Source organism: Sutterella sp. KLE1602 (assembly GCF_001578585.1).
Lineage (GTDB): Bacteria > Pseudomonadota > Gammaproteobacteria > Burkholderiales > Burkholderiaceae_F > Sutterella > Sutterella wadsworthensis_A.
Genome location: NZ_KQ968520.1, coordinates 1 through 54,883, shown reverse-complemented (window position 1 = coordinate 54,883; position 54,883 = coordinate 1). Strand labels below are relative to the sequence as shown.

Here is a 54,883-nt window from a genome sequence, read left to right as displayed (position 1 = left end):
GATGAGCGGCACGACGCCGAGCACGAATGCAAAGGACGTCATCAGAATCGGGCGGAAGCGAAGACCCGCGGCCTCAATGGCGGCGTCGAAGGGACCCATTCCCTCCTCCATCTTCTGGGCCGCGAACTCCACGATCAGAATGGCGTTCTTGGCCGTGAGGCCGATGAGCACGAGTAGACCGATCTGGAAGTAGATGTCGTTGGGCGTGCCGCGCAGCCAGATGGCGGTCATGGCGCCGAGGAAGGCGTACGGGACGGCCAGCACGACGGCGATCGGCAGCGACCAACGCTCGTAGAGGGCGGCGAGGATGAGGAACATCATCAGGATGCCGAAGCCGAAGGCCGTGGCGGACGAGGCGCCGATGCGCTTTTCGTGGTAGGCCTGACCGACCCATTCGATCGTGTAGCCTTCGGGAAGCACTTCACGGGCGGTTTCCTCGACGATCCTGATGGCGTCGCCCGACGAGACGCCTTGAGCGGCCGCGCCGCTGAACTGAGCGGCGAGGTAGCCGTTCATGCGGGCGAGGGCCGCCGCACCGGACGTGCGCTCGGTGCGCACGAGCGCCGAGATGGGCACCATTTCACCCGAGCTCGAGCGCACGTAGCCCGACCCGATGTCCTCGGGCGTCGAACGGAACTGCGGAGCGGCCTGAACCACCACGCGGTAGATCTTGCCGTTGCGGGTGAAATCGTTGACGTACTTGCTGCCCATCAGATGGGAGATCGTGTCGTAGATGTCGTCGACGTCCACGCCGAGCGCAATCGCCTTGGTCTGGTCAACGTAGAGCTTGAGCTGGGGCGTGTCGGCCGTCAGGTAGCTGCGCAGGCCCGTAAGCTCGGGGCGGTCCTGAAGGGCGTCGAGGAAGTTTTCGGCGACGTTCTGCAGCACGAGCGGATTGTCGTTGCCGTGCGAGAGGATATAGCCCGAGAAGCCGTTCGTGGAGCCAAGGCCCTTGATGGCCGCAGGCAGCGCAGCCACGCCCTTGATGTCGGGGTGGGAGGCGACGTACTTCTGGAGGTCCTTCTGGATCTCCTCGGCGGTCTCCTTGCGGTCGTCCCAGTGCTTGAGCTTCAGGATGAAGGTCGATGCGTTGCTGCGGACGTCGCCGCTCATCGTGTCGTAGCCCACCATCGTCACGACGCTCTGCACGGCGTCGTTCTTCTTGAGGTGCTCGAGGATTTCGGTCGAGACGGCCTCGGTGCGGGGGAAGGCCGCGCCTTCGGGGAGCTGGACCGAGATGCGCACGATGCCCTGGTCCTCGCGCGGAATGAAGGAGGTTGGCGTGTGCTCGAGCATCTGCCAGCAGCCGGCCGTCACGGCGACGAGCAGGCCTGCGGTGATCACGCGGTGGCGCAGCGCCGCCTTGACGAGCTTGAGGAACCTGAGCGTGAAGGACGCGAGTCCGCGGTCGAAGGCCTGGAAGAACCTGTTCTTGCGCTCTTCGGGCTTCCTTTCCTTGAGAAGGATCGCGCAGAGCGCCGGCGTGAGCGTCAGGGCGACGAAGCCCGAGAGCACGACGGACAGGGCGACCGTCACGGCAAACTGGCGGTAGAGCTCGCCTGCGATGCCGCCGAGGAAGGCGACGGGGATGAAGACGGAGGCGAGCACGAGCACGATGGCGACGAGTGCGCCCGAGACCTCCTTCATGGCCTTCTGGGCCGCCTCGTAGGGGCCGAGGCCCTCGGTGCGCATGAGACGCTCGACGTTCTCAAGCACGACGATGGCATCGTCGACCACGATGCCGATCGAGAGCGTCATCGCGAAGAGCGTCAGCGTGTTGAGCGAGAAGCCGAAGAGCCAGAGGCCCGCCATCGTGCCGATGAGCGACACGGGCACTGCGAGCATCGGGATGAGCGTGGCGCGCCAGTTCTGCAGGAAGACGAAGACGACGAGGAGCACGAGGATGCCTGCCTCGAACAGCGTGTGGTAGACCTCGTTGAGGGAGGCGCCCACGAAGATCGACGTGTCGTCGGTGATGATGTAGTCGATCTTGTTTTCGGGGAACTGGGCGGCGAGCTCGACGATGCGGGCCTTGACGGCCTCGGCGGCCGCCATGGCGTTGGCGCCCGTCTGCAGGTAGACGCCGACGTTGACGCCCTGCGTGCCGTTGATGTCGACGCGGAACTCGTAGGAGCGCTTGCCGATTTCGGTCGTGGCGATGTCCTTCATGCGCACGAGCTTGTCGGGACCGTCAGCCTTGACGATGATGTCGGCGAACTCCTCGGCGGTGAGGAGCTGACCGGGCGTCGTGATCGTGTAGTAGAGCTGCTGCTCGGACACTGTGGGCGCCGTGCCCACGCGGCCCGCGCTTCGCTGCGCGTTCTGGGCCTCGATGGCGTTTTCGACGTCCTTGATCGTGATGCCCATGAGGCCCATCTTTTCGGGATCGAGCCAGATGCGCATGGCGGACTGCGCGTTGCCGAAGACGCTCACGTCGCCGATGCCGGGCAGGCGCTTGAGTTCGTCGACGATGTTGAGGTTCGCGTAGTCGGCCAGATCGGTGGCGGCCATGCTGCCGTCGGGCGAGAAGAGCGCGACCATGAGGAGGTTTTCCTCGGAGCGCTTTCGCACGCTCACGCCCTGATTGCGCACGACGTCTGGCAGTCTGCGTTCGGCCGTGCGGACGCGGTTGTTGATTTCGAGCATGGCGTCGTTGGCGTCGGTGCCGACGTCAAAGACGCAGGAAATCGACATGTCGCCGTTGCTTCGGATGTTCGTCGTGTAGTAGAGCAGGCCTGTGATGCCCGAGAGCTGGTCCTCGATTGGAGCGGCCACGGTGCGGGCGAGCGTCTGGGCGTCGGCGCCGTCGTAGGTGGTCGAGATGCGCACCGTCGGAGGCGAGATGTCCGGATACTGGGAGAGCGGAAGAACGCGCAGCGCGATGAGGCCCGCGAGCACGATGATGATCGAGAGGACCGTCGCGAAGATCGGGCGGCGGATGCAGAACTGGCTGAGCATGGCGCAGGATCCTACTTGGCCGTCTTGGAAGCTTCGGCGGGCTGCACGGCGGAGCCGTCACGAAGCTTGAGAAGCTGGTTGGTGATCACGCGGTCGCCCGTGGCGAGGCCCGAGGTGGCGATCCAGTCGGGACCGTCCCAGCGGTCGAGCTTGACGGGCCGGAGCCTGGCTTTGCCGTCCTGGTACACGAAGACCGTGTAAGTGCCGTCGGGTTCTTGGCGCACGGCCTTCTGCGGGATGCGCACGGCGTTTTCTCGTACGCCGATCTGAAGGTCCACGTGCACGAAGTCGCCGGGAAGAAGTCCGGAGCCTTCATCGAGCCTAACGCGCATGAGGCGCGTGCTCGTCTTCGGGTTGACGGACTGGGCGACGTAGTCGAGTTTGCCCGAGAGCGTGCGGCCGCGCTCGTCGCGGAGTTTGACCGCATTGTCGGTCGTCACGTCGGCGCCGTCGAGCGCACGTGCGGACGGCGCGAAGACGACCCTGACGTCGTCGTGCTGGGTGATCGTGGCAAGCACGGAGCTTGCCGAGGAGATGAGCGAGCCTTCATTGAACTGCGTGTCGCTCACGAGACCGGAGGCGGGAGCCCTCACGGTCGTCCATTCGAGGCTGATGGCCGCGTCCCTTTCGGAGGCGGTCGCCGCGTTGTAGGCTGAGGAGGCGACGAGGTGCGCGCGGTTGGCCTCGTCGAGGTCCTGACGGCTCTTGGCGCCCTTTTCAAAAAGCGCACGGGTGCGTTCGTAGCTGGTTTTAGCTTCTGCAAGCGTGGCCTTCGCGCTGCGCGTGTTCGCCGCGGCCGACTTCAGCCTGGCTTCGAAGGGCGCGGGATCGATCTGGTAGAGCACGTCGCCCGCCTTCACTTCGGCGCCTTCCGTGAAGGCGACCTTCTTGAGGATGCCGCTCACCTGGGACTTGACCTCGACTTCGCGGCCGCCCTCGGCCTGGCCGAGCAGCGTGATCCAGCGGGGCTGGTCTGCCGCTTCAACGGTCAGGGTTTCAACAGAAAGGGGCGCGCGGACGGTCTTTGGGGCCGTCGTCTTTTCGCAGCCGGCGAGAAGCGTGAGCGCCAGAAGGCCGGCGCAGACAAGACTGAATGTATGTCGCATGTCGTTGAGGGTGGATTGTTCCTTGCTTGCGTTTCAGTATGGCCGCGAAGCCGAAGAGAGGCAAATGTCTTCGGCTAACCCGGGTTAAGCAGTGTTACACAATGTTTCTGGAACGGAAGGCGGGGACCGTGCGGGCCTTGAGCCATGCCTGTGCGCGAGTAGAAAGCGCCTCGTTTTGAAGGGCGGTCAGGACTTTCCCATGGTAATCGTCGAGCCAGGCCACTTCGTCGGGCGTGAGGAGCGAAACATCGACGGTTCTGAGGTCGATCGGGCAGAGCGTTGCGACGTCGAACGCGAGGAATTCGCCGAACTCCGTGGACGCAGCCCTGCGGGCGACGATCAGGTTTTCGATGCGCACGCCCCTGTGGCCGGGACGGTAGAGGCCGGGTTCATCGGAGACGAGGATGCCTGCCTGGAGACCGAGCTCGCCCGTCTTCGTTGCACGCGGGGAGATGTGGAAGGGACCTTCGTGGACGTTGAGGCGGCAGCCCACGCCGTGGCCCGTGCCGTGTCCGAAGTCGAGGCCTTTGGCCCAGAGGGGCGCGCGTGCGATGGCGTCGAGCTGCGAGCCCGAGACGCCTGCGGGAACGACGGCGCGTGCAAGCGCGATGTGGGCCTTGAGCACGAGCGTGACGTCGCGCTTCATGTCGTCGTCGATGCGGCCGACGGCCGTCATGCGGGTGATGTCGGTCGTGCCCGCCTCGTACTGCCCGCCCGAGTCGATGAGAAGAAGCCCGTCCGTGAGGACTGCGGCCGTTTCGCGCTTCGGCGCATAGTGTGGAAGCGCGGCGTTGCGGCCGAAGGCGGAGATCGTGCCGAAGCTCAGGCCCCTGTTGTCGGGGCGTGCGGCGCGTTCTGAGTCGAGCATGTTCGCGACGTCGGATTCGGTGAGCACGGCGCCTTCGGCGAGTCGCTCGTCAAGCAGCGCGTAGAATTCGCATAGCGCGACGCCGTCGGAGACCATGGCGCGGCGGATGCCCTCGAGCTCCTCCTCGGACTTGCGGCTCTTCATGAGCGTGACGGGCGAGAGCGCCTCGACGGGGACGCGCTCGAGGAGTCCGAAGATCGAGGCGGGAAGGCGGTCGGGGTCGGCCATGAAGACGAGGTCCCTCGAGAGCGCGGAGATGTCCCCTGCGAGCGATTCGGGTGCTCGAACTTCGATGCCCTGTGCGGCCAGAGCGCCAAGGAGTTCGGGCGTGAATCTGGAGGCTTCCGTATAGAGAAGGGCCTCGCTGTCGGTCACGATCATGCTCGCGAGGAAGACGGGATTGAATTTGATGTCGGCCGCACGGCAGCCCGTGAGCCAGGCGATGTCGTCGAGCGAGTGCAGGCACAGGGCTTCGCTAGCGCGGTCGCGAAGCACTTCGCGGACTCGGGCGAGCCTGTCTGCAACGGTTGAGGAATCCTGCGTCATCGGGGTGACGGCGGTCTGCGGACGGGCGGGACGGCCTTGGGTCCAGACGTCGTCAAAGAGATCGGGGACGAGCGCGAGCTCAAGTCCGCAGTCGGCGAGTGATGTGCGGATGCGGCGCACATCCGATTCGCTCCAGAGTTCGGGGGCGAGGCCGACGCGGCCGCGGGTGAGATGCTGCGAAAGCCAGGCCTCCTGCGAGGGGGCGTCGGGCGCACCGAGCCTCACGACTTCGAAGGGCGCTCCGTCGAGCTCGCCTTCGGCCTGCTCCCAGTAGCGGCTGTCGACGAGAAGCGCGGCAGCGCCCTGCGTCACGCACAGGCGGGCGGTGCTGCCCGTGAAGCCCGTGAGCCAGGCAACGGACTGCCAGTGTTCGGGAACGTATTCCGAGAGATGCGGATCGACGATGCGGCCGATCCAGGCGTCAAGCCCCCGGTCCTTCATGGTCTGTCGAAATTTGCCGAGCCGTTCGGCGCTCGATTGGTTCATGACGATGCCTCAGATGAAGAAAGTCCCGAAGAGCCTGCGCAGGGCGGGGCGCATCAGAAGAGCTTGCGGACCTGAACGGTGACGGGGAAGCCCACGTGGGAGTCGCTTTCAAGGTCCTCGCCGATGTCGAGCCTCAGAATGCGCCATCCGGCGTCGCGCAGCTCGTCGAGCGTGGCGGAGACGCCGAGGTCGGGGCAGGCGAAGGGCACTTCGCCCACGCGCTGGAGCACCGTAACGGGTGCTTCGGACGTGCACGTCATCAGGGAGCGGTTCGGAGCGTCGAGGAGCGGGTCGTGCAGGTTGCCGTCGGCGTCGCGCTTCATGCGCTGGGCGGGGCCGCTGATCGTGTCGCCCGTGTAGTAGGCGGTGGAGCAGGCGGAAAGCAGGAGCATGGCGGCGGTGGCGGCGAGAAGACTGCGGACGGGAAGCGAAGCGGACATTTTCTGGCTGCCGGCCCTCGTGTGAGGAGGCCGGACGAACTCGATCGGGTAGGTAAAACAGATCTATTTTAGAGAAAAAGCGCCGGATGTCCGTAAAAACATCCGGCGCTTCTGTAAACACTTGTCGGCGTGCGGGGCGCTCGTGGATCAGCCCTCGCGCTTCTTGCGGTAGTTCCTGCGGCTTCGGTTGAAGCCGCCCTTCACGTTGCCGTTCACATTGCCGTTGACGTAGCCGCCGCGGCGGTTTTCGTCGGGCATGATCTGAGGCAGGCTGAGGGCCTGGGAGGACGGATGGTAGGGATCCGTCGGCTCCCAGTGGATCTGCTGGTCGCTGGGCAGCCCGCGGAGATTCTGGCGCTTGGGCTGGTAGTGGATCGAATTGCCGAAGTTGTCGTCGTCCCAGTCCTGCTGGCGGGGCTTTGCCTCGGCGTCCTGCCTTGCGGGCTTCTTCCTGTCGCGCTTCTTCTCGAAAGGCTTCTTCTCGTAGGCCTTCTTTTCGAAGGTCTTCTTTTCCTGAGGCTTCCTGTCGCCTGCGGCCGCCTGTTCGGAGTCTGCGTTCTGAACGGGCTTTTCCTGCGTTCGGGAGGCTTCGCCCTCACCGTTCTGGAACTTGCGCGACTTGCGGCGGAAGTTCTTGAAATGGTCCTTGCGGGACTTGTCCTGGGCTCCGGCTTCGGCGGCGGGGACGGCCTGCGCCTCGACGGGTGCGGAGGAAGTTTCGGCGGCGTCTTCCTGACGCTGCTTGAAGGGACGGTTCTTGCCGAAGCGGCGCTCCGTGAAGGACTTGCGCGGCTTGCGGGTCTGAGCCTGCTCGGAGGCGGCGTCCTCGGCGGGAGCGGCCGGAGGCTGCATAACGGCATCGGCTTCGGGGGCTGCGGCCTCGACGGGGAGGGCTTCGTCCCTGTGGGGCTTGGCGGCCTTGCGAGGCTTCTTGCCGAAGGTCTTGCCCTGCTCATCCTTTCTGAAGTCCTTGCGGTCCTTTCGGAAACCATCCTTCCTGTCCTTGCGCTGGCCGTTCTTCGACTTGCGGCGCTCCCAGCGGCTGCGGCCTTCGCCGCGGTCGTCCTGCTCGCCCCTGTCGCCCTCGGTGGACTCGGCCGTGCGGCCGTATTTCGTGCGGATCGTGAGCTTTTCGCGGCGCAGAAGCTGGCCGATAACGGTGCGGGGCTCGGGAAGGTTGTACGGATTTTCAAGCGTCAGGCGCTTTTCGGCGGCGACGAGGAGCTTTTCAAAGAGCGGAAGCGTTTCGGGCGTGACGATCGTCACGAGCTCGCCCGTGCCGTCGGCCGTCAGGGCCAAATGCTCGAGATAGGGTTCGGGACCACCTGAGAGGTCGGTGAGGATCACGCGGGAGGCGCGATTGTGCTCGAGTTCGCCGATGACCGAGTGCGGCATGACGAGGTGCTCGACGCGGCCTGCGATGAACTTGAGGACGAGCGTCTCTCGGGCCGAGGCGGACTGGGTTGCGGTGGCGCGCTTGGCGGCGATGCCCGCCTCTTTGAGAAGGCCCGTGACGCGGGTGCTTTCGGTAGGGGTCGAGACCAGGAAGAGTACGGGCGTCTTTTCAGCCTCGCGGGCGAGTGTCTCGCTCATCTTCTCTTCGGGTACGAGTACCACGCGTTCCTTGGGGGCGGTTTCACGCGCCGCCTCGTCGGGCGCCCTGCAGTAGGCGGGGGCGTGCAGCATGGCGTTGTAGGGGTCCTCGGTTGTCTCAACGACGACGGGGCCCGTCACGATCAGCTGGAGGGCGGCGGGAAAGCGCTCGACGAGCGAAGCGATGAGGTCCGTGTCGCCCATGACGTCGTGCCATTCGGCGCCGTCGACGAGGATCGTGCGGAAGGCTTCGGGGGCTACGAAACCCTTGTCGAAGACCTTTTTCAGCACCTTGGGATTCGTGACGACGAGGTCGGGTGCGGTGGCAAAGATGGCGGCGAGGCCTGCGCCGTCACGCACGCCCGTCGTGGCGGCGATCCTGAGGCCGGTGCCCTCGGACATGCGGGAGGCCAGCGTGAAGGCGGTCTCCTCGGCTTCGCGCGAGGCGGCGAGAATCAGGGCGGCGCTCTTGTCGCGGCGGTCCTGAAGCTTCTGCAGCAGGGCCGTTACCGCGGTCTTGAGGCGGGACGTGCAGGGCGTGCCGGAGAGGCGCGTGTCGCGTTCGTTCAGGACTTCGTTGAGGGTGCTGGAGAGAAACGGATTGGAGGTCGCCCAGCTCTTGAAGGCTTCGGGCAGCCAGGACAGCACGCGCTCGAAATTCGAGATTTTTTCGTCTTTTGTCATCGTTCTTGAGCAATGCACGCCGACACGGAATGCGCGGAAAAGAAGAGGGCGCCCCTTCGCGTCGGTTGGGTGTATGCGGAATCGAAATCGGATGTGCCCGCCAAAACGCTGTGGCGTGCGGGAGCAGCCTGTCAGGAATAGTGTCTGCGGGCGCGCGGGTGTGCGCCGCGGTCCGTTCCGCGTGCCCTCTGATGCGAAGGGAGGCGGATCTGCGGGATGGCAGGCTGAAGGTCATCGCGTCCGACGGTGAAGGCTTGTCGGACGGCGCATTCATTGTACACGGCGGAAACGTCGAATGCATCCCTGTTGCCAGAGCAACGGCTTGACGCTGTAAGATTGTGTCATCAGCAACCTACACACGAGGGCTACACCCATGCAGGAAGAATTGAAAGATCTCAAGATCGAGGAACTCGCCGAAGGCACCGGCCGTCAGGCGATGAAGGGCGATACGATCGCCGCACACTACACGGGCTGGCTCGAGGACGGCACGAAGTTCGACTCCAGTCTTGATCGCGGCGAGCCGCTCGAGTTCGTCTGCGGCGTCGGCATGGTCATCAAGGGCTGGGACATGGGCGTCGTCGGCATGCGCGAAGGCCAGAAGCGCCGCCTTACGATCCCCGCTCATCTCGGCTACGGCGCCTACGGCGTCCCGGGCTGCATTCCGCCCAACGCTACGCTCATCTTCGAAGTCGAGCTCGTGAAGGTCTACTAAGACCGGATTGAGGCCGCTTCGGCAGTCATGAAAAAAGCCCGCGTCAGCGGGCTTTTTTCATGACTGTTTGCAACAGGTCGACTTATTGAGCATTGAACACGGGAAGGCCCGCATTGGCGAGGAGCTCGGCCGTCTCGTAAACGGGGAGTCCCATGATGCCGGTGTAGCTGCCCGAAATGTTCGAGATGAAGATGCTCGCAAGGCCCTGGATGCCGTAGCCGCCCGCCTTGTCGTAGGGCTCGCCGCTGTTGGCGTAGGCCTCGATTTCGTCGTGCGTGAGCTCGCGGAAGCTCACCGTGGAGTGTGAAATGCGCCAGTCGCAGGCCGTTTCGGAGAGGCCGACGTAGACGGCGGTGCGCACGTCGTGGGTGCGGCCGGAGAGCTTTTCGAGAAAGAGGCAGGCCTCGTCGAAGTCGCGGGGTTTGCCGAGGATCTCGTTGCCGAGGCTCACGACGGTGTCGGCGGCGACGATGGGCAGGCGCACGCCCGCGAACTCGCCCGCGTTCTTGACGCCGAGGCCCTCAAGGAACTTGTTGCGCGCGGTGCGCAGCACGTAGGCCTTGGGCGCCTCGTCGGGCAGGACGACTTCGTCGCCCTCGAAGGCCATGAGCGTATGGGCGTTGCTCGCGATGACGCGAACGTCGTAGCCGAGGCGTGTGAGCAGGTCGCGGCGGCGCGGGCTCTTGCTCGCAAGGAAAATCGTTTTGCTGGACATCGGTGTCAGGCTCGATGGTAGGGATGGCCTGCGAGGATCGACCATGCGCGGTAGATCTGCTCGGAGAGCATGACGCGCGCAAAGGCGTGCGGCAGGGTCATCGACGAAAGCCGGATCGTCAGGTTGGCCCTGGCCTTCACCTCGGGGGCGAGGCCGTCGGGGCCGCCGATCACGAAGACGGGCGTTTCGCCGTCGGCGCGCCAGTGCGAGAAGTGTCTGGCGAGGTCCATCGTCGTGAGATCCTTGCCGTGCTCGTCAAGCACGACGACGAAGTCGTCGGGTTCGATGGCGGCGAGGATGCGCTCGGCTTCAGCCGCCATGAGGCGCGCGGGCGTCTGGCCTGCGCGCGGCTCGGTGCGGATTTCCCTGAGCTCGACCCTGAAGTCGCGCGGAAAGCGCGACAGATAGTCGGAGACGGCCGACTGCGCCCACTCGGTGATGCGCTGGCCGACGGCCACGATGCGGATCTGCATGACTTATTCGAAGTCTTCGGGCATGTGGCCCGGACGATGCGGCATCAGGCGGGAGGCGCACTCTTCGTTGGCCTTCAGGAAGACTTCCTTGCCGCCCCAGATCTCTTCGAGGTTGTAGTAGTCGCGGACGTTGGGCTGCAGGCAGTGGCAGACGACGGGGCCGAGGTCGACGAGGACCCATTCGCCCGTTTCCTGGCCTTCCATGCCGAGAACGTCGCCGCCGGCCTGCTTGACTTCGTGCGAGACGGAGTAGGCGAGGGCGCGGGTCTGGCGGTTGGAGGTGCCCGAAGCGATGACGACGCGTTCGAACTGGTCGGTGAGGCCTTCGGTGTTGAAGACCTTGATGTCCTTGGCCTTGACGTCTTCAAGGGCGTTGACGACGAGCTGGGTGAGTTCTTCGATGTTCATGTTTCACTTGAGGTTAATGGCGCGCGGGCTGATAGAGTCCGTGCGTCCGGATGTAGGAGGCAACGCCGGGGTCGAGCCAGCCGTCGAGCGACGACATGGCGCGGGCAAAGGGTTCTCTGGCAAGCGTGCGGCGGATGGCGGTGGCGCTAGCGCGGTGAGGCGCCATTTCGAAGCGGGCGATCCTGCCCGAAGGCGAGAAGACGAGCTTTCGCGCCTCGGTCATGCGGGGCGCGGCCCAGAGGGCCTGGCTTTCGGGAATTTCGGATTCGCGCACGCCGTCCCTGGCGCAGTACGCGATGTGCACGAAGTCGGTGAGCGACTGCCACTCCCTCCAGGTGGAGAGGTTGAACCACTGGTCGCTGCCGAGGATGAGGACCAGCGGCATGTCGGGCCCGACCTCCTCGCGAAGCCGGCTGACCGTGTCGATGGTGTAGGTTGCACCGCTTCGGCAGAGTTCCGACGTGTTGATGCGGCATTGAGGCTCGTATTCTACTGCAATGCGAAGCATGTTCAAGCGGTGAATGCCAGGCGAGATTCGGCTTTTCTGCCAAGGCTCGCCTGCGGGCATGAGCTCGACGCGCACGAGCGGAACGGCGTCGAGCGCCGCTCTGGCCAGACAGAGGTGCCCCGCGTGCACGGGATCGAACGTGCCGCCGAGAATGCCCAGGCCGCGGCGCGCGGAATATAGCGCAAGACTGTCGGTCATAGGGTGGCTCAGAGGTTGGTCACCTGGGAGGAGAACGTCTTGTCGACGAGGCCGTCGTCGTCATAGTGAACGGCCAGCCAGTTGAGCTCGAGCTCCTGCAGTCCTCGCTTGTTGCGAAGGAAGCGCTGGCTGAACCAGTAGTGCCAGCCCGCTTCGTCCTTGTAGGAGGCGCGGCCGAGAAGCTCGTTAACGAGTGCGGACTCCATGCCAAGACCAATGCGGCCGATCTGGACGGGAAGGTGCTCGGCGTCGAGCCTGCGGCAGATTTCGGGGACCGTGCGCTCACCCGCCCACTCGAGCTGCGCTTCGGTCACGAAGTCGCTGTCGGTGGCGATGAACCAGACGATCATGGGCTTGCCGTGGGTGGTGCCCGTGAGGCAGAGCGTGTCGCGGCGGAAGACGCCGTCGCCCTCCGAAAGGCGGGTTGCGCCCGTCATGGCGGCAAGATCCTCGAGCCTGGTGCTTTCGAGCACGATGCGGGGCTTGCCGATGCGGGCGTCGCGGCCGAGCGGCGTCGTCAGAGTGGCCGGCGCGTCAAGCAGGCCCGTCGGGTAGGCGAACGGGCCGGTGATTTTCTCGGCATGCGCGCCGCCCGCGAGAGCGAGCGGAAGTAGGGCGCCTGCCAGGAGGGCCGGGAGCTTTGAAAGAAAGGCAGGATGCATCTGTGTGGCTGGGTCGAACGGTGTTGGTCGGATGCGGGGCTTTGCCCTGAAGGCACCCCCGCCGTGGTTTCAGTATAGCCCGCCTGTCCCGTTCGGACATCCCCTGCGGGAGAGCGAATCAAGAAAGCTGCATGTCGCGGGCATGAAAAAGGCCGCCACCCTGCGCAGAGGGAGGCGGCCCTGTGGGACCGTTCGGATCCGGGCTATCAGCGGTTCAGGGCGCGGTAGCCGATGTCGGAACGCATCTGCATGCCGTCGAACTTCACCTGACGCGCGGCGGCGTAGGCGGACTTCTGGGCGGCGGCGATGGATTCGCCGAGGCCGACGACGCAGAGGACGCGGCCGCCGGAGACGACCGTCAGGCCTTCTTCGTTGAGGGCCGTGCCGGCGTGGAAGACCATCTGTTCGGCGGTGTTTTCAGGCAGCTCTTCGATGACGGCGCCCTTTTCGGGGTGAGCCGGGTAGCCGCGGGCGGCGCAGACGACGCCGAGTGCGGTGCGGCGATCCCATTCGACTTCAACGCTGTCGAGCTTGCCGTCGATGCCGGCTTCGATGATTTCGGAGAAGTCGCTCTTGACGCGCATCATGATCGGCTGCGTTTCCGGGTCGCCGAAGCGGCAGTTGAACTCGAGCGTGCGGACGATGGGCTTGCCGTCGGCGCCGTGCGAGATCATGAGGCCGGCGTAGAGGAAGCCGGTGTAGCGGATGCCGTCGGCGGCCATGCCCTGAACGGTCGGGCGGATGATTTCGCGCATGACCTGGGCGTGAATGTCCGGCGTGACGACGGGAGCCGGGGAGTAGGCGCCCATGCCGCCCGTGTTGGGACCCTGGTCGGCGTCAAGAAGACGCTTGTGGTCCTGGGAGGTGGCCATAGGAAGAATGTTTTCGCCGTCGACCATCACGATGAAGGAGGCTTCCTCGCCGTCGAGGAAGTCCTCGATCACGACGCGGGCGCCGGCGTTGCCGAAGGTGTGGCCTTCGAGCATCATGTCGATCGCGTCATGGGCTTCCTGTTCGGACATGGCGACGACGACGCCCTTGCCGGCGGCAAGGCCGTCGGCCTTGACGACGATCGGAGCGCCCTTGCGGCGGACGTAGGCGTGGGCGGCTTCGGGATCCGTGAAGGATTCGTAGTCGGCCGTCGGAATATTGTGACGCTTCATGAAGGCCTTGGCGAAGTCCTTGGAGCTTTCGAGCTGCGCGGCGGCCTTCGTCGGGCCGAAGATGCGCAGGCCGGCGGCGCGGAACTTGTCGACGATGCCGGCGGCGAGCGGGGCTTCGGGACCCACGACCGTGAAGGCGATGTTGTTGCTCTTGACGAATTCGATCAGCTGGTCGATGTCGGTGATCGGAAGGTTTTCAAGACGGGGCGTCAGGGCCGTGCCGGCATTGCCGGGAGCCACGAAAACTTTGGTCACGCGATCGCTTTGAGCGAGGCGCCAGGCGAGAGCGTGTTCACGACCGCCGTTGCCAACAACGAGAAGGTTCATTTTGATGGTCTCTTAGAAACGGACCGGCGCGGGGCGCCGGAGTTGTGGGAGAGAGCTCCCAGGAAGGTGAAATTCTGTCGTGCTCCGTCGATGCCGGAGCTCCCGGTGGGAACGCCCTATTGTACCGCCCGAGGCGTCCGGCTGTCCCCTTGACGCGCCAGGTAAAAGCAAAGCCCGCTCAAGTGACTGAACGGGCTTCGGCATCGGACGCAGTCCGATTATTCTTCGTCGTCGAAGTCGGCGGACGTGTAGACCTGCTGGACGTCGTCGAGATCCTCAAGGGCGTCGATCAGCTTCTGCATCTTTTCGGCATCTTCGCCGGTGAGCTTGACTTCGTTGAGGGCCTTGTACGTGATTTCGGAGACGACGGGCTCGATGCCGGCGGCTTCGAAGGCCTTGGAAACGGCGTCGAAGGCGGCCGGTTCGCACGTGACTTCGATGGAGCCGTCTTCGTCGGAGACGACGTCGTCGGCGCCGGCTTCAAGGGCGATCTCCATCACGGCGTCTTCGGTCGTGACGCCGGGGGCGAAGACGAACTCGCCGATGTGCTTGAACATGAAGGAGACGGAGCCTTCCGTGCCGAGGTTGCCGCCGTGCTTCGTGAGCGCGTGGCGGACGTCGGCGACCGTGCGGACGCGGTTGTCGGTCGTGCAGTCGATGATGAGCGCAGCGCCGCCGATGCCGTAGCCTTCGTAGCGGATTTCTTCGTAGGAGACGCCTTCGAGCTGGCCGGTGCCCTTGAGAATGGCGTTGGAGATGGTGTCCTTGGGCACGTTGCCGCCGCGGGCCTTGATCAGGGCGAGGCGGAGACGGGAGTTGGACTCCGGATCGCCGCCGCCCATGCGGGCGGCCACGATGATTTCACGAACCAGCTTCGTCCAGAGGTTGGAGCGCTTGGCGTCCTGACGGCCCTTGCGATGCTGGATGTTGGCCCACTTGGAATGACCTGCCATGATGATCCTTTCGATATGCAGTAAACGGCCGGGCAACCCGTGCCTCTCGGGCATTCATGGTGCGTTGCCGCGCGCCTGTGTTCTTTGGGAATGAGGGTCCTGCTGCCGGCGAACTCTGTGCTGTGCGCATGGGCCGGAGCGGATAAGGTCGAGTATTTTAAAACAAAAAAGACCGGCCCGCGACAGGCGGACCGGCCTTTCGGTCAGATGACCTGCTGATGAATTACTTCAGGATCAGCTTGATGGCGTTCGCCCAGACGGCGAGACCCTTGTCGAGCGCCTTTTCGTCGATGTCGAACTTGGCCGTGTGGTGGCCGGACGGACGATCGGCGCCGAGCACGAAGAACGCAGCCTTGCCGCCGTGCGCCTGAACGCGACGGGCGAGGATGGTGGCGTCTTCAGAGCCGCCGAAGTTCATCGGATCCTGACGGGCGGTCATGCCTTCGACGTTGCCGACGGCTTCCGTGAGAACCTTGACGAGTTCGGGGTCGTTGGTGAGGTCGACGGCCTCGCCCATCTTCTCGATGGTGTACTCGCAGTTCTGGCTCAGAGCGCAACCCTTGATGATGTTGACGGCGGAATCGTACATGTACTGGTTGATTTCGCCGGTTTCACCGCGGACTTCCATCTTCATGACGGCGTGCGACGGGATCACGTTGCGGCCTTCGCCGGCAACGAGCTGGCCCACGTTGATGCGGGTCATGCCGCTGCCGTGGCGGGCGATGCCGAGCAACTGCACGAAGGCGTTGCAGGCGGCGGCCATGGCGTTGTGGCCGGCGTTGGGTTCGACGCCGGCGTGAGCCGGACGGCCCGTGTAGGTGACGTCGAGCTTCGTCGTGCAGAGGAAGCCGTAGGGGTTGACGGAGACTTCGCCGGACTTGCACATCATGGCGATGTGGGCGCCGAGGAAGTAGTCGGCGTCGTCAAGGATGCCGGAGGCGGCCATGCCGGCGGCGCCGCGGACGCCTTCCTCAGCCGGCTGGAAGAGGATCTTGATCTTGCCGTTCATCTGGTCGACGTTGTCGGCGAACCAGTGGGCGACGGCCAGGCCGGTGGAGGTGTGGGCGTCGTGGCCGCAGGCGTGCATCAGGCCCGGACGCTTGGAGATGAAGCCTTCGCGAGCGGGGATGTGGCAGTCTTCGGTGGATTCCGTGACGGGGACGCAGTCGATGTCGAAGCGGATGGCGAGCGTGGGGCCGGGACGCCCCGTGTCCATCACGCCGACGCAGCCCGTGAGGCCGTCCATTTCGGCGAGGAGCTCTTCGCTCACGCCGTTCTCGCGGGCGAGCTTGAGGCCGGCTTCAACAACCTTGAGGTTGCGGCCGAGGCAGTTGTCGGGATTGATGACTTTCTTGCCGAGCAGCACTTCGTAGCCGTATTCACGCAGCTTGCCGACGATGAAGGCGGTCGTGGTGAATTCGCTCCAGCCTTCCTCCGGCATCGTGTGAAGATGGCGGCGGATTTCGATCAGCTGGTCATGGTAGGCGCAGGTGCAGGTCATTGGACTTCTCCTCAATTTCCATAAAGTGCGTCCTCTATCACTTTCGGGGTATTGAAGGCGAAAGCGAGTCGAGGGCAAAGGTCGATAAGAGAATTATGTGCCTCTTGGTGGAAATCCGCATCAGGATAAACCGTAAGGCGGACTGCCTAGGGATCGTTCGTTTTTTGCCTACTCGCGCACGCCTCAAGCCTAAAAGCAACATGAGAAACGTGAAGCCTCCCCGCTCCTTTATCTCGTGTCAAAGAAATGGTGCTTTCCTTCTCTCTCTTAGGGGGTAGGCTGTAATCCCTTGGTAGTATTTCCAACATGGGCCGACTGCATGCGCCGGAAAGAGTGCACGTAAAAGACAACCTGAAGCCCTGAAAACGACGATCCGACAATGAAGGAGACAGCAAATGTCAGTTACTGGACTGCAGACCGAAGGTCTGAAGTATGCAAAGGCGATTTTCGACACCGTCCGCCGCATGTCGGCGGACACGCTTGGCGTTTCCCGTCAGGGCTACAGCGAGCTTGAGACGGACGTCCTGCACTACCTGCAGGGCCTTGGCCGCGACATCGGCCTTGAAGTCCGCGCCGACGACGCAGGCAACGTCTGGATGACGATGCCCGGCCGCGACCGCACGCTTCACGCCTTCGTTGCAGGCAGCCATGTTGACAGCGTTCCGCAGGGCGGCAACTACGACGGCCTGGCCGGCGTGACCGCCGCGCTCACGGTCGCTTGGTGGATGCACCGCCATCAGGTCCAGCTCGAGCGCGACTACACGGTCCTCATGATGCGCTGCGAGGAAAGCTCCTACTTCGGCAAGGCCTACGTGGGCTCGCTCGGCATGATGGGCCGCCTGACGCAGTCCGACCTGATGCTGCGCCACCGCACGGAGGACATCACGCTCGGCCAGTGCATCTCGGCCTGCGGCCTTGATCCCAGCAAGCTCACCGCCGGCACGCCGATCGTCGATCTGAAGAAGATCGCCTGCTTCGTCGAACTGCATATCGAGCAGGGTCCGACGCTCACGAGCAACGACAAGGTCCGCGTCGGCGTCGTCACGGGCATCCGCGGCAACGTCCGCCACAAGAACGTGGTGTGCCACGGCGAAACGGCCCACTCGGGCGCCGTGAACAAGGAGTTCCGTCATGACGCCGTGATGGCCACGGCGGCGCTTCTGAGCCGCATGGATAATCACTGGCAGGAATGGCTCGACCGCGGCGAAGACCTCGTCTTCACGGTCGGCGTCATCCGCACGGGTGCGACCGCCGCCATCTCCGTCATTCCCGGAGAAGTGAGCTTCACGCTTGACATGCGCAGCCTGAGCGCCGACACGTGCGAGCGCTTCCACCAGCTGCTGCTCGAAGAGGCTGCCGCCCTTGAAAAGGAACGCGGCGTGCGCTTCGACTTCGACAAGCCGCTCTACACGGCCCCCGGTCTCGTCGATCAGGCCCTCTCCGACCGCATCTACAAGGCCGCCGAAGACAACGGCATTCCGTGCATGCGCCTGCCCTCGGGCGCGGGCCATGACGCCGCCGTGATCGGCGCCGCCGGCATTCCCGTCGGCATGATCTTCATCGCCAACCAGAACGGCTCGCACAATCCTCATGAGGAAATGATCATGAAGGATTTCATGACAGGTACCGACCTCCTTTGGCAGACGGTTCGTCAGTTCGACTAAAGGTGGTTGCTATGGACAGGAGCAAGCTGATCTCGGTCGTGCTCGTGGACGAGTATCCGCTCTTTCGCAAGGCGATGGCGGATCTCCTGAACGCAACCGGGGAGTTTCAGGTGCTCGGCCAGACGGGCGAGGGCGACACGGCCCTCGGCCTTTCCTCGCTCGGCCCCGACATCGTCGTGATGAGCCTCGAGGCCGAGGAGTACTCTGCGCTTGATCTTCTCAAGGAGATCAAGTACCGCCAGCCCGCCACGCGCGTCGTGATGGTGATGAGCTCGGCTGACAGTTCCGGCCAGCTCATGCGGGCCATCCGCCTTGAGGCGAACGGCTACCTGCTTCGCACGATTACGCCGAGCGACTTCGTCGAACAGCTCAGGAAGACCGCGCAGGGCGGCATGGCCGTGAGCGAGAAGGTCACTTCGGCGCTTGCCGAAAAGCTTTGCGGCGACTCCTACGCCGTCGAGGAGGTCCGCCGCGTGAGCGAGCTGACCAGCCGCGAGCAGGACGTGCTCGGCTACGTGGCCGCGGGGATCTCGAACCTCGAGATCTCCAAGTGCCTGGGCATTTCCGAGGGAACGGTGAAGGTTCACGTCAAGCACACGCTCAAGAAGCTCAAGTTCCGCTCCCGCGTGGAGCTCGCCGTCTGGGCGTCGGAACACGGCTTCAAGGTGAAGACCGCAGGCAGGTTCTGAGCGAATCTGCAGTAATCCCAAAACTGAACTGAAGAAAAGGTGCGCTTTCCCGCTGGGAGGCGTGCCTTTTTGTCGTCCATGCGCAGGGATGGATGTAGGGGCCTGAAGAAGCGGCGCGAGTTTGCGTGCGTGCGTTTGGCGGGCGGGGCCTGGGGCGTGACGGTCGTCTGATGATAGGGCGGAAATGAAAGAGGGAAAAGAAGGAAAGGGCGGTCCTGCGGGGCGAGGAGGCGGCGGGGAAGACCTGAAAATGCAAAGGGACAATGCTTTCGCATTGTCCCTTCACTGTGCTTGTTGGCCGGAGCCGGTGGTCTGCCGGCTCAGGTTGCATCTGTTGTCCTCAGTGTAGTTCTTAGATTAGATGAAACCGTAGATGAGGCCAAGGACATAGCCCGTTGCCGTGGCGGTCAACACGCCGATCAGACCCGGAAGAATGAAGGAGTGGTTGATCACGAAGCGGCCGATGTGCGTCGTGCCGGAGCGGTCGAACTGGAGAGCGGCCAGGTCGGACGGGTAGGTCGGCAGGATGTAGTAGCCGTAGCAGGCGGCGGCGCAGGAAACCACGAGGCCCGGGGGAACGCCGATGGAGAGGGCGACCGGAACGATGGTTGCGACGGCGGCAGCCTGAGAGTTCACGAGCTTGGACGTAAGGATCAGGACGAGAGCGTAGGCCCAGGGATACTGGCGAACGATTTCGGTCATGACGGCCTTGAGGTCGGCAAGGTGAGCGGCAAACATCGTGTCAGCCATCCAGGCCACGCCGAACACGGCGGTGATGGCGACGCAGCCGGCGGAGAAGACCGGGGTCTTGCCGATGCTGGAAGCGCGGGTCTTGCAGAAGATCACGATGAAGGCACCGCAGGCAAGCATGAACATCTGGATGATCAGCGTCATGGAGAGGGCCTTCTTGCCGATGATCGGGCGAAGTTCAGGGAACATGCCGAAGACGGCGACGGCAGCAACCGTGGCGAGGAAGATCCAGAGGGAGGCCCACTGTTCCGGACGGAAGGTCTTGCCGATGAGGGTCGTCGTTTCGCCGTAGACGTACTTGCGCTGTTCGGGATCGGCGATGAGCTTCTGGAATTCTTCGTCCTTGTCGAGGTCCTTGCCGCGGAACATGGAGAAGACGGAGATCGCGAAGAGGCCGACGAGGGCGCCCGGGATCGTGATGCTGAAGAGCTGGATGAAGCCGAAGGCCTTGCCACCAACCTGGTAGCCGTCACAGAGGGCGATCATCGACACGGCGGCAACAGCGGCCGGCGAGCAGATGACGGACATCTGGGAGGCGATGGTGGAAGCGGCCATCGGGCGTTCCGGACGGATGCCGTTCTTGATGGCGACGTCGTAGATAATCGGGAGCATCGTGTACACAACGTGGCCCGTGCCGCAGAGAAGGGCGAGGAACCAGCAGAGGTACGGAGCGAGGAAGCAGACCGCGCGCGGGTGCTTGCGGAGCATCTTTTCTGCGATCTGAAGGAGGCAGTCGAGGCCGCCGGCAGCCTGGAGGGCGGCGGAGGCGCAGATCACGGACAGAATCGTCAGGATGACGTCGACCGGGGGTTTGCCCGGCTTCAGATGGAAGCCGAAGACGAGGATGATGAGGCCGATGCCGCCAATGAGGCCGAGGGCCATGCCGCCCTTGCGGGCGCCGTAGAAGAGGGCAACCAGAACGATGACCAGTTGCGCCCAGAAGTCAAAACCGAGCATGTTAATTCTCGCAGTCAAGTTGTGAGGACATTGCTAATTGTGTCGATTCTTCTACCTCTGGGGGGATAATTCTGATCTTCTTTTGACCTATGGACATAAATCGGGGGGATCTCCCTTTTTCTTTACAGAAAAATCTTGTTACTGATGGTGTAAACCCCTAGGGCGGTTCCCTTATCCTGTCGCACAAGGGTGATTTTCTCATGGGTTTCCCTAGCGGGAGAAGGAATGTGGAAAATGGGGGAGCAATTGTAAGAAGGGGTGTCGAACATCGAGGCAGGGCTGCGGCGCGTGACTTCTCCGCCCGTTTTCGCCTTCAGATGATTTGGATTTGGGTTAACCCTAACCTCTAAAAGGGTATTCCCCAAGTGAAAGGGCGTCCTTTCGTATGAAAGGACGCCCTTGTGACTTCAGTTAGTCAGTGAGCCGGAGATCAGGCCTTCTTGCAGGCGATCGTGACAGGCTTGAGCTGCTGGAAGAAGTCGTTGCCCTTGTCGTCGACCAGGATGAAGGCCGGGAAGTTTTCGACGCGGATCTGGTAGACGGCTTCCATGCCGAGTTCCGGATACTCGATGCATTCGATGCTCTTGATGCAGTCGCTCGAGAGCACGGCAGCGACGCCGCCGATGGTGCCGAGGTAGAAGCCGCCGTGCTTCTTGCAGGCGTCGGTGACGACCTGGGTGCGGTTGCCCTTGGCGATCATGACCATGGAGCCCCCGGCAGCCTGGAACGGATCAACGTACGGGTCCATGCGGTTGGCGGTTGTCGGGCCCATGGAGCCGCAGGCGTAGCCTTCCGGCGTCTTGGCGGGACCGGCGTAGAGGACTGGATGGTTCTTGATGTAGTCGGGCAGGCCTTCGCCGCGGTCAAGGCGTTCCTTGATGCGGGCGTGGGCGATGTCGCGGGCCACGATGATCGTGCCGTTGAGCAGCAGGCGCGTGGAGACGGGGTACTTCGTCAGGTCGGCGAGAACTTCCTTCATCGGGCGGTTCAGGTCGATGGTGACGCCGCCGGCTTCACCCGGCTTGCGGAGTTCTTCGGGGATCAGGCGGGCGGGATTGTCGTCGAGCTTTTCAACCCAGATGCCTTCTTCGTTGATCTTGCACTTGATGTTGCGGTCGGCGGAGCAGGAGACGCCCATGCCGATCGGGCAGGAGGCGCCGTGGCGCGGCAGGCGGATGACGCGGATGTCGTGGGCCATGTACTTGCCGCCGAACTGGGCGCCGAGGCCGATCTTCCAGGCTTCTTCGAGGAGCTGCTGTTCGAGCTCGACGTCGCGGAAGGCGCGGCCGGTTTCGTCGCCGGTGGTGGGCAGACCGTCATAGTAGTGGCAGGAGGCGAGCTTCACCGTGAGCATCGTGCGTTCGGCGGAGGTGCCGCCGATCACGAAGGCGATGTGGTACGGCGGGCAGGCGGCCGTGCCGAGGCTCTTCATCTTTTCGATGAGGTAGGGAACGAGCTTGGCCGGGTTGAGGACGGCCTTCGTTTCCTGATAGAGGTAGGACTTGTTGGCGGAACCGCCGCCCTTGACCACGCAGAGGAACTTGTACTCGGCGCCTTCGGTGGCTTCGATGTCGATCTGGGCGGGAAGGTTGCACTTCGTGTTCACTTCCTCGTACATCGTGAGCGGAGCGTTCTGGGACTGGCGGAGGGCTTCCTCGGTGTAGGTCTTGTAGACGCCCTTGGAAATGGCTTCTTCATCGCAGTAGCCGGTCCAGACCTGCTGGCCCTTTTCGCCGTGAACGATGGCCGTGCCCGTGTCCTGGCAGAACGGGAGGATGCCCTTGGCGGCGGTTTCGGCGTTGCGGAGGAACATCAGGGCGACGTACTTGTCGTTGGCCGTGGCTTCAGGGTCGGAGAGGATCTTGGCAACCTGTTCGTTGTGTTCGCGACGGAGCATGAAGTTCACGTCGTGGAAGGCGCGGTTGATCAGCTTGGTGAGGCCTTCGGCTTCGACCTTGAGGATCTTCTTGCCTTCGAATTCACCGACGCTGACGTGGTCCTTCGTCAGAAGATAGTATTCGGTCTTGTCTTCGCCGGTCTGGAACATGGGCGCATATTTAAATGCGGGAGTCTGAGCCATGATGTCTTTGCCTTATTCAGTAAGTGACGGCCGCAGGGGTTTGGCGGCCATGATGAGCGTCCGCCTTGTGACAAAGTTTTGCCACTGGTCCGGGCGGACGATTTCTATCACCAATTATCTACCTCCTTCTAAGGAGACTGAATAAGGAGGATGCCTTAGTTCGGGCAAGAATCAAGGATCCTTTGATAAGGAGGTAGGTTCGGGGGCGTTCTTAACGTTTCTCCATGCGCCCCTAGGAAAATCAGGCGTTCATGAGCTTGCCGCGCTCAAGCGTGAGGATGCGGTCGACGTTTGCGGCGGGGATGACGCCCTCGGCGGCCACCACGGCGATGTTGCGGGTGTCTCGTACCCACTTGGAAATACAGGTTAATACTGATGTCGCCGATTCGGCTGAAAGACAGGGGGAAGGCTCGTCAAGAAGGATGACGCGCGGCTGCTGTACGAAGAGCTGCGCGACCTCGGCGAGGCGGTACTGTTCGGGCGTGAGGACGGAGATCGGGGAGTGTGCGAGGGGCTCGAGCCTGCAGCGGGCCAGTGCGTCGGTGACGCGTTCGCCTGCATCGGGCGGAAGCTGCCAGGTGTTCTGCATGAGGCCTATCTGCAGGAACTGCGTGACCGTCATGTAGGGGGAGATGAGGCTGCGCGAAAGGGGCTGGAGCAGGGCGCCCGCGCCATCGGCACCGAAGCGCCTGGCGCCCTCGGTGAGCTCGATGCTGCCCGTGTGCCCGATCATGCCCGAGAGGGCCTTGAGAAGCGTGGTCTTTCCTGCGCCGATCACGCCCGTTACAAGATTGACCGTCGCCGCGGTGAGCGTGAGGGAGAGGTTGACGACGGCGGGAATGCCCTGATAGGCGACACTGAAGTTGGAAAGACGAAGCTGAAGCATGGCTTGAGGGTGTTTGACCACGGTGTCAGCCATGATAGGCACTTCGCCCTACGAAGAAAATCGGTCGAAAGTCGGTTTCGATTAGTCCGTTGGTATAGGTTCCGATGCGGGTGAGCCCTCATGTTCGGCCGTCCGTGCGGCTGTCGATCGAAGGAAGACCGTCTCGCAGGCCCTGACGCCGGCGGGGCGCGTTTCGACGGCGTGAATGAGCGGCACCGGACGGCGGTCGAGATAGGTGCGGGTCACGACGAGTGCGGGAGAGCCCTCGGGCACGCCGAAGAGCTTCGAGCACGCCTCGTCGAGTGCGGCGGCTTCGGCGCTCTGGTGCATGGAGCGGCAGCGCACGCCCGCATGCTCCTCGAGAAGCGCAAGGACGGAGCGCGGGCTCTGCGGCGTGAGGTATGGGATGAGGTCCCTTGCGGCGTCGCGCACCCAGAGCTCGGTGCGGGCGACGGCACGACCGTCGGGTCCCTTCGTGAGCATGGTGAGCGTGATGAGCGGGGTGAGAAGCGCAAAGCCCGTGCGGGCGGCCGTGTCCTCGTCGCAGATCATGCGGCGGATGCTCAGAAGCGTGCGCCCACCTGCGTCGGCAGGGAGCGACGGGACGAGGCTGGCCGTGAATTCGGCTCCGCGTCCGTCACCCGTCACGATCGTGCCGCGGCGCGGAGAGCGCCTGATGAGCCCCAGATGGACGAGCTCCGCGAGTGCGGAGCGCACGGTGTGCCTGCTCATGCCGTAGTCGTTCATGAGCTGGGCCTCCGTGGGCAGGAGACTGCCGACGGGGAGGCGCCCCGAGAGTATGTCGCCTGCGAGCGTCTGTGCGAGGCGGCTCCAGAGAGGCGTGCGGGTGGATTTGATGGTGGTCATGCCGAGAGGGTATGAAAAAACTCCCGCCGGAGCAAGTCCCGCGGGAGTTCTTTTTTGGTCAGTATTCAGTTGGCTGAAGGAGAACTTCGCTGTCAGCCCGAGTACTGATTACTTCCACCAGTTGTTTTCGTCAGCGAGGACGTAACGCGTGGCTTCCTGGCCGTTCTCGATCAGTTCAGCGCCGATGGAGTAGTTCTTCCAGGCGGTGAGCGTGCCGCAGACGATCATGAGAAGGGCGATGAAGAGGAAGGTCTTACGAAGACCGGCGCGGTCGCCGTTGCGCTGGTCGATGATGTCCGTTTCCGGGTTCTTGGCGAAGATGTCCCACTTGACGGCGAGGCGGTACAGACCGATCATGCCGTGGAGTTCCGTGATGACGAGGAACACGAACGTGTAGATCATGCCCATGTGATGGGTGTGGACGCCGATCAGGTTCACGTCAAAGCCATGCGGGTTGCAGAGCATGGAGATGAGGTGCGGGAACACGAAGATGAAGAGGAGGAAGGCCGTGACGAGCTGAACCATCCAGAGCGTCGTGTCTTCATGACGGAGCATCTTGTAGTGAGCCTTGATGTCACGGAGCTGATGGTAGGACGTCGGGAAGCGGCGAAGGGCGCAGAAGGCGTGGATCACGACGCAGAGCGTGATGAAGCCGACGAAGACGACGTGCAGCCAAGCCTGTTCTTCAGCGAACATGAACATGCCGCCGGAGGTGTTGATCAGGTTGGCGAAGAGGTCCTTGCTGATCTGCACGGAGGACGTGAAGGCCATGTGGCAGAACAGGAAGATGCCGAGGATGACGCCCGTGACGGACTGGGCGACGTCGGCGAGAGCCGTGGACGGAGACTGACGCTTGGCGTCCTTGAGGCCGGCGCCCCAGACGTTTTCAGTCGCGGTCGGGGTGTTGGAGTACTTGACGGAATCAGGGGTAGACATTTGTCTTTCCTTTGTGAGCTTTGTTTGGTTCATGGAATCCGGGCGGATGCTTGACAGGGTCCGCGCCGGTTCTATGGGGGTCTAAGCGCCGACGAAAGCCGGCAGATCATGTCAGACCGTATGATGCGCCCTTAAGGATTATGTAAGTTTGACTTTTATCAAATGAAATGAGACTAGGCGAGTGGCTTCGAGTCCGATTTTTGGTAGTTTTGCGTAGTTATACGGAGTTGAAGCGGTCAAAAATACTCACAAATAGCAATACTCAAGGGTAAACCCGTAAAAATTATGGTCAAAAAAATCATGAAAATGGCGGGCAAAAAAAGACGGCCGGATGTCCAGCCGTCCTGAAGTGTTGAGGCGCCTTGTTAGAGGGTGCCGAAGATTCGGTCGCCTGCGTCGCCGAGGCCCGGCACGATGTAGGCGCGATCGTTGAGCTTTTCATCAAGGGCTGCAACGAAGATGTCGATGTCGGGATGGGCTTCGCTCAGAACCTTGATGCCTTCGGGGGCGGCGACGAGCGCCATGAAGTGGATCTGCTCGCCCCTGACGCCGCGTCGCTTGAGGATCTCGATGGCGTAGGCGGCGGAGTGGCCCGTTGCGATCATCGGGTCGACGACGATGTAGTTGCTGTTGGGAGCGTCGGGCAGGCGCACGAGGTATTCGACGGGTTCGTGCTGGGCGTTGCGGTAGACGCCGATGTGACCGACGCGGGCGGCGGGAAGCAGGGCGAGGAGGCCGTCGGTCATGCCGAGGCCGGCGCGCAGGACTGGAACGATGACGGGATCCTTTTCGACGAGCATGGGCGACTTGGTCGCGCAGATCGGGGTTTCGATGTCCTCGAGCTTCGTCGGGAAGTCGCGGGTGACTTCGTAGCCCATCAGGAGCGCGATTTCATGGAGCAGCGTGCGGAAGTCCTGCGTGCCGGTGTTTTTGTCGCGCATCAGGGAGAGCTTGTGCTCGATGAGGGGATGGTCGACGATGTGAAGACGGGGAAAGCGGGAATCGGTACGCATGAAATGTTGCCTCAGTCGTGTTGGCCGCCGTCCGGTCGGACGGGGCGTGGGCGGAGCGTGGGAAGGGCGGGTGCGCTTCGGGAGGCGCTCCGTCAGAATTAGCCTAACCTAACACTATAGTATTGGGATCCCGATCAGTCAAAGGCGTTTTGACGGAGTTTCGGGCAATTACCCTGCCTCGTCGCACTGTGCATTTGCTATGATGAACCCGAAATAGCGCCGTTCCGGCGACGCCTTGGGGGCGGAGCGCGGGACAGTTGTCCGTGAAGCGGGGCCGTGCATGCAGCGCGGCGTTCTCAGTTCGTCTTCGTCCTGTCGATCACTTCAGGCAGGACGCTTCGGAGCCCTTATGAAGATTCGTACCATTTTTCTGCTGTTCGTCCTCATTCTGATGGCGGTCTTTCTGGTCATCAACTGGACGGCGCTCTCGACCGTCACGGCCGTCAACCTGATCTACACCGAAATCCAGGCTCCGCTCGGCGTTCTCGTCGTGGGCGGTTTCGCCGCGGTGGTCTTCGTGCTGCTCGTCTACATGGTCTGGCAGCAGGCCAGCGTCACGCTTGAGCTTCGCGCCGCCTACAAGGAGGCTCGCAACGCCCGCACCGTGGCTGACGACGCCGAAAAGAGCCGCTTTGCCGAAAGCAACCGCATTCTGCTCGAGCGCATTGAAAAGCTGGAGGCCCTCATGACGGCCCGCTCCGACGAGACGCTCACCGCCGTCCGTCAGGAGGCCGTCCGTGCTGAAGAGCGCTACAAGGCTCTCTTCGACGACCAGAAGAGGGCTCAGGGCGAGCTGACCGCCCAGGTCCAGACGCAGATCGGCGCCATGGAAAAGCGCGTCGTCGAGACGCTGCCCTCCGCCGTTTCCGCCGCCGTGCCGACGCAGGCTCTGGCTGAAGAAGCTGAAAAGAAGGCGGACGCCGAAGAAAGCTGCGCCCGCAAGAGCGTCTTCAAGGACCTCTTCTAAGTCTCCTGACGACACCGTCACAATGCAATCGGGGCGCCTCCTTTCCGGGAGGCGCCCCGATTTTTCGGTGTGTATCCCGCCTGGGCGGAGACTGGGATTATTCGGCGTGGTAGGACGTCACGCGCTCGACTTCATCGGCCGCACCGAGGAAGACGGCCACGCGCTGGTGGATCTTCTCGGGAACGATGTCGAGGATGCGCTGGTGGCCGTTCGTGGCGGCGGCGCCGGCATTTTCCATGAGCATGGACATCGGGTTGGCCTCGTACATCAGGCGAAGCTTGCCCGGCTTCGTGAGGTCGCGGTGGTCGCGCGGGTACATGAAGATGCCGCCGCGCTGCAGGATACGGTGCACTTCGGCCACCATGGCGGCGACCCAGCGCATGTTGAAGTCCTTGCCGCGAACGCCAGTCTTGCCTTCGAGGAGCTCGGCGACGTAGCGCTTGACCGGATCCTCCCAGTGGCGCATGTTGGAGCAGTTGATGGCGAATTCCTTGGCGGAGCGGTCGACGCGGACGTCTTCGGCCGTGAGCATGAAGGTGCCGGTCGTCGGGTCAAGCGTGAACATCACGACGCCGCGGCCGAACGTGAGGACGAGCTGGGTCTGCGGACCGTACATGCAGTAGCCTGCGGCGACCTGCTTGGTGCCGGGCATCAGGAAGTCCTCGGCCACGGGCTCGCGCTTCGGGCGAACGGCGGGAAGGACCGAGAAGATCGAGCCGATGGAGACGTTGATGTCGATGTTGGAGGAACCGTCGAGCGGGTCGAAGCAGATCAGGTACGGGCCGATCGGCAGGTCTTCGGGAACGGGAATGACCTCGGGGATCTCTTCGCTCACCATGCCGCAGACGGAGCCCGAAAGGGCGACGGCCTCGACGAAGATGTCGTTGCTGATGATGTCGAGCTTCTTCTGGTCTTCGCCCTGGACGTTTTCGGAGCCGGCCATGCCGAGCACGCCGGCGAGGGCGCCGTTGCGCACCTTGAAGCTGATCGTCTTGCAGGCTTCGGAGACGCTGACGATCAGGCGGGAGAGAACGGGGTCGAGGTCGTGAAGCTGCTGTTCACGGCAGAGATACTGACTGAGAGAAAGGGGGGACACGATGCAATTTCCTCTTATGCGGGATTGTTCAAAGCTTTTTCAACGATTTCGCGAACGCTCACGGAGAGCTTCTCCTGACGTTCCAGATGCTTGAGCGCCTGGAACATGAGGTTCGAGAGCTGCGGCGTGTAGCGGCGCCAGTTTTCGAGACTGCGGGCGACGCGGGAGGCAACCTGCGGGTTGAGGGCGTCGAGCTTGAGCACGCACTCGACCCAGAACTTGTAGCCTTCGCCGTCCAGACGATGGAATTCGGCGGGGTTGTTCATGAAGAAGGCCACGAGCAGCGCGTAGACGTTGTTCGGGTTCGCCATGGAGAAGAAGGGGCTGTTGGCGAGTTCGGAGACGCGGGTGACGACGGGGGCCTCGCCCGCAAAGCACGGGGCGGTCGCCTGAATCGTCAGCCACTTGTTGACGAGAAGCGGCTCGGAGTACCACTCCTTGAGCGCCGAGACGATGGTGTCGTTCTTGGTCGGCGTGCTCGAGCCTGCGATCATGTTGAGCGCGGCGAGGCGGTCCGTCAGGTTGTTGGCCGTGTTGAACTGGTCGCGAACGCGCAGCACCATCGTCTTGTTGCCTGCGGCGACGCCGTAGTAGTAGCAGGTGTTCTTCAGGGCGCGGATGCCGGCGCTCGTCGAGTCGGGAGAGTATTCACCCTCAAGCCTGCAGCCGTCGATGACGCTCACGAGCTTGCTGTGCCAGCGGATGCCGAGGGCTTCGCGGACGATTTCGCGCGCACGGTGGATGGCGGCGGGATCGATGATCGGCATGGCGTCGGCGACGGCACGCTCGCTCGGGAGCTCCATCGCGACCGCACGGAAGGCGGGCGAAAGGTTGACGTCGTCGATGATGGCGCCGAACGCCTCGAGAAGCGTTGCATTGACGGGAGCCTGGTCGTTGGCGAGAACGGCGCGCACCTGCTCGAGGATCGCCTTCATCATCAGGCGGTTCATGGCCTCCCAGCGGTTGAAGGGATCGCTGTCGGCGCGGGCAAGCAGCGCAAGCGCGTCGGCGTCGAGGCTGACGTCGAGGATGACCGGCGCGGCAAAGCCGCGGTTGAGGCTCGGAACGGGTTTTTCGCGAAGGCCCGAGAAGACCCAGGTCTGGCGTGCGTCCTTGAGCTCGAACATGCGCGTGAGCTGGGCGGAGCCTTCGGACTCGCCTTTGAGCAGAACGGGCATCTCGCGGCCCTCGGCGTCGAGCAACGCGACGGGGAAGGGCATGAGCATCGGTTCCTTGGCGGGCTGGCCCGGCGTGGGCGGCGTGGTCTGCTCGACCGTCATGACGAGCTGGCCCGCCTCGGCGTTCCACTGCGTGGAGACGGCGACGCGCGGGGTGCCTGCCTGAGAGTACCAGCGGCGGAACTGCTGGAGGTCGCGACCTGAGGCCTCCTCCATGGCTTCGAGGAAGGCCTCGCACGTCACGGCGTGGCCGTCGTTGCGGGCGATGTAGAGGTCGAAACCCTTGCGGAAGGTGTCCTTGCCCAGAAGCGTCTGGAGCATGCGGATGACTTCGGCGCCCTTTTCATACACGGTGCTCGTGTAGAAGTTGTCGATCTCCTGATAGCTGTCGGGACGGATCGGGTGGGCCATGGGGCCTGCGTCCTCGGCGAACTGGGCCAGACGTAGCGCCTTGACGTTGCGGATGCGCTCGACCGCGCGGGCGGACTCGTCGCCGAGCATGTCGGCGGAGAACTCCTGATCGCGGAAGACCGTCAGGCCCTCCTTGAGCGTGAGTTGGAACCAGTCGCGGAGCGTGACACGGTCGCCCGTCCAATTGTGGAAGTACTCGTGGCCGACGACGGACTCGATGTTGGCGTAGTCCTGGTCGGTGGCGACCTTCGGATTGGCGAGCGCGTAGCGGGCGTTGAAGATGTTGAGGCCCTTGTTCTCCATGGCGCCGAAGTTGAAGTCGTTCGTCGCCACGATGCGGAAGCCGTCGAGGTCAAGCTCGAGCCCCCAGCGCTCCTCGTCCCAGCGGATGGACTTCTTGAGGCTGTCCATCGTGTGCTGCGTCTTGTCGATGTCCTGCGGCTCGACCCAGACTTCAAGGCTGGCGGTGCGGCCGTCCTTGAGGACGATCGTGTCGCGAAGGGCCTCGAGCCTGCCGGCGACGAGCGCGAAGAGATAGCAGGGCTTCGGGAACGGATCCTCCCAGCGGGCCTCGTGGCGGCCGTCGTCAAGGTCCTTCTCCTCAATGCGGTTGCCGTTGGAGAGTAGCACGGGGTACTGCTCCTTCGACGCGCGGATCACGACGCTGTAGCGGGAGAGGACGTCGGGCCTGTCGAGGAAGTAGGTGATGCGGCGGAAGCCCTGGGCCTCGCACTGGCTCATCAGGTTCTGGCCCGAGGTGTAGATGCCCGAGAGCGCCTTGTTGGCGGACGGGCTGAAGCGGTTGACGACGATGACGTCGCACTCGCGGTCGATGCCGCGGATGGTGAGCAGGTCGTCGCCGAGCGTGTAGCGGGACTCGTCGAGCGGAAGGCCGTCGACGGCGACGCTGACGAGCGTCAGGGTTTCGCCGTTGAGAATGAGATCGGAGGAATGCTGTGCATCGGGATTCGGACGCACGTGCATGGTGTTGATGACGCTCGTGCTGTCGGCGTCAAGGTCAAACTCCAGATGCACCGTGTCGATCAGATGGGACGGCGCGCGGTAGTCGGCGCGGAAGATGGTTTCTGCCATTTGTGCTCGCAATATGTGGACGCGGCGGAGCACGTCCGCCGCTGACAAAGCAATGGGTTTCTAGCGATTGTAGACAAATCGGCGGGGACCTGCCGCCCGCGTCCGCCCGATGCGGGAAATGCAAAAGACCCCGGCGCTCTTTCGGGCGTCGGGGTCCAGATGATTCGCTTTTCAGGAAATCAGGCTTTCGAAGGGATTACTTCGCAGCGGTTTCCTGAGCCTTGGCCATTTCGGCGTCAGCGGCGGCGTAGTCGTGACCGGCCTTCGGATGGCAGGCCAGGCAGTCGGCAGGCTTCTTCGGATCCTTGTCGAGATTCTGGTGCATCTTGGCGATGAACGGCTTCTTGGCGTTGTGCATGCGGGACAGGTCATGGCAGCCGCGGCAGGCGGAGAAGTTGCGTTCGATCATCTGCTTGTGAACGGCTTCAGCCATTTCCTTGCGCTTTTCGAGCTGCTTTTCATGCGTGCTAAGAGAGCCCTGAATCTGGCCGAGAAGCGAGATGGAGCCGGCACGGGCCTTGTCGAAGAGAAGAGCCGTGTAGTCGAGCGGGCCGACGTGTTCGTTGGAGTGGTTCAGAAGGTGGCAGTCGGAGCAGCCGGCGGTGGCGCCGGAGCCGGTCATGTAGTGCTGGCCCTTTTTGTAGGCGGCGTAGGTGAGATCCATGGAGTGGCAGAATTCGCCGCAGAACTTCGGGCTGCCCGCCCAGTGGACGACGCTCGTGAGGATACCGACGAAGACGATGCCGATGACGGCGCCGATCAGGAGGACGCCGGCGACATACCATTTGCTGTTGTTGGCCATTTTGCTGGAACCTGTTTGTAAGAGCGGCCGGGGGCGGTGTGCGTACCAGGGGGAGCCATCCGGCGCTGTTTAGGGGTGAAAAAGGGCAGACTATGCCTAGGGAAGCAGAGTCTGCACGTGTGTAATCTTATTAAGGTTTATGTAAGGAAGGGTGAGGTGAGCTTGATTGCCGTCAACAAAGGCGCGCTTTCATGGCCTTGAGACGCGCTTGGCCCTTTCCTTCCATCAGTTTCAGGAGTTCAGCGCAATGACCACGGCTTCGGGCGCAACGGTGGCGACGGCGCGCATGCCGATGTGAAGCCCGTGACTGGGTCTGGCGAAGCCCACGATGGTGAGGCCCGAGGGCAGCTGGATGGTGCATTCGCCGCCCTTGTCTTCGCGCTCGCTGCGAAGCACGGCGCCCACGATCTGGTTGTCGCGGCTTTCGACGAGGGCGGGGTTGTCGGCGGAGATGTCCACTGCGGTGGCCTTGCAGAGGGCGAGGACGTGCTTGCCTTCGCGAAGGCCGAGGAGCTGAGCGGACTCCTTCGTGCAGGAGGCGCGGATGTAGTGCGTATCGTCGATGGAGAGGATGAGGCGAACCTGCGCCGAGCCGATCTTCAGCTTCTCGATGACGGCGGGGAACTGGTTGCGCATCGAGGTCCTCAGCGAGCTGACGCCGACGTTCTTGAGCGCGGGAGAGTCCTTGAGACGGAAGCGTACGAGCACCTCGGCGCGGGCGCGGGTCAGTTCGTCGGCTAGCTTCAGCACCTCTTCGCCCGTGGCCGTGAGCCTGGTGCCGCCGCCCTTGTTGCCGCCCACGACCTTCTCGACCAGAGGGGCGCCCGCCAGATTGTTCAGCGTCTCGATGGCCTGCCAGGCGGCCTTGTAGCTCACGCCTGCGCGACGGGCCGCTTCGGAGATGGAGCCGACGTCGCCGATGCGCCTCAGGATGTCAATGCGCTTGTCGGCGAGCTCCGCCATGTGAGTCGCCAAAAGCGTCGGGTCGGCAATCGTTTTGCTCATGCTTGTCTCCGAATGGACTACTTGAAAAATGAGGAAAGTCCCGCTATTCTTCTACGGAATAGCGGAGCCGTCAAGGCCTACACTCAATCTTAGCTTAATGCGGTTCAACACCGCCCATGGAGAAAAAATCATGCAGATGAAGAAGCTTGCCGCCGCCCTCATGCTCGCAGGCCTTGCCTGCGCTGTTGCCGCCGAAGAAGTCCGCGTCGCCGTTGCCGCCAACTTCATGGCTCCGATGAAGGAGCTTGCTCCGCTTTATGAAAAGGCCACGGGCGACAAGCTCGTCGTGTCCTACGGCGCCACGGGCGCCTTCTACGCACAGATCAAGAACGGCGCTCCGTTCGACGTGCTACTCGCCGCCGACGCCAAGACACCCGCCAAGGCCGTCAAGGAAGGCCACGGCGTTGCCGGCACTACCTTCACGTATGCCGTGGGCAAGCTCGTCCTCTGGTCCTCCGACGCCGCACTCGTCAAGGACCAGAAGGCCCTTCTCCATCCCACCGTGAAGAAGGTCGCCGTCGCAGACGCTCGTCTCGCTCCGTACGGCGAGGCCGCCCTTCAGGCGCTCGACGCTCTCAAGATGAAGGAGGCCGTCGAGCCGAAGTTCGTCGTCAGCAACAACATCGGCAAGACCTTCCAGTTCGTGGAGTCGGGCAACACCCAGATCGGCTTCGTTGCGCTTTCCCAGTGCTTCAAGAACGGCGCCTTCACGGGCGGCTCCGGCTGGGTCGTTCCGCAGGACCTCTACAAGCCCATCCTTCAGGATGCCGTCCAGCTCAAGGCAGGCGAGAAGAACGCCGGCGCCAAGCGCTTCCTCGACTACCTGAAGACGAGCAATGAAGCCGCCGCCATCCGCGAAGCCTATGGCTACGGCACGGTCAGGTAAGTCATGCTGACATGGATTGAACTCGGCCCCGTGTGGCTGAGCCTGAGGCTCGCGGCCGTCACGACCGTCATTCTCCTCATCATCGGACTGCCGCTTGCGTGGTGGCTCGTGAAAGGCAGGAGCGCGCTCTGCGCGCCGATGAATGCGGTCGTGACCCTGCCTCTGGTGTTGCCGCCGTCCGTCCTGGGCTTCTACATCCTCATCGCCCTCGGGCCCAACGGGCCGATCGGGCAGGTGACGGATGCCCTGGGGCTGGGAACGCTCAACTTCACCTTCACCGGTCTCGTGATCGGTTCGGTGGTGTATTCGCTTCCCTTCATGATCCAGCCCGTCGTCACGGCCTTCGAGGCCATAGGCCCAAGGCCGATGGAGGTGGCGGCAACGCTCGGCTGCCGCCCCTTCGAAGCCTTCTTCCGCGTGATCCTGCCGCTGGCGCGCCACGGCATCATCACGGGCACCCTGATGACCTTTGCACACACGATCGGCGAATTCGGCGTCGTGCTCATGATCGGCGGCAACATCCCTGGATCGACGCAGGTCATCTCAACCGAAATCTACACGTACGTTGAAGCGATGGAGTACGGCAAGGCGCACGTTCTTGCGGGCGGCATGCTGGTCTTCAGCTTCTTCGTTCTTCTGTCCCTCAACTTGCTCAACCGCAAGGAAGGGAGGACCCGATGAGCGGCAGGATCACATTGAATCTGGACCGCGGAACGGACTTCCGCCTTGACGTTTCGTTCGAGATTCCCGACAAGAGCATCACGGTGCTCTTCGGACCCTCGGGCTGCGGCAAGACCACCGTGCTGCGATGCACGGCGGGCCTTGAGCGTGCGGGCGGCAGGGTCGTCGTCGCCGACCGAGTCTGGCAGGACGATGCCAGGAATATCTTTGTCCCGGCCTGGGAGCGCCGCTTGGGATACGTCTTTCAGGAAGCGAGTTTATTCGAGCATCTGAATGTCGAGGGCAATCTCCATTTTGGCCTCAGACACAAGGATGCCCGTGGGGGGCTCGCCCGCTTCTCGGAAGCAGTGGAGCTCCTGGGCATCGGGCATCTTCTCCGGCGCCGCGTGCAGCTTCTCTCCGGCGGCGAACGCCAGAGAGTGGCCATCGCGCGTGCGCTGCTGATGACGCCCGATCTCATTCTCATGGACGAGCCGCTCGCGGCGCTCGACTGGAACCGCAAGCAGGAGATCCTGCCGTGGCTCGAGCGTCTTCGCGACGAGCTCTCCGTTCCCATGCTCTACGTTACTCACTCGGCCGACGAAATGGCCCGCCTTGCGGATCAGGTGATCTGCTTTGAAAACGGGCGGATCGTCGCCGAGGGGCCGCTTGAGGAGGTGCTTCTCGAGCGCTGGCCCGGACAGGGCGAGCAGGGCTCCTCCGTCGTCCTTTCGGGCGTCGTGACCGAGCGGAGCGAAATGTGGTGCACGGCGGTCGTGACGGCGGGTGAGACGGCCTTCGAAGTGCCCGATGCGGGCAGGAACGTGGGCGAGGCCGCGCGCCTGAGGATTCTTGCGCGCGACGTGAGCGTGGCGCTCAGCGAACCGAGGGACACCTCGATCCGAAACGTGCTGCCCGCCGTCGTCATCGGGATGCGAGGCGTTGAGGGCGAGAGCCACGTCATGCTCACGCTCGAGGCGGGCGGTTGCCGCATTCTCTCGCGAATCACCCGTCGCTCGGCGGACGAACTCGGCATCGCCGTCGGCACGCGCCTCTACGCGCAGGTGAAGGCTGCGGCCATCATCGTCTAGCGCCCGCAGGGCGCCCCGAGGGGTGCTTTTGTCGCCAAAAGAACGCCCGCTATATGCAACCCCCTAATCGGTTGGCGAATCCTCAAGAGGCGTTCACTTAAATTTGAAGGCCCCGCTTCTTCTTGCAAGAATGTGCGCTGCGACGATGTCGCAACGTACATTTTTCTTAGGAGTAGCAACGTGCCCTGCCATTTTCTGAAGCTCAGCGACTTTTCCGGTGAAACCCTTCGCTACATGATCGACCGCGCCAAGGTCATCAAGGCGGACCTGAAGGCGGGCAAGCGATATGAACCGTTCGCAGGCAAGGTGCTCATCATGGTGTTCGAAAAGGCGAGCACGCGTACCCGCGTTAGCTTCGAGACGGGCTTCTACCAGCTTGGTGGCAACGTCGTCAATCTGCAGAGCCAGGGCTCCCAGATCGGCCGCTCCGAGTCCATCGCCGACACGGCCCGCGTGATCAGCCGCATGGGCGACCTGATCATGATGCGCACCTTCGGCCAGGACCGTCTTGACGACATGGCCGTTCACAGTCGGGTGCCCGTCATCAACGGTCTCACGAACGAATACCATCCCTGCCAGATCCTCACCGACATCCTCACCTTCGAGGAGCACTGCGGTCCGATCACCGGCAAGACCGTCGCCTGGGTGGGCGACGCCAACAACATGGCCTACACCTGGATCGAGGCCGCCAAGCTGCTCGGCTTCAAGCTCCACTTCTCGAGCCCCAAGGGCTATGAGCTTGATCCCGCCCTGACGCTTGCGGGCGACCATCTCAAGGTCTTCGACGATCCCGTCGAATGCTGCCGCGGCGCCGATCTCGTGACGACCGACGTCTGGACGTCCATGGGCTACGAGGAGGAGAACGCGGTGCGCCGCGAGGCCTTCGCCAAGTGGCAGGTCAACGCCGACTCCATGGCCGCCGCCAATCAGGGCGCCGTCTTCATGCACTGCCTGCCCGCCCACCGCGGCGAGGAAGTCACGGCCGACGTCATCGATGGTCCGCAGTCCGTCGTCTGGGACGAGGCAGAAAACCGCCTGCATGCCCAGAAGGCCATCATGGAATACTGCCTGCTCGGCCGTGTCGAATAAGAACCCTCGAACGACCTGAGAGACAGCGCGCAAGGCCCCGTTCAATCGAGCGGGGCTTTCGCGTTCTTGTCGGATGGGCGCGCATGAAAAGAAAAGCCCCGCTCAATGACGAGCGGGGCTTTTGCCTAAGGATTCAGAGCCGTCCGAAGGGACGGTCCCTTGGCAGGCGGATCTCAAGCGGATCAGCAGCGGCGGGCGAGTTCGACGGCCTTGCCGATGTAGGTGGCGGGCGTGAGTTCCATCAGGGAGGCCTTGGCATCGGCGGGGATGTCGAGGTTGGAGATGAATTCGCGCATCGTTTCCTTGGTGATGCCGTCCTTGCCGCGGGTGAGGGCCTTGAGCTGCTCGTACGGATGCGGCACACCGTAGCGGCGCATCACGGTCTGAACGGCTTCGGCGAGGACTTCCCAGGCGTTGTCGAGGTCGGCGGCGATGACCTGCTCGTTGACCTGGAGCTTGCCGAGGCCGCGCGTCAGGGCGTTGTAGCCGATGAAGCAGTAGCCGAAGGCGACGCCGAGGTTGCGCAGGACGGTGGAGTCCGTCAGGTCGCGCTGCCAGCGGGAGATCGGGAGCTTGCCGGCGAGATGATCGAGAACGGCGTTGGCGAGGCCGAGATTGCCTTCGGAGTTTTCGAAGTCGATCGGGTTGACCTTGTGCGGCATCGTGGAGGAGCCGACTTCGCCTTCACGCAGCTTCTGCTTGAAGAAGTGCATGGAGATGTAGCCCCAGACGTCGCGGTCGAAGTCGATGAGGATCGTGTTGGCGCGTTCGATCTGGTGGAAGAGCTCGGCCATGTAGTCATGCGGCTCGATCTGGATCGTGTGCGTGTTGAACGTCACGCCGAGGCGTTCCTCGACGACTTTGCGGGAGTGGGCTTCCCAGTCGTATTCCGGATAGGAGACGAGGTGGGCGTTGTAGTTGCCGACGGCGCCGTTCATCTTGGCGTAGATCTTGACGGCACGGATGGCTTCGATCACGCGTTCAAGACGCACGGCGACGTTGGCGAATTCCTTGCCGACCGTCGTCGGAGAGGCGGTCTGGCCGTGCGTGCGGGAGAGCATCGGGATTTCGGCCCACTGGTGGGCGAAGCCTGCGATCGTGTCATGGATCTGCTGGAGGTAGTCGGCGAGGGCTTCGCGGCCGCGCTTGAGCATGATGGCGTGGCTCGTGTTGTTGATGTCCTCGGACGTGCAAGAGAAGTGCACAAACTCGGAGGCGGACTTGAGCTCTTCGTCGTGGGCGACCTGGTTCTTGATCCAGTACTCGACGGCCTTCACGTCATGGTTCGTCGTCTTTTCGATTTCCTTGATGGCTTCGCAGTCGGCGAGCGAGAAGTTGTCGGCGAGGCCGCGCAGGAAGGCCTTGCCGTGGTCGCTGAGGTGCGGAAGTTCAGCAAAGCCGGCTTCGGAAAGACTGATGAGCCACTCCACTTCGACACGAACGCGGGCGTTCATGAAGGCGCATTCGGAGAAGATGTCGCGAAGCGCGTCGGTCTGGCGGGCATAGCGGCCGTCGATCGGGGAGAGGGCGGTAAGGGGATTCAGTTCCATGTCGGAAAACCTCGGGTGAAAAAAGAAAAAACGGCGTCCGCTGCGCAGGAGGGGCCGCAGGGAGCGGCGGGCGGAACGGACAAAAGGCAATCCTTGTATTTTAGCAGTCCGTTTCGCGTGCGTCTTCCCGACGGGCCGTCTTCGGCACGGGGGCACCGTGCAGGGAAAAGTGTCCTCAGCAGGCGTGTTCCTGCGGGATGACGCCTCTTTTTGCCCTACAATCGGACTTGCGCGTTCGGGGTATCGGCCTTTCAGGGGCCGGTTGAGAAACACCCGTCGCACCGGATCAGGTTCAGACCTGCGTCGGGAAACGCTGCGGACAAATCGACATCCGGCCTTCGAAGGAAGGCCCACGGCACCGTTCTCTTCGCCGGTCGCGCCCTCACTTCAATTCTTCTGGAGCGCGATTATGCACAACCACTTCCATTCCAATCCTGACCTGCGTCCCGCTGGCGAACGCTTCTTCGTGAGGAGCGAGGCGGGCGAGGACGTCCCTCTGCGCCGCATCAGGCTTTCCGACACGCCCGAATGCTTCGGCGGCGGCAGGAATCCCGACTTCTTCATGACCGACGTCACGGGCGGCTACGGCGCCGCCGATGCGGGCGAGACGGTCGAGCTCGTGCGCCGCGAGCGCCCCGAACCTGGCAGCCCCACGCAGCTCGCCGCCGCGCGAGCGGGCGTCGTGACGCCTGAAATGGCCTATGCGGCCGCACGCGAAAACGCCAATTTCGAAGGTTTCGCCGCCTCGCTCTCCGAGCCGGGACTTGAGCGCGTGCGCGACAGGCTCATGCCGCTTCTCGAACGCGTCGAGCCTTGGACGGGCGAGCGCGTCAGGGCCCGCGTGGCTGCCCGACAGGCCGTCATCCCCGCCGCCTTCACGCATCCCGAGGTCGAGCCCACCGTCATCGGCCGCCACTTCGCCACCAAGGTCAACGCCAATGTCGGCACTTCCGCCTCGTCCTCCGACTGGCGCGAGGAAGGCCGCAAGATGCAGGAGGCGCTCGCCAGAGGCGCGGACACCGTGATGGACCTCTCGACCGGCAGGTGCATCCGCGAGACCCGCGAGATGATCCTGCGCGGCTCGCCCGTGCCCGTCGGCACCGTGCCGCTTTACGAAACGCTCGAGCGCGCAGGCGGCGATCCGCTCGCGCTCTCCTGGGAGATCTTCAGGGACGTCCTGGAGGACCAGGCCAGGGCGGGCGTCGACTACATGACGATCCACGCAGGGCTCCTCCTGCCCCACGTCGAGCTTACGCGCAGCCGCCTGACGGGCATCGTCTCCCGAGGAGGCGGCATGATGGCCAGGTGGATGAAGGCCTTCGGCAGGGAGAACTTCCTCTACGAGCACTTTGACGAGATCCTCGACATTGCGGCGCACTACGACCTGACGCTCTCGCTCGGCGACGGCCTGCGCTCGGGCAGCCTCTACGACGGCAACGATGCGGCGCAGTTCGCCGAACTCAGGACGCTCGGGGAGCTCAACCGCAGGGCGGGTGCTCGCGACGTGCAAGTGATGATCGAGGGGCCCGGCCACATTCCGATGCCCGGCGTCGAGCTCAACCAGCTCAATGAGCGCGAGTGGTGCGATGACGCGCCCTTCTACACGCTCGGGCCGCTCGTGAGCGACGTCGGTGCGGGCTACGACCACATCACGGCCGCCATCGGCGGCGCCATGATCGCGGGGGCGGGCACGGCGATGCTCTGCTACGTGACGCCCAAGGAGCATCTCGGCCTTCCCGATGCGAATGACGTGCGCGAGGGCATGGCCGCATTCCGCATCGCGGCCCATGCGGCCGACATCGCTCGAGGCGTGCCCGGTGCGATCCTGCGCGACCACCTCATGAGCATGGCCCGCTTTGAATTCCGCTGGCCCGACCAGTTCGCCCTTGCCGTGGATCCCGCCAGGGCCCGTGCCTTCCATGACGAGACGCTTCCCGGGGCCGCCGCCCAGAAGGCTCACTTCTGCAGCATGTGCGGCCCGAAGTTCTGTCCGATGAAGCTCGCGCACGAGCTCTTCAAGGATTGATCGGAGCGGGGCAGCCGCGAATGAAAAAAAACGGGAGTCCGTTTGCGGACTCCCGTTTTTTCATGGAAATTTGGCGCAAAAACCTCTGTGAGGCAGGGGGAGGTTAGTCCTCGGTCTTCTCTTTGGCCTTCTTCTCGCTTTTCTCTTCGCTCTTCTTGCTCTGCTTACCGCGGGCGGGCTGGAGCTTGCAGAACTGCACGGGGCTCGTGTCGAGTTTGGTGCGCGCGAGTTCGTAGAGGATGCCGATCGGCGCGCGGTCTTCAAGGCGCTTCGTGATGTTGGCGCGGTGAGATTCGACCGTTCGCGTCGAAAGAAAGAGCTTTTCGGCGATCTCGCCGTTCTTCAGGCCCTGACAGACCAGATCGAAGATCTGTGTCTCGCGCTTGGAGAACTGGCGGAGCATGTGGCGCACGCGCGTCTTGCAGACCTCGAGAAGGGAGGCGTCTCGTGCGGCGTTGATCTTCACGAGAAGGTCGTCGGGATCGACGGGCTTCTCCATGAAGGAGATCGCGCCGTTCTCCATGGCTTCGACGGCCATGCGGATAGTGCCGTGGCCGGAAAGCACGATGACCTTGATGGGGCTGTCGAGATCGCGAAGGCGCTTCAGAACCTCGAGGCCGCTCATGCCGGGCATGGTCAGGTCGACGACGAGGCAGCCGGGCTGGTCCGTTTCGACGAGGTTGAAGAAGTCTTCGCCGCTGGCGTAGGTGCGTGCATCGATGCCGTGCGTCGCAAGAGCAAAGCGGATCGAATAGCGGACCTCGTCGTCGACGACCCAGACGGGGATTTCCTCCTGCGTCAGGTCCTTCTTCATGGCCTTCTCTTCGGAACTATCAGTGATGGGCATATTTCAATTAATATCGCTTGAGCAGGCCTGCGGCGTACGGATGTACGGGAGACGAACGCGGCCGCGAATATCATTCAATGCTACCAAAAAAGAGGTCGTCTGAGTGCCCTCGCTGGGATGCCTGCGATGTCAGGACGCACGTACGCGAGAGCATGTCAGGACGAAAACGCCATGATGAAGGGCAAGCCGATGATTGAGAGAAGCAGGGAGCCGCTCTTTGACGATGCGCCGCGTCCGGACGCGCCCGTCTCGGGCGAGCCGCCCCGCAGGAGCGTGCTCGAGGCTTCGGCACGTCTTTCGAGGCTCGTGCGTCTGGGCACGCTCGGCTTCGGGCGGCCGTACTGGCGCGGCACCATATACTCGGCCTCGAGCGGCGCGCTCCGCATGAAGGGACTAGACGGCCTGTCCGTGCTCGCGCGAACGCCCTGGCTGGGCTGCGTCTGCCTCGAGCGCGGATACCTCCATCCCCATTCACAGGCGGAGCTTGCCGTTCTGGCGTCCGCCGTTCCCGCCGACTTCCGCTTCATCGTGCGCGCGCCCGCGCTCGTGACGAGCGTCTTCGTGCACGACAGACGCGGCCGTGCAGGCGGCCTCAACAGGGAGTTCCTCAACGTGGCGGCCGCCGCAGCCTTCGTGAGAAGCTGCACGGACGGACTCGGCGAGAAGCTCGGCGGCGTGCTCTTCGACTTCGGGCCCTATCCGTCCTCGCAGATGAAGACGCTTCAGGGCAGGCAGAAGGCCGTGGAGGAGCTGGGTGCCTTCGCAGAGGGGCTGGTGCGGGAGCTGGGCTCTGCGGACGCCGCCCCCGTGCTCGCCTTCGAGGTGAGAAATCCGACGCTGCTCACGCCGCGCCTCATGGCGCTCCTGAGAAACTTCGGCATCAGGCCCGTGATGGGACTCAATGAGGGCATGCCCGGACTGCAGCGCCAGATGCGGGCGCTTGCCGCCTGCGACGCGCAGGATCCCTCGGATCCCGACTGGAGGCTTTCGGGGCCGCTCTTCGTGCGTTGGCATCGTTCGGGCCCGCTTTCGCCTGTCTTCGTGAGGGACCCGGAAAGCAAAAGTGCGGGCGACCCCGTCACCCGCACTCTGATTGCATCCCTCGTCATGCGCGCCGTTCGCAGCGGCGTGCCCGCCTACGTGCTGGCGGGCGACGATGCCGAAGGCGATGCGCCGCGCACGCTTCTGGACATCCTGGCCTCGCTCGACGGCATGCGCGCCGCCGGGCTCAGGCGCTGACGTCCTACCAGCGGGAGAGCGGCTGGCGTTCGTCGTTGCCCATGCCTATGTCCTGATAGTTGACGGGCGTGTCGGGCGTTCCCACGAGCACGAAGCAGAGCAGGCGCTCGCAGGTCGGATCGTAAAGGCCGTCGGGGGCGGGGAAGTCCTTGGCGGAGACTGCCTTCGCGGCAAAGCCCTGGGCATGCAGGCCTGCAAGGAAGTTCATGAGCGAGGCGCCTGCCGTCATCAGGCGTTCGTCGGCGTCTCGGTCCTGGGAGTCGGGGGAGAGGCCCGTGCCCACGAGCGCCATGCACATCGGCGCCTTCAGGGCCTTGCCGCGGGCCTTGGCGCGCATCTCCTCGTCGGCGTCCGCAGGCAGAACCGATTCGAAGAGGTCGGCGAGACGGTCGCGGGAGGAGATCTCGACCCAGCGGAAGGGAAGCGTCTCCTGATGGCAGGGCACGCGGCAGGCGGCCGTCACGGCCAGACGCAGGGCGCCCACGTCAGGGGCGGGAATGACGAGATGCTTGGCGCCAAGGGAGTGGCGCGACAGGATCATTTTGAAGAAACTTTCATTCACGGCGTAAATCTCCGACATTGCCGGCTGGAAAACGTGCGGCCGGACACGCAGAATATTATGCTACGAAGACAAGAACATTCAGGAGGCCACTGCATGCGCAGCCTTTGGGACATTTCCCCTTCCGTAAGCACCCGAGCGCCCGTATTCCCGGGCGACACGCCGTTCCAGGTCCTCTGGAACGAGCGCATCAACGACGGCGGAGTTGCCAACATCTCGACGATCCACATGTCGCCGCACGTGGGCGCGCATGTCGACGCCCCGATGCATCTCGACAGCGGCGCCGTGGACGTCGCCACGCTCAGGCTCGAGCGCTTCATCGGCCGCTGCCGCGTCATCGACCTGAGCGGTGCGGACACGACAGAGCCCGTCAGCCGCGAGGAACTCTCGAGCGCCTGCTTCCACGAGCGCGTCCTCATCAAGACCCGCAGGACCGCGCCCGAGCGTTGGACGGAGGACTTCAGGTCCGTCTCTCCCGGCGCCGTGCGCATGCTCCTCGAGTCGGGCGTGATGCTCATAGGGCTCGACACCCCGAGCATCGACCCCGCCGACAGCACGCTCCTGCTTTCGCACCGCGTGGCCCTTCAGGGCGGCATCTCCATCATCGAGAACCTCGACCTGAGCCAGGTCGAGGCGGGCGATTACGAGCTCATTGCGCTGCCCCTCAAGCTCGAGGGCGTCGAGGCCAGTCCCGTGCGCGCCGTCCTGCGCTCCGTTGCACATCGATGAGGTGGCGTCATGAGCGGAAAGGTTTTTGAGCAGCCCCTTCGCATTCGCTGGAACCACTGTGATCCGGCGGGCATCGTCTACCATCCCCAGTACTTCGTGATGCTCAACAACGCCATGGAGGACTTCTTCCGCGAGTGTGCGGGCCTGAGCTACGAGGAGAGCCTCGTCGAGGGCTACGGGTTCCCGATCGCGGGGATCCGGTGCGACTTCTGCGCTCCGAGCCGATGCGGGGATGACTGCGTGCTGCGCATGTGGATCGAGAGCATCGGCACGACGTCCGTGCGCTTCGCCATGACGATCCACGCGGGCGACGAATGCAGGCTCGCCTGCATCGAGACGGCGGTCTGCGCCGCACGCGAGGGCGACGCCGTCGTCAAGCGTCCGATTCCCGGCGAAATGAGAGGGCGCCTCGAGGAGTATCTCAAGGCGCCTGAAGTTCCGGAGCTGGCCCTCAGGGCCTGACGCTCCCGTCGAGCTTCTGCAGGACGGCGTTGTCCGTCCAGAGGAGCCTGAGAATGCGCTCGCGCGCCTCATTGGCGTCCGTCGTGCAGAAGATGCGCGCGGGCGCCTTTTTTGTGTCGTTGAGGAGGCCCGGCTCGTCAAGGCGGCGCTTGAGCTGACGCGCGACGGCGGGGGCGGGATCGATGAGCCTGATGCCCGGTCCCGCAGTGAGGCGGATGGCATCGGAGAGGAAGGGATAGTGCGTGCAGCCGAGAACGAGCGTGTCGGCGCCCGCCTCGACGAGCGGCTCCACGTACTCCCTGAGAAGGGCCATCGTGTGCGGCGTGCGGAATTCGCCCGCTTCCACGCAGTCCATGAGGCCGGGGCACGGACAGTCAATGATCCTGACCTCCTTGGGGGCGATGGACTTGAGGTGGCGGTATTTGGCGCTTGCGAGCGTCTTCGTCGTCGCCATCACGCCGATGATGCCCGTCCTGGTCGTGCGGGCGCCGGGAAGCACGGCGGGCTCGATGCCCACGACGGGCATGGAGAGCTCGGCGCGCAGGCTTTCCGCACAGACGGCCGTGGCCGTGTTGCAGGCGATGACGATGGCTTTCACGTCCTTCCTGAGAAGGTGTGAGACGAGCGCATGCGTGCGCTCGAGAATGAAGTCGTCCGTTCTGTCGCCCCAGGGGGCGAAGCCGCAGTCGGCGGCGTAGACGAGGTTTTCCTGCGGAAGCAGCTCGGCGACGGCGCGGGCGACGGAGAGGCCTCCGAAGCCCGAGTCGAGAATGCCGACGGGACGGGTGTCCGTCATGACGAAAGCTCCTTGGGTGCGGCCTTCCTGCGCGGAAGCCTGATTTCGCCGCAGAGAATGCCGCCCACGATCAGGACGCCGCCGATGATGCCCGCCGTTCCGAGGCTTTCGCCTGCGAACCAACCGATGATGGCGGCAAAGACGCTCTCCATGGCGAAGATGACGGCCGCGCGGCTCGCAGGTACGTAGCGCTGCGCCCAGGAGAGCAGCACCTGCACGAAGGCGACGATGACGGCAAGCCAGAGGATGCCGCCCACCACCGTCGTGTTGAAGGTCGTCTCCTTGAGCGGGACGCCTGCCGCTGTGGCGACGGCCAGGCCGACGGCTGCAAAGACGGCGGTGAAGAAAAGCTGGGTGAATGCGAGCTGCCTCGCCTGAGTGCCCGGCGCGACGCGGCCCACCACCATGATTTCGACAGCGGAGATGAGGGCCGAGAGAATCGTGACCCACTCGCCCCAGTTGTTCGAGAAGCTGAGCGTGAAGGGGTTGGCGAGCAGGACGAGGCCCGCAAACGCCATCATCACGCCGAAGACGGCTCCCTTAGTGGGCGCCTTGCCGAAGACCACCCAGACGAGAAGCGGCGTGATCGGCACGTAGAGCGCCGTGAGAAAGCCAGACTCGGAGCTCTGCAGGGTCATGAGGCCCGCGGCGTTCGTCGTGTAGCCCAGATAGATGAGGAAGGCGCAGGCCGCCCCCGCCTTCCAGGTGCGCTTGGGAATGTCCGCAATCCGCCCCTTGAGCATGAGCAGGACGAAGAAGGCGGCCACGCCAAACCTGAGCATCACGAGCGTGAGCGGGTTCGTGTACTCGAGCGCGGAGCCGACCGTGATGAAGGAGCTCCCCCAGAAGAAGGTGGCGAGGACGAGCGCCAGCACGGGCATGATCGGCTGGTGGTGGGTTTCCAATGTCGACTTATGCATCTTTCAGAAAAAAGGCCGCCGTTGCCGGCGGCCGTCGTTCGGATTGTCGGTGGCTCGCGTCAGCCGGCGAGCCTTTCCCAGGCTTCCTCGTCAACGCCGACGGTCACGCTGCCGTCGGGATGGACGATCACGGGACGCTTGATGATGACGGGGTTCTCGAGCATCAGGGCGCGCATGCCTTCGGGATTGTCGCACACAGCCTCGCGTCTGGCTTTGTCAAGCTTGCGCCAGAGCAGGCCCTTGCGGTTGAGGAGCACGTCGCAGGAGGTCTTCGCGATCCACTCGTCAAGGAGGACGGGATCGATCCCCTCCTTCCTGAAGTCGTGGAACTCGAACGGGAGGTCTCGGGCGACGAACCATTCGAGGGCCTTCTTGACGGAGCCGCAGTTCTTGATGCCGTAGATCTTGTTCATGTCGCGTTCTCCTCAGGCTGCGGCGCGGCCGAGGCGGTCGTTGACTGCGGCCCAGTCGGGCGACTGGGGCGGCAGTTCGACGAGGATGCGTTCGGCGCCTGCGCGGTCGAGCCTGTGCAGGTTTTCGTAGAGGTCGCGTCCGTAGCCGTGAAGGTCGGCGGGGGCCTTGATCGCGAGGACGGGCGTGCCCTCGAGGCGGTCAAGCACCTCGCCGGAGGCCATGACGGCGACCGGAGCGGCGCCCATTTCGGCGAATCGGGCGGGCAGGGCTTCGGCGGACACGAGCTCGAGCTTAGTGCGGGGTGCATAGTGGCTCTTGAGGCGGCCGGAGGCGCGGGGCGCATCCTTGCCTGCGTCGGGCACTGCAAAGCCGAGCGTCTCCTCGAGCATCTCGCGGGTGACGACGCCGTGGCGCAGGAGCGTGGGGCGTCCCTGCGAGAGGTTGATCATCGTGGACTCGATGCCGAACTCGCAGCTGCCGCCGTCGAGGATCATGTCGAGCTTGCCTTCGGGCTTGACGCCGAGGTCTTCGGCGACGTGTGCGGCGCACGACGGGCTGATGCGCCCGAATGTGTTGGCCGAAGGCGCCGTGAGGCCGCGCCAGGTCGGACCCGAGAAGGCCGAGATGAGCGCATGAGCCCAGGGATGGGACGGGCAGCGGAGCGCCACCGTGTCCTGTCCTCCCGTCACCCAGAGTCCGCAGCGCGCCTTCTTCTTGAGAACGAGCGTGAGCGGGCCCGGCCAGTACTTCTTGGCCAACAGCCAGGCTTCGGGCGGAACGTCCTCGGCCCAGTGGGAGATGGCGTCGATGCCTGCGACGTGGACGATCAGCGGATGGTCCGCCGGGCGGCCCTTGGCCGCGTAGGTGGAGAGCACTGCGGATTCGTTGTCGGCGTCGGCGGCGAGGCCGTAGACAGTTTCGGTCGGCATGGCGACGAGGCCGCCCGCCTCAAGGACGCGGACGGCTTCGGCGATTCTGACTTCGTCGACGGGAGGAGTCTGGGTCATCTCAGTTCGGTTCCGGAAGATGAAGGATGCGGGCGGCTTCGCGGGCGCGCTCCATGGCTTCTTCGGCGGTCCTGCCGATGCAGGTCACGTGGCCCATCTTGCGGGCGCGGCGGGCGTCGGCCTTGCCGTAGATGTGGAGCTTGGCGCCGGGAATGGCGGTGACGCCGGCCCAGTCGGGCTCGCGCTTGACGCCTTCCTCGTCGAACCACTCGTCGCCGAGGATGTTGAGCATCACGGCGTGGGAGTGTTGCTCCGTGGAGCCGAGCGGAAGGCCGGCCATCGTGCGGACCTGCTGTTCGTACTGGCTCGTGACGCACGCGTCGATCGTGGCGTGGCCGGAGTTGTGCGGACGGGGAGCAAGCTCGTTGACGAGGATCGTGCCGTCTTCAAGGATGAAGAGCTCGACGCAGAGGACGCCGACGTAGTTGAGCGCCTGGGCGATCTTGGCGGCATAGCCGCGGGCGCGGGAGGCCGTATCCTCGTCGATGCGGGCGGGAAGGACGGAGACCGCGAGGATGCCGTTGCGGTGGAAGTTCTCGGAAACGGGGAACGTGGCCGTTTCGCCGTGCGAGTTGCGCGCGACGATGACGGAGACCTCAAGCTTGAGGGAGAGGCGCTTTTCGAGCACGCAGTCCACGCCGCCGAAGTCGCGGAAGGCCTTGCGGACGTCCTCGATCGTGGCGACTCGGGCCTGGCCTTTGCCGTCATAGCCGAGGCGGGCGGTCTTGAGAATGCCGGGCAGGAGCGAGGCGTCGAGGGCGTCGACGTCGGCTTCGCTGCGCACGGCGGCATGCGGGGCGACGGGCACGCCGGCCACTTCGGAGACGAAGTGCTTCTCGACGTTGCGGTCCTGGGTGACGGCGACGGCGGCGGACGGCGGGCAGACGCGCAGGCCCGCCTTCTCGAGGTATTCGAGCGAGGGGGCGGGGACGTTCTCGAACTCGGTCGTGACGGCCTTCACCCTGCCTGCGAGCGCGGCGAGGCCGGCCACGTCGTCGTACTTCGTTTCGATCTGCTCGCGGGAGACTTCGCCCGCGGGGCAGGCCTTGCCGGGTTCGAGCACGGCGACGTGGTAGCCCATCGTCGCGGCGGCCTGGGCGAACATGCGGCCGAGCTGGCCGCCGCCCATCAGGCCGAGCGTTTCGCCCGGCATCAGCACTTCATTGGCGTTCATATGACGGAATTTCCTCGTTAGAGCGGGAGTTCCATGGCGCGGGCCTTGGCGTTCTGGGCGGCGCGGAAGTCGGCGAGCTTCTGGGCGAGGCCGGCGTCCGTGACGGAGAGGATCTGGGCGGCGTAGAGCGCGGCGTTGGCGGCGCCCGCTTCGCCGATGGCGAAGGTGGCGACGGGCACGCCCTTGGGCATCTGGACGATGGAGTAGAGGCTGTCCTGGCCGCGGAGGTACTTGGACGGAACGGGCACGCCGCAGACGGGGATCGTGCACTTGGCGGCGATCATGCCGGGCAGGTGGGCGGCGCCGCCTGCGCCCGCGATGATGACGCGGATGCCGCGGTCACGGGCGGTTTCGGCGTAGTCGAACATTTCGTCGGGCATGCGGTGAGCGCTCACGACGCGGGCTTCGAACGGAATGTCGAATGCCTTGAGCATTTCGGCGGCGTTCTTCATCACCTCCCAGTCGGAGTTGCTGCCCATCACGATGCCGACGATCGGCTTAACGGCGTCAGTCATTGGAAAACCTCGCTGTAAAAATCAAAAAACAAAAACATAAAAGAACGACAGGAAAGCCGTGCTTTCCTCTCGTTCCTCAGAATCTATGAGTATAGACAAGAAAGGACCGGCAGGCATGAAGACTGTCGGTCCTTTCAGGGGCATCACAGGGGATGCGGATTACTGTTCGATGTCCGTTTCGGCAAGGCGGCGCAGGGCTTCGCGGTACTTGTCGGAAGTCTTTTCAATGACTTCGTCCGGAACCTTCGGAGCGGGCGGGGTCTTGTCCCAGGGCTGGGCTTCGAGCCAGTCGCGGATGAACTGCTTGTCGTAGCTCGGGGGCGAGACGCCGACGTTGTACTGGTCGGCCGGCCAGAAGCGGCTGGAGTCGGGCGTGCACACTTCGTCCATCAGGCGGATGGTGCCTTCCTCGTCAATGCCGAACTCGAACTTCGTGTCGGCGATAATGATGCCCTTCGTGGCGGCGTATTCGGAGGCGCGGCGATAGAGCTCGAGCGTGTAGCTGCGGATCTTCTCGGCGATTTCCTCGCCGTAGAGCTCGACGACGCGTTCGAACGAGATGTTTTCGTCATGCGTGCCGACTTCGGCCTTGGCGGCCGGCGTGAAGATCGGTTCGGGGAGCTTCTGGCCCATCTGGAGACCTTCGGGAAGCTTGATGCCGCAGACGCAGCCGGTGGCGCAGTAGTCCTTCCAGCCGCCGCCGATCAGGTAGCCTCGGGCGACGCACTCGATCAGGATGGGCTTGAGGCGCATGGCGACGCAGGAGCGGCCCTTGACCATAGGCACTTCCTCAGGCTTGACGACGGATTCGGGATCAATGCCGGTGAGGTGGTTCGGGCAGACGCCTTCGAGCTGCTTGAACCAGAAGTCGGTGAGAGAGGTGAGCACCTTGCCCTTGCCCGGAATCGGGTCGCCCAGAATGACGTCGAATGCGGAAATGCGGTCGCTCGCGACGATGAGCAGCTTGTCATCGCCGACGGCGAACGTATCGCGCACCTTGCCGGAGTAGAGCTTCTTCAAGGAGGGAATGTTGATCTGGGAAAGACCAGCCATGTTGAAATCTCCCTTTGAGAGATGGTTAACTGAAATGTGGTGCCGTCATTGTAATGCCGATCATCCGTTCACTACGCTTTTTGACTAGTAGATTTGGCTAGGTCGGCATGAGGATCGGCAATGTTTGGTCAGCCTGCCAAAAACGCCCAGAGCGCAGGCGCTGCGATCAGAAGCCAGGTGACGCCGAGGATGATCATCGCGATGAAGACCGCTGCGCTGCCGAGGTCCTTGGCGCGTCCGCTCAAGGGGTGAAGCTCGGGGCCGATGCGGTCCACGACCGCCTCAATGGCGGAGTTGAGGATCTCGACGAGCATCAGGAGAAGGACGGAGCCGATGAGGAGCACCGTCTCGACGGCGGGTAGGCCGAGCAGGAGCGCGCAGGGAATGAGCACGCAGGCGAGGAGTACCTCCTCGCGGAAGGCGGCCTCGTTCCTGTAGGCGGCCGAGAGGCCCTTCATGGAGTAGCCCGTGGCGTTGATGAGTCGGCGCAGGCCCTTCTTGCCCTTGAGGTCCGTGGCGTTCTTGTCTTGGGAGTTGGGTGTGGTCATGATGCAGTTGACGTTCTCTCCGCCGTGAACGACAGAGATTCTCTACTGAGTCAGCAGCTTGCGCTGCTGATCACTTCGGTGGATTCCTGCTGCTGATTCGGCGCCAGCTTTTTAGATCGTTCCGAATTCACTTGAGCCTGAGAGTTTTTCTCAGAATCCCTACAGGCTAACGAGCTTCGTCCGCGCTCTTATATCTCCGCCCTGAACGGAGCTTTACGCCGCAATTGGGTAAAAGCGCGCCCGCCCTGACGCGTGGTCGGGCGGGCGACGTGTGGTTCAGCCGATCAATTCGGACTCTCGGTTAGAGCACGTTCTGGCGAAGCGTGCCGTCGGCGTAGCGGGCGGCCACGACGTCGAGCGGGAGCGGCTTGATGCGGGAGGCCATGCCTTCGCAACCGAACTGGAGGTAGCGCTGCTTGCAGAGCTCCGTGGCGGCCTTGCGGGCGACCTTCAGGAAGTCGCGCGGGTCGAACTTGGAGGGGTTCTCGAAGAGGTACTGGCGGGTGGCGGCCGTCATGGCGAGACGGATGTCCGTGTCGATGTTGACCTTGCGCACGCCGTGTTTGATGGCTTCCTGGATTTCCTCGACGGGCACGCCGTACGTTTCGCGCATGTCGCCGCCGAACTGGCGGATCGTGGCGAGGTATTCCTGCGGAACGGAGGAGGAGCCGTGCATTACGAGATGGGTGTTCGGCAGGCGTTCGTGGATTTCCTTGACGCGCTGGATGGAGAGCGTTTCGCCGGTGGGCTTGCGCGTGAACTTGTAGGCGCCGTGGGACGTGCCGATGGCGATGGCGAGGGCGTCGAGCTGCGTGGCCTTGACGAAGTCGGCGGCCTGATCCGGGTCCGTGAGGAGCTGTTCGCGCGTCATGACGGCGTCGGTGCCATGGCCGTCTTCCTTGTCGCCCTTCATCGTTTCGAGGGAGCCGAGGCAGCCGAGTTCGCCTTCGACGGAGACGCCGATGCAGTGGGACATTTCAACCACGCGACGGGTGACTTCGACGTTGTAGTCGTAGGTGGAGATCGTCTTGCCGTCGGCCATGAGGGAGCCGTCCATCATGACGGAGGTGAAGCCCATGCGGATGGCGCCCTGGCAGACGGACGGGCTCTGGCCGTGGTCCTGATGCATGCACACGGGGATGTCCGGATAGGCCTCGACGGCGGCAGAGATCAGATGGCGAAGGAAGTGCTCGCCGGCATACTTGCGGGCGCCGGCGGAGGCCTGCATGATTACGGGGGCGCCGACTTCGCTCGCGGCGGCCATGATGGCCTGAACCTGTTCGAGGTTGTTGACATTGAAAGCAGGAACGCCGTAGCCGTTTTCGGCGGCGTGATCGAGCAGCTGACGCATGGAGACGAGTGCCATGACGATGAACTCCGAATCTGATGAAAGGGAAAAACAAAAGGGCGGCGCAGGCCTTGCGGGCCGTCTTCGGGCCGCCCGAAACTGATCAGATGCATTGTATAGGGACAATGCGTCTAGGGAAAGAGGTTTATCCCTGCCTGAGGGGCGAAGGGACACAAAAAACGCGTCCTCCCGTCAGCCCGTCAGCAGGGACGGATTCGCGGCCACCTGCTTGCGGATGCCATCGTAGATGGCCTGGGCGATCTTCTGCTGGTGCCTGCCGTTGATGAGGAGCTTTTCCTCGGTCGGGTTCGAGATGAAGGCCGTCTCGACGAGGATCGACGGAATGCCCTGACCCTTGAGGACCGCGAAGCCCGCCTGTTCGACGTGCTTCTTGTGCAGGCGGTTGACGCTCTTCATCTCATTGAGGACGGAGGCGCCAAGGCCGAGGCTGTAGCTGATGGTCCAGCTCGAGGTCATGTCGACGAGCACGCTCGCTACCTGGCGGTCGACGCTGGCGATGTTGACGCCGCCGATCAGGTCGGACTCGTTCTGGTTCTTGGCGAGCCAGCGGGCGGCGGCGGACGTTGCGCCGCGTTCGGAAAGGCAGAAGACGCTCGAACCTCGGGCGCTGGCCTTGATCCAGGCGTCGGCGTGAATGCTCACGAGCAGGTGCGCCTTGGCGCGGCGGGCGATGGCCACGCGGCCGCCGAGGCTCACGAAGTGGTCCGTGTTGCGGGTCATGATGGCCTTCATGCCGGGATCGTCGTTGATGAGCGCGGCGAGGCGCTTGGCGATCTGGAGCACGACCGTCTTCTCTCGGTTGCGTCCGCGGCCGATGGCGCCAGGGTCCTCGCCGCCGTGGCCGGGGTCGACCACGATGATGAGCTTGGGCTTGATGGACTTCGAGGGCTTCTTCGGCTTGGATGGTCTGGAGGGGCGGACGGGCTCCTTCGGCTCAGGCTCCTCGAGGGGAGGCTTGACGGGGGATTCGGCCGCGCCCTTGTCGAGGCCTGCGAGCAGTGAGCCGAGCGGGTCGCCGTCGGGTGCCTCGCTACCTTCCTCGAGGCCGTTGAGCAGACGACTGATCTCGTCGGTCGGATGCGCGGGATAGATGTCGAAGACGAGACGGTACTTGTAGTTCGCAAAGGGCTGGAGCTGGAAGACCTCGGGCTTGACGTCGGTCTTGAGGTCCATCACGAGACGGACCGTGTCGGGCTGGAACTGCCCGATGCGCATGGCGGCGATGTAGGGATCGTCGGGCTTGACGGCGGCAATCTGCTTCTGCAGCGCGACGGTGAGCTCGAGCCCCTTGATGTCGACGACGAGGCGCAGCGGCTTCGACGAGCGGACGAAGAAGTACTTGAAGTTGAGCGGGGAGTCGTACTCGAGCGTGACTCGGGTGTACTCCTCGGCGGGCCACATGCGAACGTCGACCATGCGGGCGCCTCTGGCGATCTGCCACGGCGCAAGGCTGAGAAGGAGCGTGCTCGCAGAGCCGAGCACGAGGCGGCGTCGGTCGATCATTCGCCCGCCTCCAAAACGTGGGCGACGAGCGCTTCGCCGAGCGGGGTGAGTCCCTTCAGGACGGCGCGGCGGCCGAGACCCTCGAGGGCGAGCTCGATGACGAGGTCCGCGTCGGGCACGTAGGGCGACGCCTTTTCTGTCCATTCGGTCGCGGACACGAAGCCCGGACCGAAGAGGTCGCGAAAGCCCGCATCCTCGAACTCCTCGGGCTCCTCAAAGCGGTAGAAGTCGAAGTGATTGAGCGTGAGGCCCGCGACGGGATAGGTCTCGACGAGCGAGAAGGTGGGGCTCTTCACGGGGCCGGCAAAGCCGAGGCGGCGCAGCATGGCGCGAACGAGCGACGTCTTGCCTGCACCGAGGTTGCCCTCAAGGCGCACGGCCAGACCGTGCCCGGCAACCGCGCCCGCTTCCTTCGAGACGGCGTCGGCAAGACGGGCGCCGAGCTTGTCGGTGTCGTCGGGATGGGGAAGAGACGCTTCAAAAGTAAGGGATGCCATGTCGGTCCTTCTGAGCCGTGGAGCCAAAACTTTGATTTTAGCCCATGACGGGAGCCTGCTCGGACGAGGGAATCGTTGCGGCATGCAAGCCAAAAGCAGCCTTCCGCGGGGTAATGTAACGAAATGTAATTCGCTCTTGCCAAAGCGAATGAAGTCCCTCATAATTCAAATCCTCAGTCGAACGCGACTTGCTCCGAGCGACTGACAGATGGTGGCCGGTGTAGCTCAGCTGGTAGAGCAGCGCATTCGTAATGCGAAGGTCGGGAGTTCGAATCTCTTCTCCGGCACCACGAGAATTCAGAAAGGATCTGTACAGCATTGTACAGGTCCTTTTTTTCATTTCCGCCGGCCTTTTTTCAAGTTCCGGCAGGCGGCCTGACCGCTTCGAATCTTGCGCTCGGACGGGGCGCGGTGCTAGTCTCATTCGGTGAAAACATCTCTCTTGCAAAGGAGGAACCGAATTATGCAAAAGACGGGCATCATCGTGCTGGGCTCGGTTGCGGCCATGCTTCCCGCACTGGCCCAGGCGTCCGAAACGGTCAGGCTCGCTGAACCCGACCTCGCCATGGAGGGCTCGCTGATGACGGCGCTCAAGAACCGTCACTCGACTCGCGAGTACGCGGCGAAGGACCTGACGGGCGCGGATCTCTCCAATCTTCTCTGGGCGACGGCGGGCGTCAATCGTCCCGACGGACGCCGAACGGCGCCCACGGCGCTCAACCTCCAGGAAATCGGCGTCTACGTCGTGACCGCCAAGGGGGCCTTTTCCTACAGGCACGAAGGGCACGAGCTCGTGAAGCTCACGGACAAAAACCTGATGCCGCTCGTCGCGATGCAGCAGGACTTCGTCAACACGGCGCCGCTGGCACTCGTCTATGTGGGCGATCTGACCAAGCTGCCCGGAGAGCGCGGCGCCCAGATGGCCGCAGTTGACGCGGGCATTGCCGTTCAGAATGCACTTCTCTACTGCTCTGCGGCGGGGCTTGCCTGCGTGCCGCGCGCCACGATGAACGTGGACGGACTTGCACAGGCGCTCTCGCTCCCGAAGGGAGCCGTGCCGATCATGAACGTCGTGGTCGGCATGCCGAAGTAGGCCGGGCGCCACCTTCCTCAATGCAGGGAGGGCTCGGGAAAGGTACGGAAAAAGGCCCGCACATCATGTCGATCTGCGGGCCTTTTCCTTGTGTGCTCAGCATGGGCACGTTCTAACGGGTGAGAGTTCCGAGAGGGGCCGGCAGTGGCAACCTCATAGCCA

Annotated in this window: 50 protein-coding genes, 1 tRNA gene and 1 riboswitch (1 of these 52 cut by a window edge); of the genes, 14 read left to right on the top strand and 37 right to left on the bottom strand. The window is 63.7% G+C overall.

Annotated features, from left to right (window positions below; genetic code table 11):
* The 5 genes from HMPREF3036_RS04285 to HMPREF3036_RS04265 form a co-directional block, all read right to left on the bottom strand.
* Nucleotides 1-2,958: the 5' portion of an efflux RND transporter permease subunit gene (locus tag HMPREF3036_RS04285; protein WP_005433692.1), read on the bottom strand. 144 nt of this gene lie to the left of the window's left edge; only the first 2,958 of its 3,102 coding nucleotides appear in the window; its start codon is at nucleotides 2,956-2,958; the stop codon falls past the left edge of the window.
* A gap of 11 nt (nucleotides 2,959-2,969) precedes the next feature.
* Entirely contained in the window at nucleotides 2,970-4,064 is a 1,095-nt protein-coding gene (locus HMPREF3036_RS04280) for an efflux RND transporter periplasmic adaptor subunit (RefSeq protein ID WP_005433691.1), read from the bottom strand.
* 94 nt (nucleotides 4,065-4,158) lie between these two features.
* Nucleotides 4,159-5,964, bottom strand: a complete 1,806-nt coding sequence (locus HMPREF3036_RS04275; RefSeq protein WP_005433688.1) for an aminopeptidase P family protein — start codon at nucleotides 5,962-5,964, stop codon at nucleotides 4,159-4,161.
* 53 nt (nucleotides 5,965-6,017) lie between these two features.
* Complete coding sequence (locus HMPREF3036_RS04270) at nucleotides 6,018-6,404, bottom strand: hypothetical protein (RefSeq protein ID WP_005433685.1); 387 nt, start codon at nucleotides 6,402-6,404, stop codon at nucleotides 6,018-6,020.
* A gap of 147 nt (nucleotides 6,405-6,551) precedes the next feature.
* Nucleotides 6,552-8,681, bottom strand: coding sequence for a hypothetical protein (locus HMPREF3036_RS04265; RefSeq protein WP_062331846.1), 2,130 nt, complete (start codon nucleotides 8,679-8,681; stop codon nucleotides 6,552-6,554).
* A 373-nt stretch (nucleotides 8,682-9,054) separates the two neighbouring features.
* On the opposite strand from HMPREF3036_RS04265, the gene HMPREF3036_RS04260 reads away from it, so the two are divergent.
* On the top strand, nucleotides 9,055-9,393 hold the full coding sequence (locus HMPREF3036_RS04260; RefSeq protein WP_005433682.1) for an FKBP-type peptidyl-prolyl cis-trans isomerase: 339 nt from the start codon (nucleotides 9,055-9,057) through the stop codon (nucleotides 9,391-9,393).
* 82 nt (nucleotides 9,394-9,475) lie between these two features.
* Here the strand turns inward: HMPREF3036_RS04260 and HMPREF3036_RS04255 are convergent, their stop codons facing one another.
* The 8 genes from HMPREF3036_RS04255 to HMPREF3036_RS04220 all read right to left on the bottom strand — a co-directional run bounded on the left by HMPREF3036_RS04255 (nucleotide 9,476) and on the right by HMPREF3036_RS04220 (nucleotide 16,301).
* Entirely contained in the window at nucleotides 9,476-10,108 is a 633-nt protein-coding gene (locus HMPREF3036_RS04255; RefSeq protein WP_005433680.1) for a Maf family protein, read from the bottom strand.
* 5 nt (nucleotides 10,109-10,113) lie between these two features.
* Nucleotides 10,114-10,581, bottom strand: a complete 468-nt coding sequence (gene rlmH / locus HMPREF3036_RS04250) for a 23S rRNA (pseudouridine(1915)-N(3))-methyltransferase RlmH (RefSeq protein ID WP_005433678.1) — start codon at nucleotides 10,579-10,581, stop codon at nucleotides 10,114-10,116.
* 3 nt (nucleotides 10,582-10,584) lie between these two features.
* The gene (gene rsfS / locus HMPREF3036_RS04245) at nucleotides 10,585-10,989 is read right to left on the bottom strand and encodes a ribosome silencing factor (protein WP_005433676.1); all 405 of its coding nucleotides are present in this window, start codon (nucleotides 10,987-10,989) and stop codon (nucleotides 10,585-10,587) included.
* Between the two features lie 13 nt (nucleotides 10,990-11,002).
* Nucleotides 11,003-11,695 (bottom strand): nicotinate (nicotinamide) nucleotide adenylyltransferase, encoded by a 693-nt coding sequence (gene nadD, locus HMPREF3036_RS04240; protein ID WP_005433675.1) that lies wholly within the window; start codon nucleotides 11,693-11,695, stop codon nucleotides 11,003-11,005.
* A gap of 8 nt (nucleotides 11,696-11,703) precedes the next feature.
* Nucleotides 11,704-12,357 (bottom strand): hypothetical protein, encoded by a 654-nt coding sequence (locus HMPREF3036_RS04235; protein WP_005433673.1) that lies wholly within the window; start codon nucleotides 12,355-12,357, stop codon nucleotides 11,704-11,706.
* A 206-nt stretch (nucleotides 12,358-12,563) separates the two neighbouring features.
* A complete protein-coding gene (gene purD / locus HMPREF3036_RS04230; RefSeq protein ID WP_005433671.1) occupies nucleotides 12,564-13,847 on the bottom strand; it encodes a phosphoribosylamine--glycine ligase in 1,284 nt (427 codons plus the stop codon).
* A gap of 218 nt (nucleotides 13,848-14,065) precedes the next feature.
* Entirely contained in the window at nucleotides 14,066-14,800 is a 735-nt protein-coding gene (locus tag HMPREF3036_RS04225) for a YebC/PmpR family DNA-binding transcriptional regulator (RefSeq protein WP_005433669.1), read from the bottom strand.
* Nucleotides 14,801-15,023: 223 nt separating this feature from the next.
* On the bottom strand, nucleotides 15,024-16,301 hold the full coding sequence (locus tag HMPREF3036_RS04220) for an amidohydrolase (RefSeq protein WP_005433667.1): 1,278 nt from the start codon (nucleotides 16,299-16,301) through the stop codon (nucleotides 15,024-15,026).
* Between the two features lie 395 nt (nucleotides 16,302-16,696).
* On the opposite strand from HMPREF3036_RS04220, the gene HMPREF3036_RS04215 reads away from it, so the two are divergent.
* Together HMPREF3036_RS04215 and HMPREF3036_RS04210 are read left to right on the top strand one after the other, a co-directional pair.
* A complete protein-coding gene (locus HMPREF3036_RS04215) occupies nucleotides 16,697-17,965 on the top strand; it encodes a hydantoinase/carbamoylase family amidase (protein WP_062331845.1) in 1,269 nt (422 codons plus the stop codon).
* An 11-nt stretch (nucleotides 17,966-17,976) separates the two neighbouring features.
* Nucleotides 17,977-18,654, top strand: a complete 678-nt coding sequence (locus tag HMPREF3036_RS04210) for a LuxR C-terminal-related transcriptional regulator (protein WP_062331844.1) — start codon at nucleotides 17,977-17,979, stop codon at nucleotides 18,652-18,654.
* Nucleotides 18,655-19,011: 357 nt separating this feature from the next.
* Here the strand turns inward: HMPREF3036_RS04210 and HMPREF3036_RS04205 are convergent, their stop codons facing one another.
* The 6 genes from HMPREF3036_RS04205 to upp form a co-directional block, all read right to left on the bottom strand.
* Nucleotides 19,012-20,361 carry an anaerobic C4-dicarboxylate transporter gene (locus HMPREF3036_RS04205; RefSeq protein WP_062331843.1) on the bottom strand — a complete coding sequence of 450 codons (1,350 nt, stop codon included), beginning with the start codon at nucleotides 20,359-20,361 and terminating at the stop codon, nucleotides 19,012-19,014.
* Nucleotides 20,362-20,791: 430 nt separating this feature from the next.
* Nucleotides 20,792-22,441, bottom strand: coding sequence for a fumarate hydratase (locus tag HMPREF3036_RS04200; RefSeq protein WP_005433659.1), 1,650 nt, complete (start codon nucleotides 22,439-22,441; stop codon nucleotides 20,792-20,794).
* Between the two features lie 241 nt (nucleotides 22,442-22,682).
* Nucleotides 22,683-23,360: an ABC transporter ATP-binding protein gene (locus HMPREF3036_RS04195; protein WP_082897347.1), complete on the bottom strand. Its 678-nt coding sequence runs from the start codon at nucleotides 23,358-23,360 to the stop codon at nucleotides 22,683-22,685.
* Between the two features lie 48 nt (nucleotides 23,361-23,408).
* Nucleotides 23,409-24,194, bottom strand: a complete 786-nt coding sequence (locus tag HMPREF3036_RS04190; RefSeq protein ID WP_005433655.1) for a GntR family transcriptional regulator — start codon at nucleotides 24,192-24,194, stop codon at nucleotides 23,409-23,411.
* A 108-nt stretch (nucleotides 24,195-24,302) separates the two neighbouring features.
* Nucleotides 24,303-25,130: a succinate dehydrogenase/fumarate reductase transmembrane subunit gene (locus HMPREF3036_RS04185; protein ID WP_005433653.1), complete on the bottom strand. Its 828-nt coding sequence runs from the start codon at nucleotides 25,128-25,130 to the stop codon at nucleotides 24,303-24,305.
* Between the two features lie 365 nt (nucleotides 25,131-25,495).
* Nucleotides 25,496-26,143, bottom strand: a complete 648-nt coding sequence (gene upp / locus HMPREF3036_RS04180; protein WP_005433652.1) for a uracil phosphoribosyltransferase — start codon at nucleotides 26,141-26,143, stop codon at nucleotides 25,496-25,498.
* A gap of 349 nt (nucleotides 26,144-26,492) precedes the next feature.
* Here upp and HMPREF3036_RS04175 point away from each other — a divergent pair, with 349 nt between their 5' ends.
* Nucleotides 26,493-27,110: a LapA family protein gene (locus tag HMPREF3036_RS04175; protein ID WP_062331837.1), complete on the top strand. Its 618-nt coding sequence runs from the start codon at nucleotides 26,493-26,495 to the stop codon at nucleotides 27,108-27,110.
* Nucleotides 27,111-27,207: 97 nt separating this feature from the next.
* On the opposite strand, the gene HMPREF3036_RS04170 is transcribed toward HMPREF3036_RS04175, so the two are convergent.
* The 4 genes from HMPREF3036_RS04170 to HMPREF3036_RS04155 form a co-directional block, all read right to left on the bottom strand.
* Nucleotides 27,208-28,206: a class 1 fructose-bisphosphatase gene (locus HMPREF3036_RS04170; RefSeq protein ID WP_062331834.1), complete on the bottom strand. Its 999-nt coding sequence runs from the start codon at nucleotides 28,204-28,206 to the stop codon at nucleotides 27,208-27,210.
* 14 nt (nucleotides 28,207-28,220) lie between these two features.
* Entirely contained in the window at nucleotides 28,221-30,887 is a 2,667-nt protein-coding gene (gene pepN / locus HMPREF3036_RS04165; protein ID WP_062331831.1) for an aminopeptidase N, read from the bottom strand.
* Nucleotides 30,888-31,083: 196 nt separating this feature from the next.
* Nucleotides 31,084-31,689, bottom strand: coding sequence for a NapC/NirT family cytochrome c (locus tag HMPREF3036_RS04160; protein ID WP_005437231.1), 606 nt, complete (start codon nucleotides 31,687-31,689; stop codon nucleotides 31,084-31,086).
* Between the two features lie 231 nt (nucleotides 31,690-31,920).
* Nucleotides 31,921-32,694, bottom strand: coding sequence for a TOBE domain-containing protein (locus tag HMPREF3036_RS04155; RefSeq protein ID WP_005437233.1), 774 nt, complete (start codon nucleotides 32,692-32,694; stop codon nucleotides 31,921-31,923).
* A 130-nt stretch (nucleotides 32,695-32,824) separates the two neighbouring features.
* Between HMPREF3036_RS04155 and modA the strand changes: the two genes are divergently transcribed.
* From modA to argF, 4 genes are all read left to right on the top strand, one after another.
* Nucleotides 32,825-33,580 carry a molybdate ABC transporter substrate-binding protein gene (gene modA, locus HMPREF3036_RS04150; RefSeq protein ID WP_082897346.1) on the top strand — a complete coding sequence of 252 codons (756 nt, stop codon included), beginning with the start codon at nucleotides 32,825-32,827 and terminating at the stop codon, nucleotides 33,578-33,580.
* 3 nt (nucleotides 33,581-33,583) lie between these two features.
* Nucleotides 33,584-34,261, top strand: a complete 678-nt coding sequence (gene modB / locus HMPREF3036_RS04145; RefSeq protein ID WP_062331827.1) for a molybdate ABC transporter permease subunit — start codon at nucleotides 33,584-33,586, stop codon at nucleotides 34,259-34,261.
* Nucleotides 34,258-35,331 carry a molybdenum ABC transporter ATP-binding protein gene (gene modC / locus HMPREF3036_RS04140; protein ID WP_062331824.1) on the top strand — a complete coding sequence of 358 codons (1,074 nt, stop codon included), beginning with the start codon at nucleotides 34,258-34,260 and terminating at the stop codon, nucleotides 35,329-35,331. Before modB ends, modC begins: the two co-directional genes overlap by 4 nt.
* Before the next feature lie 180 nt (nucleotides 35,332-35,511).
* Nucleotides 35,512-36,420, top strand: a complete 909-nt coding sequence (gene argF / locus HMPREF3036_RS04135; RefSeq protein ID WP_005437237.1) for an ornithine carbamoyltransferase — start codon at nucleotides 35,512-35,514, stop codon at nucleotides 36,418-36,420.
* A 182-nt stretch (nucleotides 36,421-36,602) separates the two neighbouring features.
* On the opposite strand, the gene purB is transcribed toward argF, so the two are convergent.
* Nucleotides 36,603-37,970, bottom strand: coding sequence for an adenylosuccinate lyase (gene purB / locus HMPREF3036_RS04130; protein WP_005437238.1), 1,368 nt, complete (start codon nucleotides 37,968-37,970; stop codon nucleotides 36,603-36,605).
* 226 nt (nucleotides 37,971-38,196) lie between these two features.
* Nucleotides 38,197-38,296, top strand: a riboswitch (TPP riboswitch).
* A gap of 83 nt (nucleotides 38,297-38,379) precedes the next feature.
* Here purB and thiC point away from each other — a divergent pair.
* Complete coding sequence (gene thiC, locus HMPREF3036_RS04125) at nucleotides 38,380-39,996, top strand: phosphomethylpyrimidine synthase ThiC (RefSeq protein WP_062331821.1); 1,617 nt, start codon at nucleotides 38,380-38,382, stop codon at nucleotides 39,994-39,996.
* A 103-nt stretch (nucleotides 39,997-40,099) separates the two neighbouring features.
* Here thiC and HMPREF3036_RS04120 read toward each other — a convergent pair whose 3' ends face one another.
* Complete coding sequence (locus HMPREF3036_RS04120) at nucleotides 40,100-40,810, bottom strand: response regulator transcription factor (protein WP_062331818.1); 711 nt, start codon at nucleotides 40,808-40,810, stop codon at nucleotides 40,100-40,102.
* A gap of 204 nt (nucleotides 40,811-41,014) precedes the next feature.
* On the opposite strand from HMPREF3036_RS04120, the gene HMPREF3036_RS04115 reads away from it, so the two are divergent.
* A complete protein-coding gene (locus tag HMPREF3036_RS04115) occupies nucleotides 41,015-42,082 on the top strand; it encodes a DUF72 domain-containing protein (RefSeq protein WP_005437243.1) in 1,068 nt (355 codons plus the stop codon).
* Nucleotides 42,083-42,086: 4 nt separating this feature from the next.
* Here the strand turns inward: HMPREF3036_RS04115 and HMPREF3036_RS04110 are convergent, their stop codons facing one another.
* Nucleotides 42,087-42,644 carry a nitroreductase family protein gene (locus HMPREF3036_RS04110; protein WP_147645397.1) on the bottom strand — a complete coding sequence of 186 codons (558 nt, stop codon included), beginning with the start codon at nucleotides 42,642-42,644 and terminating at the stop codon, nucleotides 42,087-42,089.
* Between the two features lie 93 nt (nucleotides 42,645-42,737).
* Here HMPREF3036_RS04110 and HMPREF3036_RS04105 point away from each other — a divergent pair, with 93 nt between their 5' ends.
* Together HMPREF3036_RS04105 and HMPREF3036_RS04100 are read left to right on the top strand one after the other, a co-directional pair.
* Nucleotides 42,738-43,370 (top strand): cyclase family protein, encoded by a 633-nt coding sequence (locus HMPREF3036_RS04105; protein WP_005437246.1) that lies wholly within the window; start codon nucleotides 42,738-42,740, stop codon nucleotides 43,368-43,370.
* A 9-nt stretch (nucleotides 43,371-43,379) separates the two neighbouring features.
* The gene (locus HMPREF3036_RS04100; RefSeq protein WP_005437247.1) at nucleotides 43,380-43,832 is read left to right on the top strand and encodes an acyl-CoA thioesterase; all 453 of its coding nucleotides are present in this window, start codon (nucleotides 43,380-43,382) and stop codon (nucleotides 43,830-43,832) included.
* Here the strand turns inward: HMPREF3036_RS04100 and murI are convergent.
* The 11 genes from murI to tsaE form a co-directional block, all read right to left on the bottom strand.
* Nucleotides 43,822-44,628: a glutamate racemase gene (murI, locus tag HMPREF3036_RS04095; protein WP_005437249.1), complete on the bottom strand. Its 807-nt coding sequence runs from the start codon at nucleotides 44,626-44,628 to the stop codon at nucleotides 43,822-43,824. The two genes, HMPREF3036_RS04100 and murI, sit on opposite strands and share 11 nt — an antisense overlap.
* Nucleotides 44,625-45,548 (bottom strand): DMT family transporter, encoded by a 924-nt coding sequence (locus tag HMPREF3036_RS04090; RefSeq protein WP_062331816.1) that lies wholly within the window; start codon nucleotides 45,546-45,548, stop codon nucleotides 44,625-44,627. The genes murI and HMPREF3036_RS04090 overlap by 4 nt, the downstream gene beginning before the upstream one ends.
* A 59-nt stretch (nucleotides 45,549-45,607) precedes the next feature.
* Nucleotides 45,608-45,961, bottom strand: a complete 354-nt coding sequence (locus HMPREF3036_RS04085) for a Spx/MgsR family RNA polymerase-binding regulatory protein (protein WP_005437265.1) — start codon at nucleotides 45,959-45,961, stop codon at nucleotides 45,608-45,610.
* 12 nt (nucleotides 45,962-45,973) lie between these two features.
* The gene (locus HMPREF3036_RS04080) at nucleotides 45,974-46,969 is read right to left on the bottom strand and encodes an L-threonylcarbamoyladenylate synthase (protein ID WP_062331812.1); all 996 of its coding nucleotides are present in this window, start codon (nucleotides 46,967-46,969) and stop codon (nucleotides 45,974-45,976) included.
* A gap of 1 nt (nucleotide 46,970) precedes the next feature.
* The gene (locus HMPREF3036_RS04075) at nucleotides 46,971-48,143 is read right to left on the bottom strand and encodes a 5-(carboxyamino)imidazole ribonucleotide synthase (protein ID WP_005437267.1); all 1,173 of its coding nucleotides are present in this window, start codon (nucleotides 48,141-48,143) and stop codon (nucleotides 46,971-46,973) included.
* A 17-nt stretch (nucleotides 48,144-48,160) separates the two neighbouring features.
* Nucleotides 48,161-48,658 (bottom strand): 5-(carboxyamino)imidazole ribonucleotide mutase, encoded by a 498-nt coding sequence (purE, locus tag HMPREF3036_RS04070; RefSeq protein WP_005437268.1) that lies wholly within the window; start codon nucleotides 48,656-48,658, stop codon nucleotides 48,161-48,163.
* 159 nt (nucleotides 48,659-48,817) lie between these two features.
* Nucleotides 48,818-49,711: a phosphoribosylaminoimidazolesuccinocarboxamide synthase gene (locus tag HMPREF3036_RS04065; RefSeq protein WP_005437269.1), complete on the bottom strand. Its 894-nt coding sequence runs from the start codon at nucleotides 49,709-49,711 to the stop codon at nucleotides 48,818-48,820.
* Nucleotides 49,712-49,839: 128 nt separating this feature from the next.
* The gene (locus HMPREF3036_RS04060; RefSeq protein WP_005437270.1) at nucleotides 49,840-50,259 is read right to left on the bottom strand and encodes a diacylglycerol kinase; all 420 of its coding nucleotides are present in this window, start codon (nucleotides 50,257-50,259) and stop codon (nucleotides 49,840-49,842) included.
* A gap of 301 nt (nucleotides 50,260-50,560) precedes the next feature.
* Nucleotides 50,561-51,625 (bottom strand): class II fructose-bisphosphate aldolase, encoded by a 1,065-nt coding sequence (gene fba, locus HMPREF3036_RS04055; protein ID WP_005437271.1) that lies wholly within the window; start codon nucleotides 51,623-51,625, stop codon nucleotides 50,561-50,563.
* A 174-nt stretch (nucleotides 51,626-51,799) separates the two neighbouring features.
* Nucleotides 51,800-53,131, bottom strand: coding sequence for an N-acetylmuramoyl-L-alanine amidase (locus HMPREF3036_RS04050; protein ID WP_005437272.1), 1,332 nt, complete (start codon nucleotides 53,129-53,131; stop codon nucleotides 51,800-51,802).
* Entirely contained in the window at nucleotides 53,128-53,628 is a 501-nt protein-coding gene (gene tsaE / locus HMPREF3036_RS04045) for a tRNA (adenosine(37)-N6)-threonylcarbamoyltransferase complex ATPase subunit type 1 TsaE (protein ID WP_005437274.1), read from the bottom strand. The genes HMPREF3036_RS04050 and tsaE overlap by 4 nt, the downstream gene beginning before the upstream one ends.
* Nucleotides 53,629-53,842: 214 nt before the next feature.
* Here tsaE and HMPREF3036_RS04040 point away from each other — a divergent pair.
* Both HMPREF3036_RS04040 and HMPREF3036_RS04035 read left to right on the top strand, forming a co-directional pair.
* Nucleotides 53,843-53,918: transfer RNA gene (locus HMPREF3036_RS04040), tRNA-Thr, on the top strand.
* Nucleotides 53,919-54,091: 173 nt separating this feature from the next.
* Nucleotides 54,092-54,721, top strand: coding sequence for a nitroreductase family protein (locus HMPREF3036_RS04035; protein WP_005437281.1), 630 nt, complete (start codon nucleotides 54,092-54,094; stop codon nucleotides 54,719-54,721).
* The last annotated feature ends 162 nt before the right edge of the window (nucleotides 54,722-54,883 follow it).

What these genes read in the sequence shown, in the direction of transcription:
- HMPREF3036_RS04280 (WP_005433691.1), bottom strand. Translation starts at nt 4,064, where the DNA reads ATGCGACATACATTCAGTCTTGTCTGCGCCGGCCTTCTGGCGCTCACG.
- HMPREF3036_RS04275 (WP_005433688.1), bottom strand. Translation starts at nt 5,964, where the DNA reads ATGAACCAATCGAGCGCCGAACGGCTCGGCAAATTTCGACAGACCATG.
- HMPREF3036_RS04270 (WP_005433685.1), bottom strand. Translation starts at nt 6,404, where the DNA reads ATGTCCGCTTCGCTTCCCGTCCGCAGTCTTCTCGCCGCCACCGCCGCC.
- HMPREF3036_RS04265 (WP_062331846.1), bottom strand. Translation starts at nt 8,681, where the DNA reads ATGACAAAAGACGAAAAAATCTCGAATTTCGAGCGCGTGCTGTCCTGG.
- HMPREF3036_RS04260 (WP_005433682.1), top strand. Translation starts at nt 9,055, where the DNA reads ATGCAGGAAGAATTGAAAGATCTCAAGATCGAGGAACTCGCCGAAGGC.
- HMPREF3036_RS04255 (WP_005433680.1), bottom strand. Translation starts at nt 10,108, where the DNA reads ATGTCCAGCAAAACGATTTTCCTTGCGAGCAAGAGCCCGCGCCGCCGC.
- rlmH (WP_005433678.1), bottom strand. Translation starts at nt 10,581, where the DNA reads ATGCAGATCCGCATCGTGGCCGTCGGCCAGCGCATCACCGAGTGGGCG.
- rsfS (WP_005433676.1), bottom strand. Translation starts at nt 10,989, where the DNA reads ATGAACATCGAAGAACTCACCCAGCTCGTCGTCAACGCCCTTGAAGAC.
- nadD (WP_005433675.1), bottom strand. Translation starts at nt 11,695, where the DNA reads ATGACCGACAGTCTTGCGCTATATTCCGCGCGCCGCGGCCTGGGCATT.
- HMPREF3036_RS04235 (WP_005433673.1), bottom strand. Translation starts at nt 12,357, where the DNA reads ATGCATCCTGCCTTTCTTTCAAAGCTCCCGGCCCTCCTGGCAGGCGCC.
- purD (WP_005433671.1), bottom strand. Translation starts at nt 13,847, where the DNA reads ATGAACCTTCTCGTTGTTGGCAACGGCGGTCGTGAACACGCTCTCGCC.
- HMPREF3036_RS04225 (WP_005433669.1), bottom strand. Translation starts at nt 14,800, where the DNA reads ATGGCAGGTCATTCCAAGTGGGCCAACATCCAGCATCGCAAGGGCCGT.
- HMPREF3036_RS04220 (WP_005433667.1), bottom strand. Translation starts at nt 16,301, where the DNA reads ATGACCTGCACCTGCGCCTACCATGACCAGCTGATCGAAATCCGCCGC.
- HMPREF3036_RS04215 (WP_062331845.1), top strand. Translation starts at nt 16,697, where the DNA reads ATGTCAGTTACTGGACTGCAGACCGAAGGTCTGAAGTATGCAAAGGCG.
- HMPREF3036_RS04210 (WP_062331844.1), top strand. Translation starts at nt 17,977, where the DNA reads ATGGACAGGAGCAAGCTGATCTCGGTCGTGCTCGTGGACGAGTATCCG.
- HMPREF3036_RS04205 (WP_062331843.1), bottom strand. Translation starts at nt 20,361, where the DNA reads ATGCTCGGTTTTGACTTCTGGGCGCAACTGGTCATCGTTCTGGTTGCC.
- HMPREF3036_RS04200 (WP_005433659.1), bottom strand. Translation starts at nt 22,441, where the DNA reads ATGGCTCAGACTCCCGCATTTAAATATGCGCCCATGTTCCAGACCGGC.
- HMPREF3036_RS04195 (WP_082897347.1), bottom strand. Translation starts at nt 23,360, where the DNA reads ATGGCTGACACCGTGGTCAAACACCCTCAAGCCATGCTTCAGCTTCGT.
- HMPREF3036_RS04190 (WP_005433655.1), bottom strand. Translation starts at nt 24,194, where the DNA reads ATGACCACCATCAAATCCACCCGCACGCCTCTCTGGAGCCGCCTCGCA.
- HMPREF3036_RS04185 (WP_005433653.1), bottom strand. Translation starts at nt 25,130, where the DNA reads ATGTCTACCCCTGATTCCGTCAAGTACTCCAACACCCCGACCGCGACT.
- upp (WP_005433652.1), bottom strand. Translation starts at nt 26,143, where the DNA reads ATGCGTACCGATTCCCGCTTTCCCCGTCTTCACATCGTCGACCATCCC.
- HMPREF3036_RS04175 (WP_062331837.1), top strand. Translation starts at nt 26,493, where the DNA reads ATGAAGATTCGTACCATTTTTCTGCTGTTCGTCCTCATTCTGATGGCG.
- pepN (WP_062331831.1), bottom strand. Translation starts at nt 30,887, where the DNA reads ATGGCAGAAACCATCTTCCGCGCCGACTACCGCGCGCCGTCCCATCTG.
- HMPREF3036_RS04160 (WP_005437231.1), bottom strand. Translation starts at nt 31,689, where the DNA reads ATGGCCAACAACAGCAAATGGTATGTCGCCGGCGTCCTCCTGATCGGC.
- HMPREF3036_RS04155 (WP_005437233.1), bottom strand. Translation starts at nt 32,694, where the DNA reads ATGAGCAAAACGATTGCCGACCCGACGCTTTTGGCGACTCACATGGCG.
- modA (WP_082897346.1), top strand. Translation starts at nt 32,825, where the DNA reads ATGCAGATGAAGAAGCTTGCCGCCGCCCTCATGCTCGCAGGCCTTGCC.
- modB (WP_062331827.1), top strand. Translation starts at nt 33,584, where the DNA reads ATGCTGACATGGATTGAACTCGGCCCCGTGTGGCTGAGCCTGAGGCTC.
- modC (WP_062331824.1), top strand. Translation starts at nt 34,258, where the DNA reads ATGAGCGGCAGGATCACATTGAATCTGGACCGCGGAACGGACTTCCGC.
- purB (WP_005437238.1), bottom strand. Translation starts at nt 37,970, where the DNA reads ATGGAACTGAATCCCCTTACCGCCCTCTCCCCGATCGACGGCCGCTAT.
- thiC (WP_062331821.1), top strand. Translation starts at nt 38,380, where the DNA reads ATGCACAACCACTTCCATTCCAATCCTGACCTGCGTCCCGCTGGCGAA.
- HMPREF3036_RS04120 (WP_062331818.1), bottom strand. Translation starts at nt 40,810, where the DNA reads ATGAAGAAGGACCTGACGCAGGAGGAAATCCCCGTCTGGGTCGTCGAC.
- HMPREF3036_RS04115 (WP_005437243.1), top strand. Translation starts at nt 41,015, where the DNA reads ATGATGAAGGGCAAGCCGATGATTGAGAGAAGCAGGGAGCCGCTCTTT.
- HMPREF3036_RS04105 (WP_005437246.1), top strand. Translation starts at nt 42,738, where the DNA reads ATGCGCAGCCTTTGGGACATTTCCCCTTCCGTAAGCACCCGAGCGCCC.
- HMPREF3036_RS04100 (WP_005437247.1), top strand. Translation starts at nt 43,380, where the DNA reads ATGAGCGGAAAGGTTTTTGAGCAGCCCCTTCGCATTCGCTGGAACCAC.
- murI (WP_005437249.1), bottom strand. Translation starts at nt 44,628, where the DNA reads ATGACGGACACCCGTCCCGTCGGCATTCTCGACTCGGGCTTCGGAGGC.
- HMPREF3036_RS04090 (WP_062331816.1), bottom strand. Translation starts at nt 45,548, where the DNA reads ATGCATAAGTCGACATTGGAAACCCACCACCAGCCGATCATGCCCGTG.
- HMPREF3036_RS04085 (WP_005437265.1), bottom strand. Translation starts at nt 45,961, where the DNA reads ATGAACAAGATCTACGGCATCAAGAACTGCGGCTCCGTCAAGAAGGCC.
- HMPREF3036_RS04080 (WP_062331812.1), bottom strand. Translation starts at nt 46,969, where the DNA reads ATGACCCAGACTCCTCCCGTCGACGAAGTCAGAATCGCCGAAGCCGTC.
- HMPREF3036_RS04075 (WP_005437267.1), bottom strand. Translation starts at nt 48,143, where the DNA reads ATGAACGCCAATGAAGTGCTGATGCCGGGCGAAACGCTCGGCCTGATG.
- purE (WP_005437268.1), bottom strand. Translation starts at nt 48,658, where the DNA reads ATGACTGACGCCGTTAAGCCGATCGTCGGCATCGTGATGGGCAGCAAC.
- HMPREF3036_RS04065 (WP_005437269.1), bottom strand. Translation starts at nt 49,711, where the DNA reads ATGGCTGGTCTTTCCCAGATCAACATTCCCTCCTTGAAGAAGCTCTAC.
- HMPREF3036_RS04060 (WP_005437270.1), bottom strand. Translation starts at nt 50,259, where the DNA reads ATGACCACACCCAACTCCCAAGACAAGAACGCCACGGACCTCAAGGGC.
- fba (WP_005437271.1), bottom strand. Translation starts at nt 51,625, where the DNA reads ATGGCACTCGTCTCCATGCGTCAGCTGCTCGATCACGCCGCCGAAAAC.
- HMPREF3036_RS04050 (WP_005437272.1), bottom strand. Translation starts at nt 53,131, where the DNA reads ATGATCGACCGACGCCGCCTCGTGCTCGGCTCTGCGAGCACGCTCCTT.
- tsaE (WP_005437274.1), bottom strand. Translation starts at nt 53,628, where the DNA reads ATGGCATCCCTTACTTTTGAAGCGTCTCTTCCCCATCCCGACGACACC.
- HMPREF3036_RS04035 (WP_005437281.1), top strand. Translation starts at nt 54,092, where the DNA reads ATGCAAAAGACGGGCATCATCGTGCTGGGCTCGGTTGCGGCCATGCTT.